General features: G+C 42.9%; 42 protein-coding genes, 3 tRNA genes and 1 riboswitch (2 of these 46 cut by a window edge). Of the genes, 6 read left to right on the forward strand and 39 right to left on the reverse strand.

Going from position 1 to position 57,671, the window contains the following annotated elements; translation table 11 throughout:
• The 4 genes from K8S19_08840 to K8S19_08855 all read right to left on the reverse strand — a co-directional run.
• A protein-coding gene (locus tag K8S19_08840; GenBank protein ID MCD4813782.1) for a Na/Pi cotransporter family protein crosses the window boundary here: on the reverse strand, positions 1-1,109 show its 5' portion. 544 nt of this gene lie to the left of the window's left edge; the window shows 1,109 of its 1,653 coding nt (coding positions 1-1,109); its start codon is at positions 1,107-1,109; the stop codon falls past the left edge of the window.
• A gap of 336 nt (positions 1,110-1,445) precedes the next feature.
• The gene (locus tag K8S19_08845; GenBank protein ID MCD4813783.1) at positions 1,446-4,505 is read right to left on the reverse strand and encodes a hypothetical protein; all 3,060 of its coding nucleotides are present in this window, start codon (positions 4,503-4,505) and stop codon (positions 1,446-1,448) included.
• Between the two features lie 109 nt (positions 4,506-4,614).
• Positions 4,615-5,523: a M23 family metallopeptidase gene (locus K8S19_08850; protein MCD4813784.1), complete on the reverse strand. Its 909-nt coding sequence runs from the start codon at positions 5,521-5,523 to the stop codon at positions 4,615-4,617.
• A gap of 241 nt (positions 5,524-5,764) precedes the next feature.
• A complete protein-coding gene (locus tag K8S19_08855; GenBank protein ID MCD4813785.1) occupies positions 5,765-6,142 on the reverse strand; it encodes a PilZ domain-containing protein in 378 nt (125 codons plus the stop codon).
• A 300-nt stretch (positions 6,143-6,442) separates the two neighbouring features.
• On the opposite strand from K8S19_08855, the gene K8S19_08860 reads away from it, so the two are divergent.
• The 3 genes from K8S19_08860 (at position 6,443) to K8S19_08870 (ending at position 11,154) form a co-directional block, all read left to right on the forward strand.
• On the forward strand, positions 6,443-8,527 hold the full coding sequence (locus tag K8S19_08860; GenBank protein MCD4813786.1) for an elongation factor G: 2,085 nt from the start codon (positions 6,443-6,445) through the stop codon (positions 8,525-8,527).
• Between the two features lie 171 nt (positions 8,528-8,698).
• Positions 8,699-9,499, forward strand: coding sequence for a class I SAM-dependent methyltransferase (locus K8S19_08865; GenBank protein ID MCD4813787.1), 801 nt, complete (start codon positions 8,699-8,701; stop codon positions 9,497-9,499).
• A gap of 365 nt (positions 9,500-9,864) precedes the next feature.
• The gene (locus K8S19_08870) at positions 9,865-11,154 is read left to right on the forward strand and encodes a glycosyltransferase (GenBank protein MCD4813788.1); all 1,290 of its coding nucleotides are present in this window, start codon (positions 9,865-9,867) and stop codon (positions 11,152-11,154) included.
• A gap of 65 nt (positions 11,155-11,219) precedes the next feature.
• Here the strand turns inward: K8S19_08870 and K8S19_08875 are convergent, their stop codons facing one another.
• The 15 genes from K8S19_08875 to K8S19_08945 all read right to left on the reverse strand — a co-directional run bounded on the left by K8S19_08875 (position 11,220) and on the right by K8S19_08945 (position 31,364).
• The gene (locus K8S19_08875) at positions 11,220-12,416 is read right to left on the reverse strand and encodes a glycosyltransferase (protein MCD4813789.1); all 1,197 of its coding nucleotides are present in this window, start codon (positions 12,414-12,416) and stop codon (positions 11,220-11,222) included.
• A gap of 276 nt (positions 12,417-12,692) precedes the next feature.
• Complete coding sequence (locus K8S19_08880) at positions 12,693-15,152, reverse strand: hypothetical protein (GenBank protein MCD4813790.1); 2,460 nt, start codon at positions 15,150-15,152, stop codon at positions 12,693-12,695.
• 99 nt (positions 15,153-15,251) lie between these two features.
• Positions 15,252-22,046, reverse strand: coding sequence for a hypothetical protein (locus tag K8S19_08885; GenBank protein ID MCD4813791.1), 6,795 nt, complete (start codon positions 22,044-22,046; stop codon positions 15,252-15,254).
• 18 nt (positions 22,047-22,064) lie between these two features.
• A complete protein-coding gene (locus K8S19_08890) occupies positions 22,065-22,913 on the reverse strand; it encodes a hypothetical protein (protein ID MCD4813792.1) in 849 nt (282 codons plus the stop codon).
• Between the two features lie 266 nt (positions 22,914-23,179).
• Entirely contained in the window at positions 23,180-24,148 is a 969-nt protein-coding gene (locus tag K8S19_08895) for a DUF4032 domain-containing protein (GenBank protein ID MCD4813793.1), read from the reverse strand.
• 113 nt (positions 24,149-24,261) lie between these two features.
• The gene (locus K8S19_08900; GenBank protein ID MCD4813794.1) at positions 24,262-25,659 is read right to left on the reverse strand and encodes an aminopeptidase; all 1,398 of its coding nucleotides are present in this window, start codon (positions 25,657-25,659) and stop codon (positions 24,262-24,264) included.
• Positions 25,660-25,701: 42 nt separating this feature from the next.
• A complete protein-coding gene (locus tag K8S19_08905) occupies positions 25,702-25,821 on the reverse strand; it encodes a rhodanese-like domain-containing protein (protein ID MCD4813795.1) in 120 nt (39 codons plus the stop codon).
• Between the two features lie 261 nt (positions 25,822-26,082).
• Positions 26,083-26,469, reverse strand: coding sequence for a transcriptional repressor (locus K8S19_08910; protein ID MCD4813796.1), 387 nt, complete (start codon positions 26,467-26,469; stop codon positions 26,083-26,085).
• 17 nt (positions 26,470-26,486) lie between these two features.
• Positions 26,487-27,293: an MBL fold metallo-hydrolase gene (locus tag K8S19_08915; GenBank protein ID MCD4813797.1), complete on the reverse strand. Its 807-nt coding sequence runs from the start codon at positions 27,291-27,293 to the stop codon at positions 26,487-26,489.
• Between the two features lie 95 nt (positions 27,294-27,388).
• Positions 27,389-27,922, reverse strand: coding sequence for an NUDIX hydrolase (locus tag K8S19_08920; protein MCD4813798.1), 534 nt, complete (start codon positions 27,920-27,922; stop codon positions 27,389-27,391).
• On the reverse strand, positions 27,922-28,140 hold the full coding sequence (locus tag K8S19_08925; GenBank protein ID MCD4813799.1) for a NifU family protein: 219 nt from the start codon (positions 28,138-28,140) through the stop codon (positions 27,922-27,924). Before K8S19_08925 ends, K8S19_08920 begins: the two co-directional genes overlap by 1 nt.
• Positions 28,141-28,176: 36 nt before the next feature.
• Positions 28,177-28,581 (reverse strand): hypothetical protein, encoded by a 405-nt coding sequence (locus K8S19_08930; protein MCD4813800.1) that lies wholly within the window; start codon positions 28,579-28,581, stop codon positions 28,177-28,179.
• A complete protein-coding gene (metW, locus tag K8S19_08935; GenBank protein MCD4813801.1) occupies positions 28,578-29,216 on the reverse strand; it encodes a methionine biosynthesis protein MetW in 639 nt (212 codons plus the stop codon). Before metW ends, K8S19_08930 begins: the two co-directional genes overlap by 4 nt.
• Positions 29,216-30,328: a homoserine O-acetyltransferase gene (locus K8S19_08940; GenBank protein ID MCD4813802.1), complete on the reverse strand. Its 1,113-nt coding sequence runs from the start codon at positions 30,326-30,328 to the stop codon at positions 29,216-29,218. Before K8S19_08940 ends, metW begins: the two co-directional genes overlap by 1 nt.
• 187 nt (positions 30,329-30,515) lie before the next feature.
• A riboswitch (SAM riboswitch) is annotated at positions 30,516-30,622 on the reverse strand.
• Positions 30,623-30,731: 109 nt separating this feature from the next.
• Positions 30,732-31,364 carry a hypothetical protein gene (locus K8S19_08945; protein ID MCD4813803.1) on the reverse strand — a complete coding sequence of 211 codons (633 nt, stop codon included), beginning with the start codon at positions 31,362-31,364 and terminating at the stop codon, positions 30,732-30,734.
• Positions 31,365-31,608: 244 nt separating this feature from the next.
• Between K8S19_08945 and K8S19_08950 the strand changes: the two genes are divergently transcribed.
• Positions 31,609-32,445, forward strand: coding sequence for a rhomboid family intramembrane serine protease (locus K8S19_08950; protein ID MCD4813804.1), 837 nt, complete (start codon positions 31,609-31,611; stop codon positions 32,443-32,445).
• Between the two features lie 107 nt (positions 32,446-32,552).
• On the opposite strand, the gene K8S19_08955 is transcribed toward K8S19_08950, so the two are convergent.
• The 6 genes from K8S19_08955 to K8S19_08980 all read right to left on the reverse strand — a co-directional run bounded on the left by K8S19_08955 (position 32,553) and on the right by K8S19_08980 (position 39,128).
• Positions 32,553-33,857: a hypothetical protein gene (locus K8S19_08955; GenBank protein ID MCD4813805.1), complete on the reverse strand. Its 1,305-nt coding sequence runs from the start codon at positions 33,855-33,857 to the stop codon at positions 32,553-32,555.
• Between the two features lie 34 nt (positions 33,858-33,891).
• A complete protein-coding gene (locus K8S19_08960; GenBank protein MCD4813806.1) occupies positions 33,892-35,307 on the reverse strand; it encodes a sigma-54 dependent transcriptional regulator in 1,416 nt (471 codons plus the stop codon).
• A 141-nt stretch (positions 35,308-35,448) separates the two neighbouring features.
• A tRNA-Cys gene (locus K8S19_08965) sits at positions 35,449-35,522 on the reverse strand.
• Between the two features lie 348 nt (positions 35,523-35,870).
• A tRNA-Gly gene (locus K8S19_08970) sits at positions 35,871-35,945 on the reverse strand.
• Positions 35,946-36,158: 213 nt separating this feature from the next.
• Complete coding sequence (locus K8S19_08975) at positions 36,159-36,980, reverse strand: AAA family ATPase (GenBank protein ID MCD4813807.1); 822 nt, start codon at positions 36,978-36,980, stop codon at positions 36,159-36,161.
• 18 nt (positions 36,981-36,998) lie between these two features.
• The gene (locus K8S19_08980; GenBank protein ID MCD4813808.1) at positions 36,999-39,128 is read right to left on the reverse strand and encodes a tetratricopeptide repeat protein; all 2,130 of its coding nucleotides are present in this window, start codon (positions 39,126-39,128) and stop codon (positions 36,999-37,001) included.
• Positions 39,129-39,486: 358 nt separating this feature from the next.
• Here K8S19_08980 and K8S19_08985 point away from each other — a divergent pair.
• Positions 39,487-39,573: transfer RNA gene (locus tag K8S19_08985), tRNA-Leu, on the forward strand.
• 128 nt (positions 39,574-39,701) lie between these two features.
• On the opposite strand, the gene K8S19_08990 is transcribed toward K8S19_08985, so the two are convergent.
• Together K8S19_08990 and tyrS are read right to left on the reverse strand one after the other, a co-directional pair.
• Positions 39,702-40,571 carry a diguanylate cyclase gene (locus K8S19_08990; GenBank protein ID MCD4813809.1) on the reverse strand — a complete coding sequence of 290 codons (870 nt, stop codon included), beginning with the start codon at positions 40,569-40,571 and terminating at the stop codon, positions 39,702-39,704.
• A gap of 172 nt (positions 40,572-40,743) precedes the next feature.
• The gene (gene tyrS / locus K8S19_08995) at positions 40,744-41,925 is read right to left on the reverse strand and encodes a tyrosine--tRNA ligase (GenBank protein ID MCD4813810.1); all 1,182 of its coding nucleotides are present in this window, start codon (positions 41,923-41,925) and stop codon (positions 40,744-40,746) included.
• Positions 41,926-42,110: 185 nt separating this feature from the next.
• Here tyrS and K8S19_09000 point away from each other — a divergent pair, with 185 nt between their 5' ends.
• Positions 42,111-44,363: a PBP1A family penicillin-binding protein gene (locus K8S19_09000; protein MCD4813811.1), complete on the forward strand. Its 2,253-nt coding sequence runs from the start codon at positions 42,111-42,113 to the stop codon at positions 44,361-44,363.
• A gap of 202 nt (positions 44,364-44,565) precedes the next feature.
• Here K8S19_09000 and ppdK read toward each other — a convergent pair whose 3' ends face one another.
• The 12 genes from ppdK to aspS form a co-directional block, all read right to left on the reverse strand.
• Positions 44,566-47,388, reverse strand: coding sequence for a pyruvate, phosphate dikinase (gene ppdK / locus K8S19_09005; GenBank protein MCD4813812.1), 2,823 nt, complete (start codon positions 47,386-47,388; stop codon positions 44,566-44,568).
• 126 nt (positions 47,389-47,514) lie between these two features.
• On the reverse strand, positions 47,515-49,608 hold the full coding sequence (gene glyS / locus K8S19_09010) for a glycine--tRNA ligase subunit beta (GenBank protein ID MCD4813813.1): 2,094 nt from the start codon (positions 49,606-49,608) through the stop codon (positions 47,515-47,517).
• A 36-nt stretch (positions 49,609-49,644) separates the two neighbouring features.
• Positions 49,645-50,514 carry a glycine--tRNA ligase subunit alpha gene (glyQ, locus tag K8S19_09015; GenBank protein MCD4813814.1) on the reverse strand — a complete coding sequence of 290 codons (870 nt, stop codon included), beginning with the start codon at positions 50,512-50,514 and terminating at the stop codon, positions 49,645-49,647.
• A gap of 421 nt (positions 50,515-50,935) precedes the next feature.
• Complete coding sequence (recO, locus tag K8S19_09020; GenBank protein ID MCD4813815.1) at positions 50,936-51,685, reverse strand: DNA repair protein RecO; 750 nt, start codon at positions 51,683-51,685, stop codon at positions 50,936-50,938.
• Between the two features lie 9 nt (positions 51,686-51,694).
• Complete coding sequence (locus K8S19_09025) at positions 51,695-52,039, reverse strand: hypothetical protein (protein ID MCD4813816.1); 345 nt, start codon at positions 52,037-52,039, stop codon at positions 51,695-51,697.
• Positions 52,040-52,143: 104 nt separating this feature from the next.
• Complete coding sequence (locus K8S19_09030) at positions 52,144-52,668, reverse strand: YIP1 family protein (GenBank protein ID MCD4813817.1); 525 nt, start codon at positions 52,666-52,668, stop codon at positions 52,144-52,146.
• Positions 52,669-53,008: 340 nt separating this feature from the next.
• Positions 53,009-54,295 carry a hemolysin family protein gene (locus K8S19_09035; protein ID MCD4813818.1) on the reverse strand — a complete coding sequence of 429 codons (1,287 nt, stop codon included), beginning with the start codon at positions 54,293-54,295 and terminating at the stop codon, positions 53,009-53,011.
• An 18-nt stretch (positions 54,296-54,313) separates the two neighbouring features.
• Positions 54,314-54,766, reverse strand: a complete 453-nt coding sequence (gene ybeY / locus K8S19_09040; protein ID MCD4813819.1) for an rRNA maturation RNase YbeY — start codon at positions 54,764-54,766, stop codon at positions 54,314-54,316.
• Positions 54,763-54,942: a hypothetical protein gene (locus K8S19_09045; GenBank protein ID MCD4813820.1), complete on the reverse strand. Its 180-nt coding sequence runs from the start codon at positions 54,940-54,942 to the stop codon at positions 54,763-54,765. Before K8S19_09045 ends, ybeY begins: the two co-directional genes overlap by 4 nt.
• A gap of 83 nt (positions 54,943-55,025) precedes the next feature.
• Entirely contained in the window at positions 55,026-55,448 is a 423-nt protein-coding gene (locus tag K8S19_09050) for a LysM peptidoglycan-binding domain-containing protein (protein ID MCD4813821.1), read from the reverse strand.
• A gap of 74 nt (positions 55,449-55,522) precedes the next feature.
• Complete coding sequence (locus K8S19_09055; protein MCD4813822.1) at positions 55,523-56,131, reverse strand: hypothetical protein; 609 nt, start codon at positions 56,129-56,131, stop codon at positions 55,523-55,525.
• 119 nt (positions 56,132-56,250) lie between these two features.
• Positions 56,251-57,671, reverse strand: partial view of an aspartate--tRNA ligase gene (gene aspS, locus K8S19_09060; GenBank protein MCD4813823.1) — the 3' portion only. 364 nt of this gene lie beyond the right edge of the window; the window shows 1,421 of its 1,785 coding nt (coding positions 365-1,785); its start codon lies off the right edge, out of view — the gene reads right to left on this strand; its stop codon occupies positions 56,251-56,253.

Genomic DNA, 57,671 nt, shown 5'->3' on the forward strand with positions numbered 1-57,671 from the left:
CCTTCAAGCACTGTATCAATGGTATGATTGGCAAGATTGGCCATACGGATAATCTCTTTTTTTGACTGATGAAGCGCCAGTGAAGGTTCATCGAGCAGGTTCGGTTCCAAATACTGCGGGATATGTGCATCCTCGCCCACCTTGGAAGGCATGAAACGGACCAGACTTCTTTCCAAAAAAGTCAGTAAGGGCAAAAATACAAAGCAGGTATTAAAAACATTAAACACCGTGTGAGAAAGCGCAATGTGTACCATCACATTTCCCTGCGACAGTTCTCCGGGAACCATCCATTGAATGAGTTTGGCATACCATCCGTTATGAACAAAAATCAACACATAAATAACACCGAAAACATTCACGATGGAATGCGCCATGGCGGTTCGGCGCGCGGTAAGGTTGGTCTGCAAACTGGCAAGTTGCGCTGTAATCGTGGTCCCGATGTTATCTCCCAAAATCAAGGGAATGGCTGCATTAAAATCCAGCAAACCCTGCCAAGCCAGGGCTTGAACAACCGCAATGGTTGCGGAGGATGATTGTACTAGGACAGTAAATACGGTCCCGGCCAAAACACCAAGAATGGGATATCTGGAAAAAAGCAGAAAAAATTCATTAATCTGTGGATGCGAGGCAAGCGGCTTGGCAGCATCTTTCATAATCAGCAAACCAAAAAACAAAACACCAAAACCAAAAACAACTTCACCGACCTGGCGCCACCGGATATTCTTGCTGTATGTAAGAAGAAAAAAACCAATGCCGATGGATGGCAGTGCATAATATTTAATGCTGAAGATGGACATGGAGGCAACAATCCAGGCGGTCAGCGTAGTTCCGATATTGGCACCCAATATAACTGAAAGGGCCTGGGTCAAGGAAAGCATGCCGGCATTCACCAACCCAACGGTCATCACAGTTGTGGCTGAGCTGCTCTGGATCAATGCCGTGATACCGGTTCCCAGTAAGAGTCCCATAAAACGATTTTTTGTCAAAAATGCAAGAATGCCTTTAATGCGATCACTTGAGGCATTCCGCAAAGCATCGGAAAGAGATTTCATTCCAAATAAAAAAAGACCCAATCCACCAATAAAACTAAAAATAATATTGAGTGCCATTTAATTGTCAATCCTCCAAAGTTTTCATTAATCGCCCAAAATCATACAGGAAAATTTTGAAAGGTCAAAGGAAAAGAGAGATAAAAATCCAAATGAACCCTATCTTCAACCACGACGGTCCAAATTAATCACGCATCCTATTGCCCGGTCGCATGGAGAGCTTATTTTTAAAGGAAAACTGATACTGTAACCATACGCTAGAGCCGGATTTGACGATAAGATCCCCTGCTGTTCTAAGTAAAACTTAAGCTGCGTTTTTTCCTTTGGAAATAAGCTCTCCATGCGATCCAACGAGCTGCTGTATTTCTTACTTTGAACAAGACTGGATTAAAACACTTATTTCGAACCGACTCCCTGGGATGCTGTCTTGACCGCCAATTCAGAAATATCCTTCACTTGCAACAGAACAGCACTTTCCCATGTCCAACCGCCGCCAGGCATGGCCAGCGTCAATTTGCTCTGTGAATCTGCATAAACCCACGCCGGCAGGGCACCCAGGCGAAATGCATAACGATGGGTCTTTTGATCACCCTGGAGGGTAAATGCGATGGTTTGCTGCGGATCGCCGCCCCATGACAAAACTGCCTGCTTTTTATCCAACTGCGTATCCACCGTCATTGCCATGACCAAAACATTAGCCGGTTTGGATTGCCCCTGCGCACGGACAAGCTCCAACCGCACGGTTTGATTCACACCGGCAACACGGATCGTTTCTCCCCGCGCTGTCACGGTAACGTCTTTTGCATCCACTGCTTTGATGCCTGCGGTGGCGAGGTAGCGGCCAACTGTACCACCCTGGTTCGGATCATATTTCCCCAGGGCACCCCACTGCAGGGGCAATGCATGCAGTTCAACCGGTTTTTTTAAGGCGGCAATGGCCTTGACATCCGGGTCCAATCCTTCAATCGGCGGCGAGAGCATCACCCAATTGGCAATCACCGCAGTAGGTGAGAATGTCTGTAAAAGATACTCTGAAATCGCATACTGTCTTACCACTGAAGGAATATTATCCAGCGCCATGGGGGTCCTATGGCTGCCCTGAAAAAGCACACTCTTGAGGTCCGCATTGGACAAATGACGTATGACATCCAATTGCTGTTCAAATGTTGCTGCGGTCGAGGTGCTAAGTGTTTTCACCACCGGTTTTCTGGGTACTAAAAAATACAGCAGGGGTTGATTGGAAAAATCATAAAAAGACTCAGTGGTTCCCACCTGCCCTTCCAAGTATTCAATCACCTGATCAAGTGCGGCTGCCTCTTGACCCGGCAGGAAGAGATTTTCCAGGCGCTCACTCTTGCCGCTCTTTAGACCATCAATGGCAATCTTATTTTTTTCACCAAACGCACCGGCCAATTCAGGCAGGGTGGTATATCCGCTCTGAGGAAAAAACGCCGCCGGCAAAAGTGCCGCAAATACGATCCCGCGCAGTAACTGTTGTTTGGCTGTCAAGCGATAGATAAAAAATGCCATTAACATGGCGGCCATCGGCAGCACGTCCGCTAAATACGAAAAATCACTCCGGCTTAAAAAACGCATCCAAAGCATTCCAGTGAAAACAACCAACACCAACACATTCCAGGGAAAAATACCGGTTTGCCTTATCGTCTTGACTGCCTGAATAATCATCAGGGCGCCGACGACCACCACGCCCGGCGGCAATGCAAATAACAGCATTTGCATGATGGGTGGATTTTCCATCCAGGAGGAGATCGGCAAACCGTATACCGCCGTATACTGGGTAATCACCCAAGAAAAATTCGAAAAATAAGCACCCAAGCTGCCGCTCATTCCCAAATAAAGCCACCAAGGCAGCAAACACAATACCGTGGCACCCAGATATATCCCAAATTGAATCACCCGATTTTTCAATGAGCTTTGACCAAACAGAGTATAGGCTGTCATTAAAAATAAATTACCGACCAAGGCTATTATTCCGGCGGTGTGGGATGCGATCAAAGACAGTACTGTGACAAGTCCTGAAAACACAAGAATAATCCAACGACCGCGCTGTATAAAATAGAGCGTAAAAATGAATCCAATAATGGGAAAGAAAAAACGCGTCATTGGTATGGTGCCCAAATGCCCGGTTAACAACACAATGGATAACAGCAGTGCCCAGATCCAAGGCAGACAAAAAATCGCCAATAAATAAATCGCCACCAAACCCAGCGGCGCCAACAAAACCATGAGCATCCGTAAAGATGCCACCGAAACGCCAAACCACTGGATGGCAGCCAACCCGCTTACTGCATCCGATAAAAAACCATGCCGTAAAAAAATTTCTTTAAATGGCAGTTTGCCCGAGAGCATTGCCTGGGCAACACCCAGACTCTCGCCTTCGTTAAATAAGTCGAGACTTCCCGTCAATGCCTGCTGATGAAAGGCCGCCCCCAGTGGATTATACGCAACCGCATACAACAAAAGCGGCACACCTAAAATCAACATCAGGGCGCGAAACAATTCCTCCCAGGCCGGACTTGTTTCCACTGTCTGCCGACGCAATCCCAGCAGACTCACTATCAGAATAGCGACAAAACCGGTGCCAACGAGAACCGGTAATACAACCGGCAGCCAAGCAGCCAATTGCCGGGTAACAACATTGCCTGCTTTTAAATAGTCAATCCATCCCAGCGTCTGCAAAGGCAGCAGGGCCAGGGGCAACAGGGACAATCCCAATGCCATATAAATTTGATCAAATGTTTTCTTGGAAAAAAACAATCCAACCAACGCCGCAAAAAGCAGCGAGACAATCCAAAACCCGATTCCCACCGACAGTGCAAACCACAGACCTCCACCCACCGTCACGGCCATTCCCGGCAATGACTGAATAAACCAGCCCACACCCGTACCCAGTGTGATCACACTGCCATGTGTAAAAAAATCTACCGGAGTATAGTCACTCTCCGTAGGATGCGCAAAAAATATCTTCCGTTTGTCTTTTTTCTCTAAAAGCGAGAGCAAGACGATCCCAAACGCCAATCCAAAAAAACTAATGAAGGGTGCAAACAAAAGCGCCTTTCCCTGACACAGATAAGTGATTTGAGGTAAAAAAACCGCAAAAGGAATTGCCCCTCTTTTCAACACTGTTTGTACATTCAAAGGACTTACCATTTTTTGTACATGGCCCAGCAGCGTCCAAATCAGCTGTCCGAAAACCGCACCCAACAATCCGCCGAGTAAAATCAAGGCTGTATCAAAACGTTCATGCACTGCCATCAATCCCAGGGTGATCGGCCCGGCAATATCGCTTGCCGGTGTTGTTATATTGCCAAACAGCTGTATCAATGCAAAAATTAATCCGGCACCGCCGACACTACTTGCCAATAAAACCAGGCCGCGATGAATAATCAATTCTTCCTTTTGGACTGCCGCTCTCACCTTGGAAAAATCCGCCATAAATCAATCTCCCCTCTTTAATAAACCGTGTTTGTGCTCAACCGTTCAGTACATCAGACTGCTTTATCCCTGCTGAGGGAATGACTGAGGAAAAACGTATGAATAATTTTTATTCAAAAATACTAATATCCGTATAGCGTTGAACATTAATCGGTGACCCGGAAACAAATAGCTGGTAATAAAGCCGTTTACCCACTGACGCACCCCCGCTGTTGCCCACCAAACCGAGCCGGTCGCCGCGCAGTACCGTTTGGCTTGCTTTTACCTCGACATTCCGCAAATGACAGTAGAGTGTCGCAAATGAAAGTCCGTGATCGATCAACACCACGTTGCCTAACATAGAAAAATATTCTGCGATAATCACTTTACCGTCGGCAGCAGCATTGACATCAACGATGGATGCACTGACGCTTTTAATTTCAATCCCTTCCAAAGCCACCTCGGCTTTTTCCCCATACTTCCGGATTGTGCCAAAGGTCGAAACCACCTCGCCGCCCAAAGGCAATGTAAAATCCTGCTTACGCTTCGGACGGTAGGTTGTGCGGCGTAAATTCTCCTGGATCTTAATGCGTTCCCGCATATACGCCTCACTGTTAAATTTCCGCCCTTTGACTTTGTCCACCCGCCGTTCAATAAAATCAGGCAGAATTTGAACAGCCAATTCCTCTTTGATAATTTTTTTTCCTGTCACCGTCTTAAAGTAACAAAAAATGGGATAGTCACCCGGATCAGTTTTGGGAACAGCCAGTGATGTGGCATACATCCTAGCCCCCAAATCACGACGTGGAAAAATACGGTATTTTTTATCAAAAAAGACAACATAGCCGCCTTTAATTTCCTCAGGAAGAATAAATCCCAGTGGAAGCACATCGCCGGGAGACGCCTCATCTTTTGGCATAATATACTCAATTTTCTGGGCCAACCGCTCCTGCAAAGAAGCACATCCGCCGGCCAATAACATCAGCAAACCCGTACCTGCCAGCCACCGCAGCTGTCTCACCGATTTCATAATTTGCATTCATGCCTCCTTGATGCTTACTATCCGCAGACATCATTTAAGTATCCATTTTAAAGGCTTTTCTTACCGCGTCAACACTATTCTTTTCTAGTATCGTTAAAATAGTGCTCTTTTTTAAAATTTATTATTCTATTTCTTGACAAAGAAAAAAACACGTTGATCACACCTGCGGGGGGGGGCGCCGGCCTGGAACAAACATTGCTCCTGGGGACGCCGGCGCAACCGCGAATCGCAAATACGCTTATTCAATACGCATACTCTGCTGTTCATAATATGCAGTCATTATTTTCTTAATTTTACCGTGAATCGTATACTCTGTAAATTTTTCAATACCGGAAAATTCCATTCCATACTCAAACATGAGCGGGCCCGATTCTTTAATCCAACGGACCAAACCATGAAGCTCCAGGGGATTTTTACTTTCCAAATCAGGCAGGTAAACAATCAGTTTGGCTTTCTCTTTGAGCTTTAGCGGTGATCGAAGACAGACCCCATTTTGCGAAAGATTGATAATATCCGCAAAAACCGCCATATGAATATCTCCTTTTTCCGGCAACACCTCAGTCCTGACACGAAAAACCGGTTGGATACGTTCCTCACGGCGCCTTTCTGATGACATTATAATCACCTCCTGACATGCTTTAGAGTATCCTGCCCAGGCCGCTTTACAAATGCCGGCAGTGGTTCCCCAACCGAACAAACTCATGCTCTGTATGCATAATCGTATTATATATCATTTTTATTTTAAGCATATCAGGAAATTAATAAAAATATAAATAAAATTCCCGCTGCTTTTTTAATTTCCCGGCTGGGGATGATTTTATAAAATTCCGCAGATGGTACCGGTAAAAAACCTTGACATGCTTTTTACCCGCTCTTTATAATCTACATCTATTATCCAACTCTCAGGAGGGTATCTATGATCAAGGATTACAAGATGGAAAATATTCAAACGATCCTGCTGGCCGGCCATGGCCAAGTCGGGAAAACAACGTTCAATGAATCTTTGCTTGTCGCAGGTGGATCACTATCCGAACCCGGTTTGATTGACAAAGGCACAACTGTTTCCGATTTCGATGAAGAAGAGATTGCCCGCAAAATGTCGCTCAAGGCATCTTTAAGTTTCGTTGAATACCAAGATCATAAAATCAATTTCATCGACACCCCGGGGTCTCCTGATTTCATCGGCGAGGTGCGCGCTGGGTTACATGTGGCTGATTCGGTCTGCATTTTAGTGGATGGCGAATCCGGTGTTCAGGTTGAGGCGGAGAAGCACGCCCGGATCGCAGAAGAATTTCATATCCCCCGGGTTGCAATCATCAATAAAATGAATAAGGAAAATGCCGATTTCGAGGCAGCGCTGGAATCCATCACAACCAAATTCGGAAAAACCGCTGTTCCTTTATGGCTGCCGATGGGTCAGGGTGCGGATTTCAAAGGTGTGATTGATCTGATGAGAATGAAGGCGCTTACTTTCGAAGGAACCAGCCCCAAAATCGGACCTATCCCGGAGGATATGCAGGCAGCGGCCAATGCCGCCCATGAAAAACTCATTGAAGCGGCGGCAGAAGGCGATGACACGCTCACAGAAAAATTCCTTGAAGGACAAACCCTGACCGATGCGGAAATTGCTACAGGTTTGGATGAAGTTTTGGTTGCCGGCAGTTTTGTTCCTGTTATTTGTGGATGCGGCAATTCGGTTGCCTGCGCAGCCGCCGCCTTGGATTTTTTCCTCCTGGTCCTCCCCACGGCCTCTCAGTATCCTGCCAAAGAAGGATTTGATCCGGCGGATGAAAGTAAAAAATTAATCCGCGAATCAAAAACAGACGCCCCTTTTTCCGCTTATGTTTTTAAAACCACGATTGATCAATATGCCGGAAAACTTTCTTTCTTTCGCGTAATTTCAGGAACCATTTCACCTGATCAGGATGTTCAAAATGTAAATGCCAACCACAAAGACCGGTTTAGCCACCTGCTTGCGCTGCAAGGAAAAAAAACCATCGAAATTCCCAAAGTGGTTGCCGGCGATATCGCGGCCATTGCCAAGCTGGATACCGCGCACACAGGAAATACTTTTTCCGACCCCGGCCAACAAATTCAGTACCCGAACCTGCGGATGCCCCAAGCGGTTTATTCCGTCGCTGTCTCGACCACAAAAAAGGGTGATGAACAAAAAATGGGGACTGTCCTGGGCAAACTTTGCGAAGAAGATACCACCCTGACCTTCCGGTATGAACCGGAAATCCGTCAGTCACTGCTTTCCGCCATGGGCGATCTGCAGATTGATATCACACTGGCCAAACTGAAAAAAAAATACAATGTCGAGGTCACGCGCGATGTCCCGCGTATTTTGTATAAAGAGACCATCCTAAAAACCAGCAAAGGACATCATAAACACAAAAAACAATCCGGCGGCCATGGCCAATACGGCGACGTTTATCTTGAAATTATGCCGCGCCAGCGAGGCGACGGCTATGCGTTCGAAGATAAAACGGTTGGCGGCTGTATTCCCAAAGGATACATTCCCGGTGTCGAAAAAGGGATTAAAGAAGCTTTGCAGCATGGTGTGCTTGCCAAATATCCGGTGATTGACACCGGCATCAAGGTGGTGGATGGATCTTATCATGATGTCGACTCTTCGGAAATGTCCTTTAAAATTGCGGGTCGTAAGGCGTTTTTCGATGCCATGCAAAACGCCTCTCCCGTTTTGCTGGAACCGGTTATGCATGTTAAAATTTATGCCAATGACACGTACATGGGTGCCATCACCAGTGACTTGAATTCCCGACGCGGCCGGATCCTTGCTATGGGCACTGAACAAATCGAAGCCCATATCCCGCAGGCGGAGCTTAGAACCTATTCAATGGATCTTAAAGCCATGACCTCCGGTACCGCCGGTTTCGAAATGGTCTTTTCACATTTTCAACCGATTTCCGGCAGAATTTCCGACAATGTCATCAAGGAAGCTGCTATAATTCATGGCGATATCAAAGAAGATGAATAATTTAAACTAATAAAAAGAGGATGCTCTTGTATCCTCTTTTTATTAAAATTTTTTAATTAAATTTTCAATAAAAAAACATAAGTTTTTATCTAATTTTTATACAGTGCATCTATCTTCAACCACTCAGTAAAGCATACTGGATTCACTGACACTTAAATACAAAGGAAAAACATGTCTATTTTTAAAAACAAATCAAATAAAATCAGTCATAATAAAAAAGCAAAACATGATCTCCATTTAGAAGAAGTTCTTTATAATTCCAACAACCCAACACGCCGTCAATTACATCTTTCCCGGTTCAACTGGATTTGTAATGCAATCAACAAATACACGGATAATAAAAACACTACCATTTTAGAAATCGGTGTTGGCTCCGGTACTTATTTATCTAAATTATCAACCGTTGCAGATAAAGTTATGGTTTCCGATATTGATAAATCATATTTAAATCATGCGCAAAACAAATTTGTAAATACCAATATCAGTTTTACAATTGATGACATTACAAAAAGCCGATTTGATGGCAATACTTTTGACTTTATACTTTGCAGTGAAGTGATCGAGCACATCAAAGAATCGCAAAGAGCATTTTTCGAGATTCACCGGATATTAAAACCAGGGGGGATTTTAATTATGACTACACCCCAAAAATATTGCCCCTTGGAACTGTTGGTAAAAATTATTTCTGTACTCCCTGGAATGAAAAAACTTGCGGAATTCGTTTACAAAGAACCTGTACCTGAAGAAATGGGACATATTAATTTAATGACAAATAAAACCATTTTAAAACAAACCCATTTTGTGAATCTTGCATTGATAGAAAAATACAAATGCGGTATGTACCTTCCGATGATTGCCGAGCTGGGTGGCGAGCCAGGAATGAAATTACTACGTTATCTAGAACATCATCTTCGGGATAGCCTTTGGGATTGGATGCTTTGGACCCAGTGTTACGTTTTTTTAAAATCTTAATTTCCCAAGTACCCTTTGATGTTTATTTTCCAACAACGTCAATCATTTAAGTTTATTTAAAGTAGCGTATATTTACCTATATCGCAGACTAATAATTTTCAAAATAAATGGTAATAAAATCATTTCAAAGATCATCTAATAATTAGACATACTTTGGCAGTATACGGAATTCCGTCAAATGTATGCCGGAATTCTTATGGACTATCTTTTCCGCATATTGTATAACCAGTATTGTGTGGCAATAGATTTTTTTCGACATACTATTTTTAATAAAAAACCGAGCAATTGTTTTCTGCTTTTTTACTTCCACAATAAAACATGCTACCATTGAGATAGCATGATAAAAAAAGGGCGGATCAGCCGACATGATCTCCAACAAATTGTTGAACATCTACAACCATTCAAAAACCGTCATGGTCGTCTCTAATTTCCCACCTCGCAGCCAAACACATGGCGACAAAGTAGGTGGCGTCGCTAGTTTCACGCGCAATAAAATTAAGCCATGGTCACGTATTCGAAGAGATCGAATGATCGTATTGGCAGACATTATCGACACACCAGAAGTATTCGAAGATGAAAATATTTTAATCATTCGCTGTTGGAATAGAAACCGACCACAATTATATTATCAAATATTCTCAACCATTTTAAAATTCACTCAAGTAAACACCATTCTTTGGGAATTCGAATTTTCCCTTTACGGAGACACTGGAATCATGAGTGTCTTTCCCGCTCTACTGGGTTTGGTAAGTGCTTGTCATAAAAAAAATATCATTGTCATGCACCAAGTACTATTGGATCTCGGGACACTATCTGGTCACATTGGCTTACCTAAAAACACGTTAAAAACAAAACTTATGTCAAATCTGTTGAAAACATACTACCGTCTGATGATGTTGACGTCTCACAAAATCGTGGTATTAGAAAATTCTCTTAAAAAAAGACTTCTCCAATTAAATTCTCAACACCAAAAAGTGATTACCATACCACATGGTGTCGATTGTAATATTACATCTTTACCCAAACATATCGCTCGTCAAAAAATCAATGTTTGTACAAAAGAGTATGTCATTCTTCTTTTTGGTTATCTGACCTGGTATAAAGGTGCAGATCTTATTCTTAAATCATTCGAAAAATTGCACGAGGAATGTCCAGGTACAAATATGCGTCTCATCCTGGCTGGCGGACAAAGTTTGACACAAAAACACAAAAGTCATTATCGCAAATATTACCGTCAACTTGAAACGCATGCACGCAAAATAAAAAATGTCCAAATTACAGGCCATGTAAAAGAAAAAGATTTCGCAACATATTTCGGCGCAGCCGACATTGTTGTTTTACCTTATCGAGCATTCATGTCTTCTTCTGGAATTTTATCCTTGGCATTATCTTACAAGAAGCCTATCGCGTTATCAACATGTCTGAAAAAGTGGATTGGACCAGAACATCAAGTTTTAGAAAAAGACCTTACTTTTTTTGATCCCCAAGTAAACACACTATGTGCTTGTCTCCAGAATCTTCTCCATCAGCCGACACGTCTGAAAAAAAATATAAAAGTTGTTGAAAAATTACGTAAAGCGAGAAGTTACGAACAACTCGCCCACTCTTATGAAGACCTCATCCGCTCAATACAAAATCAGACAATTATTAATTAGTCCCTTATATTTTGAATTCTATCGTTATTATTTTTTCTGCCGTTCTACCCACGACTCATTTTTTGTTAATTAAGCCTTGCACTGGCCATCGAGGATTCTTTCTTTATAATTTTTTCTTGAATGAGTTCTATGTATTGAGCAATAACATCGTCCATCGAATAGGTACGTGCAGCATAATAATTTTTTTCACCGAAGTGGCGTAATTTTCCAGGACTATTCTCGAATAATTGAAGAATTGATTTTGCAATACTATTTGTATTTTGAATATCAAAAAAATCCATACAATATCCCTCTTGCTCTTTCTTTCTAAAAAACGGCAGATCCGATACCAACAAAGGCATCTGGTACATACAAGATTGAATCAATGCGCCAGATTCACCACCAATGGTATGATATGGCATAATTGCAGCTTCATTTTCCGAATGAATCTGATGCACTTTTTCTTCGGGAACATATCCTATAAATCGAATATTAGGATTTCCCGAATATCGCCGCCTCAGTTCTTCAAGATAATCGGGATTGTGCGCATTGGATGCGCCCACAACATTCAATCTCACATCCTGGTCAATTTCATAGACATGACGCATTGCTGCCAGCGTTGTTTCCAATTTCTTATGCGTTCCAAATATTCCAAATGCAAGAAGATTTTTCCTTTTCCTAGATATCATTTTTTTGGATTGATCCATCACGCATCCAGACCCACCCAAAGATCCATGAGGCATGATTTTCACATGCTGCGCTTTATATTTTTGTTTAAGAATTATTTCATACTCAGGTAATAACACACACATATTACCTGCGCGAGTAAGCATCCAGGTTGCCAATGTCGCGCCCCATTTTATGAATCTATTATTAAACGAGTTCATTTTTTTCAAATCCACCAATTCTATCATGTTGTGAAGTGTGATTAAGCATGGAATGTTTAATAATTTTTTTGTGATTAGCGGCACCATCATTCCCATAAAATTAGCAGTCGTCATACCAAAACTTCCCAAAGTGATATTAAACCAACAACAATCCACTGAAAGTTCCCTAAGATGATTGACGATCTGCCAAGACAACAAAGGAGAATCGAACCTCCATACCCTATGAATCGTAAGCTTCCCTTCATGGTGGATCTCCGGATATCCATCCACCATGTCAGCAATCACATGAATCCGTTGAACTTTCCGATTATTTTTTAGTGCCCTAACCAAATGATAGCAATACTCGCTCACTGGTCGCTTCCCTGGAACATAATTGGATATTAACGCAATATTCATTTCGAGTCACACCCTCACATCACAATATTTTGCATTTTCCAATCCCTTACAAAATTTCATGTAACACCGTTCGCTTGATATAGCACTTATTTTCTTTATATATCTGATCGTGAATTACAGAATCATTTTCTTGAAAAGATCAACTGTTCTGAATAGATTGATAGCTGAAATACACTATTATTAGATGCGTGTGAGCACTTTTTTATTACTTTTATTTTCAATTCCGCAGTTCATTTGACGACAACTTATTTCATTATTTCAGAGTAGATTTCTCAATCACAAATTAATCCGCAGAGACTTCCCATCATCGGTAGAAATAAGAATTTGATCTATGTTTAATACTGCCCCTGGAGAAATGCCGATTTCAACGATAACAACATTTTCGTACCATTCCGGATCTTTTGATTGTATATCATTGATTTGTTTCGCAAGCGGTTCTTGTACCCATTCCCGGTATTCCGAATTCTGAAGAAGTCGTTTATAGGACAATTCATCCAAACGACGGATGATTTTCCGATAATATGGCTGAGCTAGTATTGCACTTTCTGATTTTGAAATCACTGCGGCAAACTTCCTATCTTTCATTTTTAAATCAAATACCGTCTTATTCACTTCATATATTTTTCGCCCAAATCGAGGATGATTTAGCAGACGATAGTACAATTTTCTATTGAGCCTTCTAATCTGTTGTCCAAATTCAGGATGAGAAAGTAACTTTTCCTCAAGTTGATGCTGCACCTGACGAAACATCTGATGTTCTAATTGTATATCATAAGCCATTTGCTCAATTTTTCTTAAAATAAATCCATATTTTTCATCTTTCATTTTTTCCGCTTCACTTATTCGAACCCACTTTTCTAATTGACCACGCAGGTTTTTGTTAGACAGCATATTCCAATGTAACTGATGATTCAATTGCCTATAGAACATGCCATAAAGATGATGATCTTCTTTTTTATTTGTTTCTTCATCCTCTAGTTTCATCAAAAGCTCCCAATAGGGAACGCAAGTTTGATCTAGCTCAAAACTTTTCCACTGAACCTCCAAATATCTTTGTTGATATCCTTCTTCCATTCTCTGCTTCATTGTCAAATTTTGGTTAACTTCAGCAATAATTTCATGATCGTATTCTTGTTCCTTGAGCAAGTGCTCTAAAAATTCATGCATATGCTGAACCGCAAATACAGGGGGATGCCCTCCCCATTGTCGCCTCAACATATAAAAAGAAAATTCATCAAAGCCTCTTTCTCTATTTTTTATCCATCTCCCCCAGTGTTGTTTTAAACTTTTTTTTATATGTCCACTAAATTGATCTCTGAAACCTGACATATCGAGCACTCGAAAAATAACATCCTGCTTTTCAGAATACTTTTCTATAAGCAATCTGTTTCGTATCTTTGTCATTTTTTTTTCGTCAGCTTCCATAACCCGCCTTACCTCTGGAGAAGCTTTTCTTTTGATTTCATTTCGCCATTTTATTTCTTGCTTTTTCTTATCGCGAAGAAACACCCTTATCTCCACTTCTCGCTCATGCTCCCGAATCATCTTCTGAAGTCTCCGATATTTACCCACCTCAATTTTTTCTAAAAATCCACGGAATCGTTTGTCCTGCCTAGCTTTTTTTCCTTCTTTTTCGCTAAAAAACCGCCCTTGGAAAAACACAGACTTATTTAAATCTTGATTCTTTAACCGATCATGTTGTCTTCTTTGACGATCCAATTTTCGCCAATGCTTCATTCTTTCTTCCAAGCCCGGCCAACCTTGCTGTGCTTCCGCCAACATTTCCAGCCGAATCAATTCGCTCTCCTTCCATACTTCCATATACTTTTCCTGATCACGGTCATAAAGTTCCAATAAAAGATCGATCCTCTTGGCTGGTATAATTTCTTTAAAAAAACGGCAAAATTTTTCGTTCCCACACATTTTTTCTCTTTGTTGCCAGCCATACATTGTTGCCTCTGATAACATAAACTCTTTTAGTCTTGGGTCGCTCTGTTTAATCGCCCTCCATAATATCCATTCTTTTTCTGAAACAACATTCTCTAAATACTGTTTCACCGATTTATTGGTCTCTTTTAATTCTCGAATCATTTGCCATTTCAATTCCTCAACAGCATCAAATGCTCCCGAAGCTTTTTGATCATTTTTGAGAAGTTGAACCAATTTTTTTTGGGTCTCCCATTCTATATCAGCAGTCAACTGTTTCATCCGGTAATGTTCTTTGGGTGGCAGCTGTTGTATAAGTTTTTCTTCAAGTTGTTTTCCGAGAATTTGATACTTTATTAATTGGTCATCCATCTGGACAGGACCCGTAGGTTTGTTGGAACGATAATACTTTTGGATTATTTTTTCTTTGTCTAAATAATAATACTTACCCGGCTGAGTAAATTCCATACCTTTGGCACTAAACGTTTCCCGGTTTCCGCGCACTATACGTGTTAGCGAAAAATAACCATGATACCCCTTGATATTTTCTTTGACACCATGAACGTCTCGAATTGATATTTCATAACGATTATAAGGGCCATTCAAGGCTAAAGGAATATATGCACCACCATATTCCTCTGAATGAAGATTTCTGATTTGTAAAATACCGTTTTTTTGAGAAACAGCAACATCCTTCAATATCCATGGTTGAAAAGAAGCAATATCAACTTGTGACGCATGATGATCTTCCGCCATTGCTGCATTTATCATCATTAACGAGATTATTAAAAATAAAATCCTATTCATCATTTCTAATTAAATCCTTTTTTATTCCATAGAATCTTCTGATCAAATTGCTTCCCAACTTCTCTATAATCGCCAGCGGACAAGTACTATTCATTTTCATCATCACGGTCTAAATTTCTTCAACAGTTCATTGATTTCTTCGCAATGCGGAATTCCTTTAAGAAAATCTCGAACACCTTCAAATCCAGCTTGTTTGGCATAACGCTCTAAAATTATCTGATCTTCCAACGAAAGCATTTGATAATTCTCCTGATGAATCCGAGGCAAACCCAGCTTAGGCAAATGATGAACAGGGTAAGCATAACATCCCAAATGTTTTATTATAGAATGATATAATTCACCATAGGTTTTCAACCCTTTAAATGATCCTTGGCGAATAAAAATCCCAGCTCTGGCAAGAACTCTTTTGAAATCACGATGTGTCAAATAATATTCCCATTGATTAGCGCCATAAAACCGAGACAAATCGTGATTAATTTGCTTACGCCAATATTCTAAATCAACTACTTCACGGAGAATCATTGCTGCTTTCTTATCTGAAATTTTCTCTGCTTTGGGTGCCGGCATTTTCAAAACAAGATCACCATACGAGGCAATAAAATAGGCTAACTGATCAGCACGTATAGAACCAGTATTTATAAAATCCTGAAATGAATCATACTGCATATTTTTCGCCATAGTATTAAACTCTGCAATGGTATATGGTTTAGGAAGAAAATAGTTTAAATAATCAATCAAACGATTAGAGTCATCAAAGTAGTATTCTTTCTCACCAGTTTGTTCAATATAACTTCTCTGTTTGCCCTGCAGCCGATCACGAATATTTTGACCTATTGCGACAAGTTTAAATACCCAAGGATTATAATGACCCAATGCTCCACGATAAAATGGACTGTCCCCAATATAGCGTGTCAGTTGATATGGATAAATACATTCAGATTGATACATTGACAAATCCCAGATGTAATTCCAAGATCTCGCTTCAAAATGAAGAAAAACCCAAAAAACAAATGACATGGCAATAAAAACAATAGGAATGCGATGCTTCATACGTAGCCGAATTTGCATAGATTTATATTTTATAATAATATAAAATAACATCATGACTCCCAAAATAATTACGACAACTCCCCATAGAGGACCAAAGCCTTTCCATGCCTTCACAATATTTTGAATTTTCCCGGGTAAATCTTCTTTCCCGGTTAAATTACTAAAAAAACTTTCTTTAATCATATTTCTTCGTCGTGAAGCATCCGGATGTATTGTCAATCCCAGCATTGATCGCGAATCGGGATTCAGTTCATCTAACGCTATCGTTTTTGAAGGTTTATGCCAAATTGTTAAAGGTCCCGCCCAAAAATGAATTCCAGGATAATTCCCAACCAGATCCCATCCTGTGGCTGCCAACACATCCGCGTAGCCATTATTGCCACATATAATATAATTCAAACCCCAATGATCATTTTCCAATAAGTACCGCATAAGCGGTTTCATAGAATTAATCGACCCACGATCAAGTCCTACAATCGCCACATCATGTTCTGGATGTTTTCCATGTCGATGATTAAACATGATGGTATCAGCTTGCATTCGTAATGTTTTTTTTGTATTCAATGTTATTAATTCAAATGAAGTTCCAATAACCAAGTATCGATGTACCATATCATTAATACTTGATTCATCATGTAATGAATGGATTTTTTCTAGATCCGGATATTCAGTTTTTTTAAGTGGTAGTATTTTTCTTACATTTTTTACTCGGTAAGGAGCATAGGGCTGTAATTTTCCCTCTGCACCTTTTTTTATCCGAATAATACGGCGTAATGGATCCTGAGTATTCATTCCAAAAAATGGTGGCTGTCCATTACGCCCCCCACTTTGCATCACAAATTCCAAGTCTTCTTCTGAAAACAGCAATTTTAATGTCCTTAGAATGACTCGTGAATTCTGAATTGATAATTCCGGCGAAGTCGTCTCGATCCCAATTTTAAAAACCAAGTGATAAAGTCCTGTTGCCTTATCTAGCTTGAAGTGTTTTTCGATAAATTTCCAGTCTAACTGATATACATGACTTCCCGGTGTTAATTTTGGTTTTAATTTAATATAAACTGCTTTGTTTTTTTGTCTTCGATTATTTTTCCCCTCAGATTCAATGATAATCCACCCATTCACGAGCGGAGTTCTCTCCTCAACATCTACCCAAATATATTTGGGAATTTTTCGTAGTATCACCGTTCTATAAATATACCCATAATTCCGGGGATAATCTGACGGCTGCTCTGCAGACGTTCTTAACACTCCCTTTTTTTTATCTTGTATGTTGCTAAACTGATTTGGTTGATCCTTGCTTTCCGTTCCACGAACCGCAAGTTTCATTTGACCCTGATTTCCTTGATAAAAATCCAGCGTAGCACCGCAAGATATTTCGGACAACGCATCTGGAAGAACGAAATGATTTTGAAACGGCGTAATATAAATTTCCGCCTTAGGATCAATCACACCTTCACGAAAAATCAAATTGATACCTTTTTCATATGACAATATATTTCCGAACTTCTCCGGCAGCACGCTTTTTTTTCGTAACTGTATGCCTTCAATAATCGCCCAAAGTTCTTTTTTATTTTGACTTTTGTTATTTGCTTTTGATTGTTTTTTTAGATCTTCTCGTTTCCCGGATTTTTCACTACTCCCAATACTCTCTGCCAAACCCAACACCAATCGAATACAACCATTCGCTTCAGACATTTTTTTTTCAGGCAAATTAATGTAATAGATGCCAGGAGACGCCATTACCGTTTGCACCCATGGTAATACCTCCTCACTCGTTTTTTCATGCTTGACTTTTGAGGCACCACCACGAGGTAACGCCGCACCAAAATCACGCTGCAGAGTACGGTTCCTCTCTGTTCGAGCCATTTGAAATATTTTTTGTCGATATGCATCATGATAGACTTTCAAATACATGTGTTGCGTTGGTACCAGCTTATTAATTTGAATTGTAAGAATATGATGTCCAGGTGGCAGAATCATCGTCCTTTCAATTTCACCACGACTATCCTCCTGACCCCCACCATGTATTAACAATTGGTTATTTTTAATTATTTCTGCGTTAAGTCCCCCGCCTTTTATCCAATCCCAAACACAACAATCTTCTGAAAAATAATAATTACCAATTTGTGGCAGCGTAATGGCACCATCTTGTTTCCGCCATTGATTGTGCTGCTTCTGTTGTGATGATAAGATTTTTGTCGGTTCTTCTTCTGTATATACTTTTTGCTTTTTCCATTGATCCAATAAATTCCTGAGCATACTGATCATCGCACCTGATTCATGTCCTGGGCCATACTGGTGCCATAACACTCTCATGAGTTTTTCAAGTCTTTCAATTGACCATCCTGTTTCTTGTCGCCACTGATTCAGGACAAATTCCGGAAGCATTTCTCGAACAGAAACACCAATATTATATGTATGATTCCCGCACAATTGCCGATCCCGCCAAAATTGGAGAGATGCTCCCGGCCCAAACGAAGGTTCTGTTTTTAACAGCAATGCACGAACATCTTCCGGTTTCATTTCATGCACCATCAAAGTCCTACTTTTTTTTATTTCCATTTCATTTGCAGATATCAAACCCTGACTATAGTTTTCAAGCATTTTACTAAACTGTGCTATTGTTAATTGAGGTGACATAAATGAAATGAACATCTCCTCAATGGTCGGTTCCCTTGGAAGTTGTTTCCCTTTCACTGCTTGAAAAATATCTATACACTTTTCATGAAACAATGTACGTCTGCTATATCCTCCCGAAGCAATCCTCTGCACCAAACCATCAGCATACCGTTCCATGCCTTCTGCTTCTTCAACTACAGGGCTTCCACCACCCGGCCGTGGCCGAGTTGTAACAAATCTGGCGTTTCTCACTTTTGCCATATTTTTCATGATCAGCACAATCTCTTTTTTTGTCTTCAGCCCAAATTTTTCAAAATATCCGTTTGCGAGCATTCGCGTGGATACCTCCAAATAATTATCCTCACAAATAACACCATTCTCAATAAAGTACTCCTCATTCAATAAAATCCGAAATGTCTCTTCCAAAGTTTCCAGACCATATCGATGACCTCTTCCCATAAGATAAAAACATAGGATAACGAGTGCCTGTTTTTCCCGAGTCTGAACACGATCAAACTCTTGGGCATTGACTTTCAATAATCGGTTAAGCTCCTCATATTTTAGTTCATATTCCTTTGCCCATGTTTCACGCAGCCAATTGATCTCTTGGGACAAAATATCCTCACGAAATTCTTGCCAAAATAATGTTGTGCGCAATTTATTTTGAATTTCATTTAATTCATGCATCGGTAGGATTGCATTTTCTTGGTTGATTTGCAGATATAAAGGATAGCGTGTCACAATAAGTTGAAACGCTTCAAACGGTTTAGCATATTTACTCGTAAAATATTGTATCCATGGTTTATATTTTTCTGAAACATTCGCATCGTGCTTTACAATACGCATAAAATCGTTGAATGATATTTTTCGAAAGCCATGTTTCTCTAACTCAGCATTTACTTCCAGATGAATCCCCTGAATATCAGGTGGTGGTTGAAACTTTCCCGTTTTCAACAAACTTTTCAATTCCTGATACAATCGATTTCCGGGCCGATATCCGTAGAGTGACCACTTATATTTTAATATGATTGCTTCAATCTCTCTTGCTGAATAGGTTTGTAATATTTTTCTTTTCAAGACCGACATGAGCTCATATTTTTCTAACAATCGATCTGTCTCTTCTGGTATATCCTTTTGATCCCCATAGGCTTGGTACGCCTGTTTATCCTGAAAAGACAACTCGCTCGCTTCAGCAAACTTCTGAAGTGCTTCTTGTATGGAACGGTTTTCTTCTGGAAAAATATGATGTCGCGTAATCATGTGCTGAAAACCTTTTAAAGAAAGATCAATTTCTTTGCTTGCAAGAAATATATTGAGCGAATTTCCGGATACCTTCGAGGTGGATTGCAATTGAATTTTATCACTATTTGAATAAAATCCAATGACGGGCTCAAAAATTGGTTGACCGGAAAGACCAGTTTCAGATTCACACCCTTCGGTGGCCTGAGCTAAAAAATCGATATATTGAATATAAAAAGCATTAAAAAGTAATTGCTCCCTATTTTCTTGAAAACAATCTCGCTCAGGAACGATAAAATTCATCAATCCTTCTTCATCCCAGCCATCACATTTCATCCCTTCTTTTAATCGATCAACGTAATACTCCAGTTGCGCTATATCATATTTCGCTAATATCGCCTGCACTTCATTAATATTCAAATGTAGGTTACTTATATAATTAAAGGCTTCAGTAATAAAAACTAAATACCAGTTGTAACGTGCCACTGCTTTAATATCTTCTGCTTTTTGATCAATTCCAAAACGCAACAATTGAACAACACGTATTAAAAAATCAAAGCTAATATTCAAATCTTCACAAAATGCTTTCACAGCATAATAATCTCGAATATTCAAATGCGATTCATCCTGCCACAGCACTTTATGCTCAGATTCCAATCGGACATTTTCAATGGTTGCATAAGCATCACCTTGATGACTTTTGACGAATATTTTTAGTACACCACCATCAATTTCATCAATATTGATTGAATTTCGTAAAAACGCATCATGTAAATCAACTTGTTGATATCCAAATGTGAAACGAGGATCAATTTTAATGCTTTGTCTTCCTTTAGGTGTCAAAACATCGATTTGGATGCTGGTATACCCCTTTTTTCCGGCGTATCTTCCAGAGCTGACAAACCTTAAAAATCGCATCGCTCGAATTGTTTTGGGTGACAGCTGCCATGCGATTAAACCCGGTCCGGTTAATGATGTTGTCGACAAATAGAAATTATTTTCACCACGTTTGTCCCTTTGGCGTGCTTTTTCGTACGCATGATAAAATAACTTTGATGGTTTTTTCTTTACAACCAACACACCTTTTTTAATAACAGCTAATTTATATGTTAGCGGTTGCCTTGCAACGGCATACTCGATTTTTTTTATACTTTGTATTTGATTTGGCGTATGCTTTTGTTCCGAAATCGCCAACGGTGCATGATAAGACAATGGACGCGTAACATTTTTCGAAAAAGTGGTTGTGCTTAGATTCACCGCACTTCGTGGATTCCCTCTTTCATCCTTGGTTTGCTCTTCACTCGCATAATTCACACCTTGACGACGCGAGACCGAAGATGTCTTAAATATAAGGTAATTCAATGATTGTTGAAGACTCGGAATTTTTACATCACCAAGTTCAAGGGGGGGCGTGAACAATGTAATAACACCGGACAAGGCGAAAAATGGCAGTCGTGTCAATCCAGCTAAGCTAAATAGTGGTGCAATGAAAAGAAAACCAATCAGCAATACTATTTTAACTATGCTAAAAACGAATGATTCCCCTTTTACTTGGCGCGCAATATTTTCATGAAAATATACGCATGCAGATGTCTTTTTCGGGGCTTCCAAAGCAACAACTTTACTTGTTTTTTTTCTCACCCAAGCAAACAACATCATTGGTTGATATATAAAAATACTCAATAGCAATAAAGGCCCGAGATAAACAAAGAATAATACTGGAGCAACCGTTTCGGCCAATAGTACAGCAGACAAAATAATACCGAGCCACAACCATAAAAAATACCATCCAGAATATCTAAAACAATATTCACGCAATTTCGCACTGAGTATTAAACCTGCAACGACCATACTCACTAAAATCCAGATAAACATTGAAAGTCGAGAATTATGAAACCAATAAATACTCACAACTACTAATTGAACACTTAAAACGCCCAGTAAACCGGCAGTCAAACAACGTAAAGCAAGCATTGATAAGTTCTTCATCCTTTTTCATTCACCTACTTATGGATTGACTAATCTATATAAAGGAATTTTCATCGATACAGACCATTCATTTCTTATCGAATCACTTTCATGATATTGATTCAAACCTACACCGAATTCAATTCCTGTATGATCCAAATGCAAACGTATACCTTGTGTTGTCACCATCTGTAATGCACTGTCTTGTCGGCCATTTTCATGAAAATCCATCCACCCGCTTCCTTCTGCATACAGACCACCAAAAATTCGAAAATCGACTTGCATGATTCGATAGGATATATAGATCTCGCCACCGACTCGAAATGCCGCTTGATGCTGTGGATGTTTATACCGAATAACCTGCGGCATATAACGGACAAAATTATGTATCTGTATGATCCCGCCGATATTTGATGTATCATTGTTTGCCCATAAATATCCAAAACCAATTTGCCCATTAAATGCGGCATAAGTATACGGTTGTTCCTGTAAAAAATTTATATGGAGAGATACATCTGTTTTCTGTGTATAAATATTGTTAGACTGAAAAAGAATCCGCTCTTGATAATTCCGAAAAGGAATATAAGTACCTTCTAAAAATAAATTTTTATCCAAAAAACCTATTAGACTGAATACGTTTTCCGAATAGATTGTTTGCAAATAAAGGCTTTTTGATAGCGAGTCAAATGTCATCGTTGATTGCTGAACATATTGCCAACCTGCCTTTGCAAAACTTGTAGATGGTGTGTTTGAATTTTCAGAAAAAACAGATGCCGTGGTAGAAAATAAAAATCCAATACCTAAGCAAATAACCATTATTATATTTTTACTTAAACTCGTCGACATTTCCTCTTCTTTGATTGTTAAGGGGCCGATGAAAAAAACCATTGTCATCTTCCTCTATTAATTAATCCTGTCTGAATTCAAGTTAATATTAAACCGCATGATCATTTCCATTCATGCAAATAACACATTAACATTTCCGCATCGCCCAACTCATGGTATTCCATTGTAAAGCATACATAATATAGACGTCTCAATCAGTAAAAATATTTGTTTTTTAGGCATTTTTACCATCACAAGGGATTCCAGATAGACAAACTCAATTTGAAAGAGCCCCCAATATGAGGCAGTCTTATGACTTACTTAAATAATTAATGTTGTAACTGTTCGGTACGAGAGTGTCGTGCAAAACGCACACAATTACGTCCAGCCCGTTTGGCCCGATAAAGCGCTTTATCCGCCGCATCCACCAATTCCTCCGGCACCTTTCCATCATTCGGAAATGTCGCGACACCCACTGACATGGTAATAATTTGCAAAATCCCAGATTCATTTTTTCCAAATTGCTGCTTCTCAAATTTTTTATGCAGCCGATGGGCAAAAACCAACGCCTCTTTATGATTTGTCTCCGGAAGAATAAGGGCAAATTCATCACCGCCATAACGTGCCACCGTATCCGCTTCGCGGCTATGTCCTTTAAAAAATCCGGCAATTTCACGCAATAAAATGTCACCCTTCATATGTCCTAAACTATCGTTATATATTTTAAAATGGTCCAAATCAATAAACAACAGACTAAAGGTCCGGTTATACCGTTGGCAGCGTGCCAATTCATCACGCAGATTTTCCTGAAAATAACGGTGGTTGTACAACCCGGTGAGTCCATCTTCATTGACAAACAACAATAAACAATCCAAATCTTTTTCCGGGAGCATTTTCAAATCTTTTCCCTGCCCTGAATAATTATTCAGATAATCCAATACCGCTACTTTGATCCCGACATTCCGCCCTAGCTTTTCAGACATATAATACTTATGTAAAATAATTTCCTGCCAAAGCTGCTTCGCCTCTTGGGGTGAAAACTGCTTATGCGTCAGCGCCTGCAGCAGATCAATATAAAGTTCGTCCCCTTTGCTTGTGCGGAGGTTCTCCATGGGTTCCCAGAGATCACGCGGAATTTTGTCCACATCGCCGGCAAAATAATCCAGTACCGCCTTATCCTTGGACATCCAGCGCACAAACTGCTTGGCTTCCTGAATCGTGGAAGTGGAGCGCATGCAAAATTTATTATCCCTGCTGGATTGTTGCAGCTCAACTGCCACCGCTTTTTTATTTCTCATCCTGGTTGAATTTCCCCCGCCTGATTATTCATGACTATTCAATTTCCCCTCTCATGTCACGCAGTTAAAGCCGGGCTTGCCTGGCGAATGCCGGAAAATTCACGATTAACATATTAAACTTGGAAAAAGTGTTGATAGCATCGATAGGCAAAGTACACATCCACTTTGCTGGCCAATTCCTGCGTCGAATGCATTGAAAGCAAGGGAGGACCAACATCAATGGTGTCCATTCCGTAACGTGAAAGATACATTGCTATTGTACCCCCGCCGCCGAGGTCCAGTCGACCAAATTCTCCGGTCTGCCACTTTATTTTCTGTTTTTCCAGCAGCCGGGTCAACCAGCTCATATAGTCTCCGGACGCCTCATTGGTGGAATATTTCCCGCCCCCGCCGCCATATTTTTCAATCGAAACACCGCCGCCCAACCGGGAGCTGTTTCTTACATCGCTAATTTCCTTAAAATTAGGATTCAATGCCTCGGTGACATCCGCGCTAAGCGCAGTGGCGGATTCAAGAATTGCGGCAGTGCTTTTTTTCAGACGAAGCTTTTGCCGTATCTCTTCTGTAAAAATATCCAGCAAGCGACTTTGCGCAGAGGTATCCCCGAAAGAACCAATCTCTTCTTTATCCACAAACAGAGCCACGGCAACACCCTGCGGGTCCGCAGATTGACAAGCTGCTTCCAGGGTCGCAAAAACACAGGCGCGGTCATCCTGGCCATACGCTGCCAGACATGATTGGTCAAACCCAACATCAACCGGTGCCGCCGCCGGAACAAAACTTATATCCGCCGTCAAAAAATCTTTCTCCACGATTCCGTATTTTTTGTGAAGCCAATCAAGTACTGCCAGTTTGACTTTCTCGTTTTCCTTGGTCTTGGGCAGCGGCCGGTTGCCGACCACAATTCGAAGTTGCTCGCCGAGTACTGCTTCCCGGGCGCTTTTCGCCATTTGTTCCTTTCCCAAATGCGGGGGCATGTCCGGTATCATAAATCTTGGTTCCCCCTCTTTTTCCCCTACCACAAATGTGCGCACACCCTGTCGGGTATGAATCACTGCATGCATACTCAAAGGAACATTCACCCATTGGTATTTTTTAATCCCGCCGTAATAGTGCGTTTGCAACATGGCGAGATTACCGTCTTCAAACAGTGGATTGGGCTTTAAATCCAGACGCGGACTATCCACATGAGAACCGACAATACGCCAGGGTTGCTGCGGGTTTCCAATCCGGGCGGCAATCAAAGCCCTACCTTTGATATTTTTATAGACCCGATCACCTTTGCTTAAGGTCTGAAGACGGTGCAATGGTTTGAACTTTTCCCGTTGCAGCCGTTTTTCAATAATTTCAATACATTCCCGCTCGGTCTTCGCGCTGCCTAAAAAACGTTTGTAAGCTTGGGCATACGCATCAATCGCTTTGGTTTCCGCCGGGGTGCAATTTTCCCATGCAGAAACAGGTCGAAAAAGAAGATCCTTATAGTGCGTACGGCTATTTGTTTTTACTTTCATGGCACCTGCCTCATTGATCGATTTGATTATGCTTGAACTGACTTAGTGTTTCAAAAGTGTTCTTACGGCGATCATACCACCCTTAAAATTACGCAGGTTGTTAAATCCATGGCATCGTAAAAAAGACACCGCATGTCCGGAGCGATTGCCGCTCCGGCAGATAACGACAACTTTTTTATCAACTGACGGACATCCCGTAAAAAATCCGCCGCTGCAAAAACCACAATAAGATAAAAATCCACGGGCTTACCCGGCACCCGGCATTCGCCGGGCAAGTTACGCCGGGCAAGTACGCCGGACAGGCTGTCCATCGTGTTCGCGCCGGAACGATAAACTTTCATCGAATCCTCCCGGCGGTTATTCCAAGCATTAACTATTTTTCAAATACGGACGATATGAACCACACATGGTTAACCGACAGGTTTACTGGAACGTGCAGGACTTGCAAATACCGATAAACTCAATACTGGTTTTTTCAATCCGATGACCATCCGTTTGGAGTTTTTTTTGAACCAGACAGCAATTTTCCTCTAAATCAAAATCATAAATTCGTTCGCACTGCCTGCAATAAAAATGCGCGTGCGGTTCTATAAATGCATCATAATGGGTTTCCCGCTGCCCAACGTTAATACTAATAATTTTCCCTTGGGTTTCCAGAATCTCCAAATTACGATAAACGGTCCCCAGTGAAAGATTGGGAATCGCGGGACGCAAATCAGCATAAATATCAGCTGCCACGGGATGATCTTGACGATTTGATAAATTATTCAGAACCGCCTTACGTTGGTGACTCTCGCGGAAGATAGGCATAATGCTTTTACTATTCCTTATAGTTTGATTTCCCATCCCTCACGCGCCAAATGGGTTTTTGCAAACTGCTTGCGCGCAGGTGCAAGTATTTTTTTCTCTAAAAAACCGTCCGTATGGAGTTGATCATGATGATAGAGATGGAGCCGCTTCACCTTGGCGGCCTTGGCCAGTGCAACCCCCTGCTCCCAGGTACTGTGCCCCCAGCCTTGCCGCCCCTTGACATATTCCTCAGGTGTATACTGGGCATCGTAGATTAAAAGATCCGCCCCTTGGGATAATTTTAGGAGCTTTTGGTCCATGCCCTTCTCAAAATGCTCTGTATCGGTTGCAAAAACAACAGATTTATTCTTCCAGGTAAATTTATAAATATATCCTCCGGCCGGATGATTATTCGGACAATTATCAATCGTCACGCCGCGTACCTGGATTGATTTATTTTTTAGTACGGTATGGAATGTATGGTCACTCGGCATCTGCTTGAATGCCACCGGAAAAGTGATGAACTCCTGCTGGCGCAGCAAAACATTTTTCATCTGGTATGATCCATAGTGGTTCATTTTATTCCCTGGAATAAAATTGGGCACAAAAAAAGGAAACCCCATAATATGATCCCAATGAAAATGGGTCCAGAAAAAAAAATACTCTCCTTTTTTCTGCTTCCCAAAAAGTTCATTCCCCAAAACCCGTAAGCCTGATCCACCATCCACAATAAACTGTGTATTGTTGGCGCGAATAGAGAGACACGTTGTGTTGCCGCCATAGTGAAGCGTGTTCTTGCCCGGGGTCGGCAAAGAACCTCTTGGCCCGTAATATTTAATGCGCATGTTTAACCTCCCATGCGAACTGGAGTCGCCATCTCGTAAAGGTTGTCATTTTAACAATTGTGTCCAAAAGGTACAATCCCGTTTTTCATTTTCAATCATTTTTCTCGCGCCAACATCAAGCCCAATACCGTCTTGCCATCCTCAATTTCCCCTTTTCGAACCAGCGTCAGCGCGGTCCTCCATGCCATGACTTTTGCCACTAAAAATTCATCACTATCCAACGCCGGATCTGAAACTTTTTTTAGATCACGGGCAATAAAAAGATGGATTTTTTCTTGGCTGAATCCCGGTGAACTGTACACGGAAACCAGGGAATGCATTTTTCCCGCCTGATACCCGGTCTCCTCCAGCAACTCACGTCGGGCTGCTTTGAGCGGTGTCTCGCCCCGGTCAATCAGCCCGGCCGGGAGTTCCCAAAGATATTTTTTTACCGCATAGCGATACTGCCGGATAATCACTATTTTTCCCTTGGGTAAAACAGGAACGATCGCAACTGCCGGTCGGTGTCCTACGACCTCCCGGATATGTTCGCCGCCCCCCGGCACACGTACCGTATCCACAAAAACATCTAAAATACGACCACGATAGAGTACCCGGCCTTTTATTTTTTTTTCCCGTGCCGGCTTGATCAAACAGCCTCCACGCTTTCAATTTCGGGAATGGCTTCCTTAATTTTTTTTTCAATAACCTGCTTCAGTGTCACGGTCGCCATGGGACAGTTGCCGCAAGCACCCTGTAAACGCACTTTAACAATCGCCCCTTCTACAGCGACCAATTCTACGCTCCCGCCGTCGGCTTGCAGTACAGGACGTACCGCATCCAATACCTTCTCAATTTTCTCTTTCATAAAACCTCCTGTTTTGTTTAAAAACCCGGCAACGCACTAACGCTTGCTCGGCACCTCAATAAAAAAACGTGCTGGAATTTTTTCTTGTGACTTTGCAGCAAAGGTCACCAACACCTCGTATTTTCCCGGTTTGGGAATCACGATCCAACCGCGCCAATCCCGGCCGGGTCCGGATTTAAGTATAATGCTTTTACCCTTATCCTGACCCCTTTCCCGCAGTTCAAGTTCCGCTGCTGCGATCTCTAAAATCCGGTAATCCCTGTCCTGAATTCGAATGGCCGCTTGTATCTCGCCCACCTGTGCCTGCCGCGGGGTAGTATAAAATGTAGCCAAATGATCCTGCGTCCAGACAGTCTGTTTTTGCAACCCGCAACCGGCTAAAAGGGATACGAGGCTCATCAGCACCAGCAATCTTTTTCCTTGAGCGACCCAAAAATTCATGACGGGTCCTGACTTGTAATCACAAACAACCCTTCATCTGCAAAAAAATTGGGTAGAAAAGAAACTGTGTTGGCTTTGTCACGCCGATTATTTTTCAATAGACTGATTTTCTTTAAAATAGTGATCTTCCGTGCCTTACAAAAGTGTATAAAATCTTGAATCGTCAAAAGATGAATATTGGGCGTATTGTACCAGTCAAAAGGTAATTTATTGGTTCTGGGCATACAACCGCGCAGCATAAGATTTTTTCGAATTCGCCAATAGCCAAAATTCGGAAACGATATAATTGCTTTTTTTCCAACCCGCAGCATTTCCTCAATAACAAAATCCGGCCGATGAATTGCCTGGAGGGTTTGATTGAGCACCACATAATCATAGGTGGCATTCCCATAATCCGCCAAACCGGCATCGATATCTCCTTGAAAAACGGATAACCCTTTATGAATACAGGCAATCACCGCATCCTGTTTAATTTCCACGCCCCTGGCATGAACCTGACGTTCTTTAATCAATCGTACCAGCAGGGAACCATTGCCGCAACCCAGATCCAAAACCCGGCTTCCCTTCTCTATTAAAGAGACCACAACATCATAATCAGAGAGTAAAATATTTTCATAAATTCTATTCTGCACCATCAGGCACCACCGGATTGATATAGATTATCCAGAAAACTATCCACCACCCGATTAAGTGTTTCCGAAGAGATTAAAAATGCATCATGCCCGTAATCCGAGTCCATCTCCAGATAAGAAACATCGCTGTTGTTCTGTCGAAGTGCCTTCACCAGCTCTTTCGACTGCCTGGAAGGAAAAAGCCAATCCGAAGTAAAAGACAGGACCAGGGTCTTGGCCTGAATACGGGCACACGCTTTCTCCAGACTTCCTTTGCCCCAGTCCGCAGCCGCATTGTAATAATCCATCGCCTTGGTGATGTATAAATAGGTGTTCGCGTCAAAACGCTGTACAAACCGGAGGCCCTGATAATGTAAATAACTTTCCACCTCAAATTCTTTGCTGAATTCATACCCATATTCTTCCCGGTTTTGAAGACGCCTTCCAAATTTTTTATCCATCGATTTTTCGGAAAGATAGGTTATATGACCGATCATTCTGGCAATTGCCAGTCCGGTTTCCGGACGGCTTTCCTTATCATAATAGTCCCCCTTTTGCCAATGGGGATCAGAAATAATTGCCTGCCGACCGACCTCATTAAACGCTATTGATTGCGGCGAAAGCTGTGACGTGGAAGCAAAAATCATCGCAGAGCGCACACTGTCCGGGAAACGCAGCATCCATTCCAATACTGCCATCCCTCCCATCGAGCCTCCGGCCATGGAAAAAAGCTGCTGAACACCAAATTCTTCGACCACCATTTTTTGTGCCCTGACCATATCTCCAATGGTCAACATGGGAAACGCCATGCCGTAGGGTTTCCCTGTCTCCGGATTGACGGAAGAAGGGCCGGTCGATCCCTGGCATCCGCCAAGTACATTGGTGCAAAGGATAAAATAGCGGTTGGTATCAAATGCCTTTCCCGGCCCAATCATAAAATCCCACCATCCGGTTTTTTTATCTTCAGGTTGATGCCGGCCGGCAGCGTGGGCATCGCCGGTTAACGCATGAAGGATTAAAACAGCGTTATCCTTTTGCGCATTCAAGTGTCCATAGGTCTCATACGCAATCTCGATCTCCTTGAGCGAACGACCGCATTCCAGGTTAAATCCTTCCGCTGGAAGCTTCAACCGCATTTTCCGGAGCTCAATAATCCCTGCAGAACCTGATTCAGCAATGATTGGATTGGTCTTCTCAGCCAAAAAATAACTCCTTTTGTGTAAAAATTGCCCTGGCGCGGAGCCGCCCGATGATGGCCCGCATTTAAAAAAACCTCTCCGAAAATCCGAAGAGGCAACTTTGGTTTTCCAAATCCCACGCCTCTCCTTATCTTTCCGACCCTTCCAGCGGACCGAGAAATTGGCACCATTTATTTTTCAGCGCGGACTCGAAAAACCGGTTGCCGTGGCGTACGCCACTCTGGATAAGGAAGATTACTGGGGCTCCCAGTGAATCTCGAATGCACCCAGCATATCAAAACAGCGAATCATTTGGCAATCATTATTTTCAGGCAGCTTGTATTGGCGGGGATTTATCGTCTTAATTAAACCATCGGCTGTTTGAATACTGTAAACTCGATTTCATATCCAATTGTTCAATCGCCTCTACCAGGGTTCCGGGGGATGGTACTACCGGTCCCGGTTCAAACGTCATTGCCGGCTCCGATCCGTCACCGATTTCCGATGCCTGATCATGAAGCAGCGCAAATTCCTGCGCAGCGGGCAATACACGAACCCATTTCCCACCCAACCCGTCTTCCAATAATTGTTGACGCGTTTCTTCTGAATCAACAATAACCAGATGGGCCGCCTCAATCGCCAAGCGTCTTAGCCCCCGTTTTCGCGGAACAAAATACCGCCCTCTGGTGATGGAAATGATAACATCATGACGAACAATTTTTTTTGCCAGCAGCAACGCACCGGCAATGGAATCCAACAAACACGCCTCCACCACCAGCGTGCTCCGCAATGTCAAACACAATAAAACACCATAATAAAGCGTGGCAAAAACACTACTGCGCTGGACCCATTTATTTTTTTTACAATGGCGCCATACTGTTACCGGCCAATTGCGATCATCCAAATAATTGAAAACAGCAGAATAGAATTTCCTTTCCGGATTATCGCGGTGATGATTCCCCGCAAGAATTGCCAAATAGCGATTGGAAATCATTTTTCCACCTCTTTCTAAAACAGGTGTATTAAAACGTGCGTCTAGTATCGTCATCAAGCGAAAATCATTAAGCCGGACCGGACAACCGTCAAACCGCTCAAAAACCCACCTTCAACGCGGTCACTTTTTTTCTTTGCCGGGAAAACATTTTCAGACTTGCATCTGCTTCATAAAATGACGTATGATAATCCAACTTATTCAGCACCAGTCCGGCTGTACGCCGTTATTTCAGGAGTATCCTTTCATGCCAACTTATCACTATACGAGTTCATCACCCGGTTACAGTGTGGGCCAACCTTGGACACCCGCTGTCAAAAAACTTATTATCGCCAATGTTGTCGTCTTTCTTCTTCAACTTCTATTTGGGAAAAATTCCTGGATGGATCTTATGGCTCTCCAGATTCCCCAGGCCGTCACCGAGATGCGCCTCTGGCAGCCTTTTACCTATATGTTTCTCCACGGCGGTTTTTGGCATCTGGCATTTAACATGTTTGCCTTATGGATGTTCGGTTGTGATGTGGAACAAAAACTCGGAACCCGCTTATTCTATATTTATTATATCGTCAGCGGACTTGGGGCGGGAATTTGTGTTGCCGTGGTCGGTAAACTTGCCGGGGAACAAAGCATCACGGTGGGTGCTTCCGGGGCGATCTTTGGAATTCTTATGGCGTACGGCATCCTTTTTGCGGAAAAAATCATCACCCTGCTGGTCTTTTTCATCTTACCTGTACGCATGAAAGCCAAAACCATGGTGTTGCTCTTTGGTGCTTTTGAATTTCTTGCCGGGGTTGGCAATGCTCTGGGGAATGTCTCGCATCTGGCACATTTAAGCGGATTATTGGTTGGTTATCTTTTTTTCCGCTACCGCTTACCGCAGTATGCTCCGCAATTCTCCCTTTTCCAGCAGCTTAAACTGTGGAAAGCGGGAAAAAATGTCCGGAAAATGGACTCCGAATTGGAAATCGATCAAATTCTAGATAAAATTTCACGCGAGGGTATCGGTTCTCTCTCGCGCCGGGAACGGGAAATTTTACATCAAGCCTCACAGCGCAAACGTGGTAATGGACCCGGTGCAAATTAAATAGTCCCTCACCAAAATCCAACGTGACATCTTAATTGCGGAACATGCCGGGGCCTTCGGCTTTGCAGGGTAAAATAGCCACATCAACACAGTATCCCTGCCTACTTTTATCCGTTAACGCGTCGCTTAAAAGGAATGATCTCTGCCTGCCCGGAGCGTTTCCCTGCCTTTTTCCTTTTTTTCACTACTTTGCGTTTCTGTGCCGCCAGTGACACAACATTATTTTTTTTACTAACCGCAGTTTTCTTTTTCACCACAGTTTTTTTCTGTACTACTTTTTTTGCCACAGTTTTCTTGACTACTTTTTTCTTGACCGCTTTTTTAACGTTTTTCTTTAGTACCGTTTTTTTTACCACTTTTTTAGTCGGTTTCTTTTCACGGCGCTTTTTTACAATTTTTTTAACTGCTTTCTTTTTAGTCCGTGCTGCAGCTGCCTGACGCACTTTCACCACCGCAGAGGCCTTCTTTTCTTCAAGCTTCGCAGCAATACCCGGCAAATCATCCTGCTTGGGCTTCGCCATAACGAAAGGTTTGGCTGTAACAACCGGTTTGGCTGTAACAACCGGTTTGGCTGTGACAACCGGTTTGGCTGTGACAACCGGTTTGGCTGTGACAACCGGTTTGGCTGCCACCGTCTCCGACGGATGACGCTGTGGTTTCCCAACAACCTGGGGCTGTGCTGTATGCTGCGAAACGGCCTTCGCTTTCATTTGAACTTGGCGAGACATTTGCTTCCGATTTCTGATAATGATAAAAGCAATCACAACCACGAGGATTAAAATAATACCGGCAATCACCGCCAACAGGGAATATGATTTTCCCAAAGACCTGTCTTTTTTTTCCGGCACCGATACAATCGGAGCCGCCATCTTCCCTACGCTGGATTCATCTTCCGGAAACACAGCTTGCATATCAACAGGTCCGGACTTACGAGCTGATTCCAAAACAACTTCATCTTCACCAACACCAGTGCTTTGGCTTCCCATAGACATCAAAACATTTTTTTCTGCCGGAGCCTCTGTATCCGGAAGTCCGGAGGAATACTCTGATATCCCTGCCCGTTTTGGCACATTGTCTGTAGAAATTTTCTCCAACGCATCTGATACAGTGTGTGTTGCTGATGATGTTTTTTCCCGTTGCGCTGTCGGGAGTTTCTTTGTCCTAAGTTTTTCCTTGGCGCTGCTTTTTGAATACTTGGAAACCGCCTTCTGAGATTTTCTGATAACATTTGTTGGTTGTGCAGTTGCTGCAACTTGTTTAACCACCGGTTGCGTTACCGGGACAACGGTAGGACTCTGCAGGGTTATAACCTCTGCTTTTTCAACAACCTCTTTTTTCTGGGATGTTGTACACGCAATGATACCCAGTAGTCCACCTACCACAATCAAAAGTGCAATTTGCCGCAGTTTCATTTTTTTTCCCCTTTAAAATAATTTGAAACCGGCCTTAGCCAATACAATATTCCCTCATCTTGTTATATAGGGTTTTATAATCAATTTCCAGCTTTTTCGCAGTTGTTGAGCGATTCCAGTGACAGGCTTCCAACGTCTCTAAAATAACACGGCGTTCAATCTTGGTAACCGCCTGTTTGACAATATCCTTCAAGGTTGTTTCTTCAATATCCACAACATCTTCTTCCGGCTCTGATGCGGATTGCGGTTGCGTTAAACCGGGGGTCTGCAAAAGTCCGCGCTCCTGCATTTCAGGCAGATGGTGAAAATGAACCATATCATCGGCCAGTACCACTGCCCGTTTAATGATATTTTTCATTTCCCGTACATTGCCGGGCCAGTCATGTTGCATAAAATAATTCATGACCTCAGGAGATACATCTTTAACGTTTTTTTCAAACTTCCGGTTGAAGGAATCAATAAAACTTTTGATTAAAAGTGGAATATCTTCTTGACGCTCTCGCAACGGCGGAAGCCGTAAAACAAATTCATTCAGTCGATAGTAAAGGTCTTCCCGAAAACGCCCTTCATGAATGGCACGTTCCAAATTAACATTGGTCGCAGTAAAAACCGTCGCCTGAAACGAAAGCTCTTCTTTACCACCCAACCGGCAAAAACGCCGTTCCTGTAATACACGCAATAATTTCACTTGAACAGAAATATCTAAATTTCCGATTTCATCTAAAAACAGAGTCCCTTTACCCGCATGCTCAAAACGCCCGATCTTCCTTGCCGTGGCACCGGTGAAGGCCCCCCGCTCATACCCAAACAGTTCACTTTCTACAAGGGTTTCAGGCAATGTGGCACAATCAACTGAAACAAACGGTTCTTTTGCGCGTCGACTATGGGCATGCAATGCACGCGCGGTTAGCTCCTTACCTGTGCCGGATTCACCACGTATCATGACCGTTATATCATGCCGGGCAATTTGTTCAATGGTTTTTAAGAATTCCTTCATCTTACCTGACTCGCCCAACAGCTGATCCGTGCTTTTTTGTATTTTTATCTGGGAGCGAAGGTTTTTTACCTCAAGCTGCAACTGCATGGACTTCATTGCATTGGCCACCGTTATCAACAGTTCATCCAAGTTGAGCGGTTTAGAAAGAAAATCATAGGCACCCAGCTTCATACATTTAACCGCCACATCAACGTCACCGAGCGCAGACAACATAATGGCATAAATTTCAGGATGAAGGCTTCTGATCTCTTTCAAGACCTGAATGCCGTCTATGGGCTGCATACGAATATCCAAAAGATATAAATCATATTTTTTTTGCTGACTCAACTCAATGGCCCTGGGTCCGTCATTGGCCACCTCGGTAATATATCCGGCTGAACTCAGCGCGCGGGAAACAACCATACAATGTTCAGGTTCATCATCAACAATGAGAATATTTCGACTCGTGTTCAAGCTGCCCCCCTGCATTTCATTGCCGTGGCATTATTCTATGCACAATTACCCACCCATGCAAGCCTTTTATCCCGAATGCCGGCAAACACTTTTATTCAAAAAAAACGCCCGGAAGCAATTCTCCCAGGCGTTTTAACTTCTTGGAGGCGGCACTCGGAATCGAACCGAGGATGAGGGTTTTGCAGACCCTGGCCTTACCACTTGGCGATGCCGCCATAAAAATTCGCAAACTTATATTTCACGATAAAAATCCGCAGGCTACAAAGCGTCCCGAGGATCGATATTTATTCCCGTCGGGGAATCACTCGGCACCCTGCATTCAACATTCGCCGGACACAAGCCGGACAGGCTGCCCCGACCTGATGGATGGTATCTTTGGGATGCTTCACAGCCCATTGTGTTCGCGCTGGCACGATAACAAATCCACAGGCTTACCCGGCATTCGCCGGGCAGGCTGCCCCGACCTGATGGATGGTATCTTTGGGACGCTTCGCAGCCCATTGTGTTCGCGCTGGCACGATAACAAATCTGCCGGCCAAACAATCGGCCGGCAGTTTATAAATTGGAGCGGGAAATGGGGTTCGAACCCACGACATCTACCTTGGCAAGGTAGCGCTCTACCACTGAGCTACTCCCGCATAAAAATCCATAGGCTGCGCCTGCATCCCTTGAATCAAGATTTTTTCCGAGTGGGACTTACGCCTATACGATTGAGTGTTTTTGTTCTGAACTGCCGGCTTTTAATAATCCTCACGCATTTCATGGACGACTTGATGCCCAGCCTTTTCGCGTTATTCAAAATAAAAATTTCAGAGCGATATTTTAATGATTCAGGCTTGATCTGTCAAGATTTATTCCATTTTTAATCCAAGATCATTTCCCACGCCATCAATAATCTCTTCATCCACAATTTCTTTTTTAATTAAAAAACTTTCCAGCAGACCATTGTCACAAACCGTATTAATCAACCGCGGAATCCCCTTGGAATAGAGGAATATTTTCTTATACGCTCCTGCTGTAAAAAGTTCTTTTGGACTTCCCCCGATGACGATGCGATGCTTGATATATTCAGTAACATCCGCCTCCAACAGACTTTGCAGTGTAAATTTCAATGCAATCCGCTGCTGCAAAGGCGGGTCCAATGCAATGTTTTGTTCCAACTCCGGCAACCCAATCAGATTGATGGAAAGCAGCTTGTGTCCGGGTGCTTCGAGGTTAAGCAACCCGCGAAACTCCTCGAAAATTTCACGGGTGAGCAGCATATTCGCCTCATCAATAATCACCACAGCTTTTCTACCCTCATCATAAATCTCCATCAATCTTTCATAAAGCTGTGGTAATATAACCGCCTTTTTATCGCCTGGCTCTTTGACCCCGAGTTGAGCTGCAATTTTTTTCAGCAACCATTCCGCCGTTATCTCCGAGTGTACAATCACCAACAAGGCCGCCTCGTATTGCTCATCGTTTTCAAGACTTTCCAGTAATTTTCTGGCCAAAAGTGTTTTACCGCATCCAATCTCGCCTACCATGACAGCCAACCCTTTCATGGTGTTGATGGCATGCATAAGCCTGATCAGTGCTTCGGAATGCTGCCGACTCTCATAAAAAAAACGTGATTCGGGTGCATTGGAAAAAGGCTGTTCTTTCAAATTAAAAAAGGCTTCATAACTCAAAAAAGGTTCCTCCTGCAGTTATACATAAGATACGCGGCCCCGCCTGCCTTTGGACGGCGGTTCCTGACGGTCATCGTCTTTTGTGGATTTTGGTTTTTCTGTTCCCATTTCAGGTGTCTTACTTTTTTTTACATCCTCACCCTTTTTTTCCACCTTTTTTTCCGGTTCTTCTTTTTTGGGGTCCGGTTTGCTTTCCCCGGCAGGCGGCACACTTGGTTTCTCTGGTTTTGTTCTGGCTTGGGTCTGTTTGCTGAGTTTTTCCTGTTCCGCCATCTTTCCTTCAAGCGATTGTTTTTTAACCTGTGCTTCCATATTGCCCGGTTCTATCTCAAGTATTTTTTGATAAATTTTGAGTGCTTCGTTGAGCAATCCCTGTTTCGTGTAAATTTCCGCCACTGTAACCGTCATGAATTCATCCTGGCTATCCCCGGCGACTTCATCCCCTTGTGTATTGCTTATGGATTGCAATAATTCCGGCTCTTTTGACAGCACTGTGGTTTGCTGTGGTTCCTGAGCCGTACTGCGCTGCGCCCTCACCTGCGCCTCACGCAACGCCCGTTCCCGAGCCTCTCTTTGAACCCGTTGTTCTTCTTTTTCTTCATCGTTATTCACAACCGGTTCAGACACTTTTTTTCTGGCAATGGCTGTTTCCGGATTAATCCCGGCAAACATGGCATAAACTCTGGTTAAGGCATTTTTTACGTTTATATTTTTTGGATCAGATTTTAAAATTTTCTGATAAATTTCAATCGCCTCATCCAGCGAACCTTGTTGAACATAGGTGTCGGCTATATTAAGCATCACTTGCGTCTCTGTCTTCTCGGGTGAAGGCTTGGGCTTGGGTGCGGGCGCTTGCGATGCCGCCGGTGGCGGTGGTTCCACGGGTTTGGCTGCAGACGATGCCGGCTGCGGCATTTTACCGCCGGTCAATTCCGCCGCTTTGGCGCGCATATTTTCCGCATCCGCGATTTTACCTTGGGCTTCCAAAAGATCGGCCAATGCATTACAAGCTCCGGCGGCTTGTTCCTCAAGACCGGCATTGTAGGACGCATCCGCCAGTTTTAAATACAGCTCTTGGTTGTTGCTGTCCTGTTTAACCGCCTGGCTTGCACAAATGGCGGTTCTCTCCCATTCTTCCTTGGTGGCAAACATATCCATCGCTTTAATAAAATTATCCCGGGCACCGGCAATATCATTCTTCTCAATGGCAATGTTGGCGATACGTTCATGGGCCGTGGCATTTTTGGCATCTTTTTTAATCAATCGTTCATACAATTTACCGGCATCATCCCATTGTTTCATTTGTGTAAAAATACGTGCCAATTGGGTCAACCCGCCCATATGACTGACCTTAAATTTTAAGAGTGTCTCAAATTCCTGACGCGCATCCTCGGTTTTTTGATTATGCAAATGAACCAGTCCCAAATAATAATGTGCTTCAATACTTTTGTGCTGAATTGCTTTTTGAGCAAATTGTTTTCCTCTATCAAAATTGCCCTGGCGGATGAACTCCTCAGCGGCATATAAAAATTCCTTCTTGGCATCCGAATCAGAACCTTCCTTTACATAAATTTCTCCCATAGCAATCCGCGCAGGCAGGCATGCTGAATCCAACTGGATAATTTTCCTAAAAACCGCCCCGGCTTTTTTGTACATTCGGTTGTTATAAAGGGCATTCCCGATAATCAGATAGTACTCGGCAGCTTCTTGATTTCTCCCGTTTTTTGCCAGCAAATCACCTAATTTTTGATAATTTTCAAAATTTTTAGGATCACGGGTAATGGCATTTTTTAGTTGTTCAACAGCTTGATTAAGTTCCGGTGAATCTTGCTTGGCTTTTTCCGCTTGGGAAACCGGTGGCGTAATATCATCCACACTGTCCGGGTCCAGTTTGGTCATTTTATTTTTAATCATCTCAATTTTTTCCCCTGAATCGGGTTGAGAGAAAAGCAACAGAATGGCATCTTTATAATAGCGCAGAGCATCCGAAAGTTGACCCAACCACTCACTCACATCACCCAAAATAATAATGGTATTGATGTCCGCCGGGTCCATCGAAAGCATTTGCTTGTACTTTTTCAGTGCAGCCTCATAGTGCCCTTCTCGGAAATCTTGAAAGGCCTGCTTGGCCAATTTTTTTTTATCCATAAAAAATAATGCCCCCATAAAAAACAGGTAAAAAAGGTATTTACTATGCCACCGCGAATTCCCCGGTTTTTGAAACCGGGGACAGTCTATTTGAGAAACAAACTGCGGGATAGTAACAATGGTTTTCAATTCAGATCATATCTAAATCCCCATTCTTTCGAATAAGAAATTAAACATTTTATACTATCATTCAATTTCAGCCAATGTCAAGGCAAAAACGGTTTTCTGGATTGTTGACAAATAACCTGCCCTTGTTGTTCGAAAATTTTTCCATTATTTTTTTATTCAAGGTTATTCAGTAAATTCATTAAAAAAATTGACAAAAAAGAATATTTTGCTTAATATCTTCTACATTCGTGCCGGAGTGGTGAAATTGGTAGACGCAGTGGACTCAAAATCCACCGCTCTTCGGGGCATGTCGGTTCAAGTCCGACCTCCGGCACCATCCTGCACCCTTGGTGCGGGATGAAGTACCGCGCAACAAAGCGGGGCGTCTATTGCTCTATTTTTCATCCTTTCCAATAAAAAAAGGGGACGGTTGTTACCGTCCCCTTTTTTTATTAATAATTTTTTCTACGATGCCCGCTTATCCACTACAAAATCACTTTTCTTCAATTTTTGAGCATATTGCTTCAATTCATTTGCAATATCATCAATTTGCGCATAATGTGCCAAATTTCTCCGCTCATTGGTAACAACCGCAACAGATAAATTCATAATCGAATATTTTAAAACCTCACCCTTCCGGTTAATATTAATGATGTATCCCTGCTTACGGTCTTCTTTGTCATACTGCTGTGCAATGAGTCGATCAAAATTCTCAATTAATTTAGAACAAACCAACGGGTACTTTTCAGGTGTCGTAACAATAACAAAATTATCCCCGCCCAAATGACCAACGATATCATTGGGGTTACCATGATCGCGGGTTACATCGAAAATAATCAATGCCGTAAATTTAAGTAATTTATCCCCCCGCTGGTAGCCATAGCGTAAATTATACGCCCGAAAATTATCAAGATCTATATAGCAAATCGCTGTTTTCTGTCCCTCGGACAACCGACGATCAATTTCTTGCTGAATAAAAAAGTGATCAGGAAGATTGGTAAGCGGATGAACACGATTGGTGCCTTTGGAATCGGCATAACCATCCTCAATTTCAGAACCAACATTGAACTGATTGATATCTTTGACTTTACGCTTAAGCATCTCGTCTTGTAAAAATGCCGACGAGGTAAGCAGATCATTGATTCTAAGATTATTATGCTCAAGTGTCTCTTTGAGCGCAATAATCTTTTTCACCATTTGCTTGTTGTATTTTCTGTGTCCTGATGGAACACGAACAGGTGTAATGAGACCCAAACTCTCCCAATATCGAAGGGTTCGTTCAGAAAGACCACTAAGTTTTGCAGTAGCACCAATTCCAATTAATTTTTCTTTCATGATGAACACCTTTTCATAATTTCGTTTAATATAACAAATTAAATACCATTCTATTTTTCATATAACAATTATAATCAATTACTAACTTTTTTGTCAAGTTTCGATTAATTGTTTTTGTAGATTATTTTGAGTTATTTGATATTCTCATTAAAAAACAATGCTAAAATTATCACTAGTATAGCTTGATACGTACAAATTTTCTTTTCCCAACCTGAATCACAAGTCCATCCTCAACCACAATATCCCTATCTTGGTCGCTGATTTTTTGTTGATTAATCTGTACGGCACCTTGCTTCAACATGCGCTGCGCTTCGGACTTGCTGGAAACCAATCCGCTTTCATGTAAAAGTTTAACAACCCAAAGCTTTCCATTTTGTAATTTTTGTGTAGATATTTTTTTCTCTTGAATATCCTCTGGAAGCCCACTATTTTTAAAAACACGATCAAACGCTTCTGCGGCCAGATCAGCTGCCTGAGGACTATGATAAAACGTAATAATATGCTTGGCCAAATCCGCCTTTGCATTCCTCGGATGAAGACTTCCGGATTCTAAATCGTTTTCAATCACTGCCAATTTTTCATCACTTAAATCAGTCAGAAGTCTGTAATACTTCATCATCAGCGCATCAGGTATACTCATCATTTTCCCGAACATTTCCTTGGGGTCCTCGGCAATCCCAATATAATTGCCAAGACTTTTCGACATTTTCTGGACACCATCAAGTCCTTCCAACAGCGGCATGGCTATAATGGTTTCCGGCGTCTGATTGTAATCCTGCTGCAAGGAACGCGCAACCAAGCAATTAAATATCTGGTCTGTACCGCACAATTCCACATCGGATTTTAAAACAACCGAATCATAACCTTGAATCAATGGATATAAAAATTCATGTAATCCAATCGGTTTCCCTTCCCGAAAGCGTTTAGAAAAATCATCCCGTTCAATAATTCTGGCAACAGTATACCGGGCCGTAAGCCGTATCACGTCGGAAAAATTCATGGCATTACACCATGTACTATTAAAAACAATCTCGGTCTTTTCCTTGAGCAGGATTTTAAACACCTGCTCCTGATACGTTTGCGCATTCTCCTTGATTTGTTCCGAAGTAAGTGGCGGACGGGTCACCGATCTCCCGGTTGGGTCACCGATCATACCGGTAAAATCTCCGATCAAAAATTGGACAGTATGTCCCATTTCCTGTAATTGGCGTAATTTCCGCAATACCACTGTATGTCCCAAATGCAGGTCCGGGGCGGAAGGGTCGGCACCATACTTTATTCTTAGTGGTTTCCCGGTCTTGAGTTTGACAACCAATTCTTCCTCGCCAATAAATTCCGAAACACCTCTGCGCATCAACTGTAAGGTCTGTTTGATATCCAAAAGAGTACACACTCCTATCCTTAAAATGAAAAATACTCTAGCATTTCCAGGGGTTCTTTTTCAATGGAAAAGTCACGAATTTGGATGGGATTTATGTTACAATTGCCCTTCAATTTTTATGCTCATAAAATAACATCCTACGGAGGCGGCTCCTTCGCATGCAAGATGATTTTAGTAAACCCGATCCAGCAAGCACCCACCCGCCTGATCAGCGTCGTGCGGAAACCAGCAACGCAAAATACCGGTTTCCGGCCAAACCCGCCCTATCCTTCTGGACCTGGAAACGTATACTTATTCTTTGTTTTTTCGTAATTTTTTCCGCAGGTACAGGCATCGGTTTGGGGATTCTTTTTACCTATTTGGGAGAAATCCCCCTGGTCTCGGATTTAAAGGCCTACAAACCTTCGCTTTCCACAAAAATATTTGACGCCAAGGGAAGAAAAATCACTGAGCTTTTTTCAGAAAAAAGGACCTTGGTTGGCTTGGATGACATTCCTCTGCACCTGCAAAATGCCATTCTCGCCATTGAAGACAAAAATTTTTACCATCATTTTGGCGTCGATTTTTCGGATGTCGTACGCTCTTCCATTGTCAACCTCATGAGTGGAACCTATCGCCAGGGTTTTTCCACCATCACCATGCAGCTTCCCCGGAATATGTTCCTAACCAAAAAGAAAACGCTTGAACGAAAAATCAAAGAAATTATCCTGGCATTCCAAATCGAACAAACGTATACCAAGCGTGAAATTCTTGAAATGTACCTGAACCAAATTTATCTGGGCAGCGGTGCCTATGGTGTCGAGGCTGCCGCTCTAAAATATTTCGGCAAACATATTGCAGACCTCACGCTCCCGGAATGCGCACTCATTGCGGGACTGCCGAGAGCCCCCAACCGTTACAACCCTTACCGCAACCCGGACAAAGCGCTACAGCGCCGAAATTTAGTTCTCTCCCAGATGCATCGTCTGGACTATATCACCATGGATGAAATGATTGAAGCCAAACTTTCGCTCATTGAGCTTTCCTCAGTCCAGGATATTATTGCACCTTATTTCATTGAGCATGTCCGCCGTCAGTTGGAAGACCGCTATGGCAGTAATGCTATTTACAAATCAGGCCTCAAAGTTTATACCACCCTGGATATTGACCTACAAAAGATGGCCCAGACCGCAATGGCTGACGGCATCCTCGAAGCCGAAGCTTTTATCAAACCGCGTATGCAGGTGGTTGCCGGACAGGAACCGGAAACAATTCAATGTGCCCTGGTCTTAATTGAACCTTCCAGTGGTGAAATTAAGGCGTTCATCGGCGGCCGCGATTTCAAAAAAAGTAAATTCAATCGCGCCATTCAAGCGCAACGCCAGCCTGGATCGGCATTTAAACCGTTTATCTATGCCACCGCTTTTGAACACGGATTTACCCAAGCTGATATCATCTTAGACACACCGGTTGTTTTCAAGGATGATAATGGCAATGTCTGGAAACCGGAAAATTTTTCGAATAAATTCCGGGGACCTACCACACTGCGAACCGCCTTGACCAAATCGCGTAATGTCATCGCCGTCAAACTGTTGGATAAAGTCGGTATCCGCAATGTGATCGCCCTGGCAACGACCCTTGGCATCAAAAGCCCTTTGAAACCCTATCTTACACTGGCACTGGGCGCCTCGGAGATCAACCTGCTTGAATTGGTCTCTGCTTACGGTTGTTTTCCCAATCGTGGAATCCACGTTGATCCATTTAGCATTCGTAAAGTTGAAAATGACAACGGTGAAATTCTTGAAGAAACCACTCCCTATCAACAGGAGGTTTTAAATCCGGTTACAGCCGCCTTAATGACAAACCTCTTGGAAAATGTTGTCAATCGCGGTACCGGCTACACGGTGCGGCGTCTGGGCTTCAAATATCCTGCCGGAGGTAAAACCGGAACCACCAATGATTACACGGATGCCTGGTTTCTCGGCTTTACCAGTGAGTATGTTGGTGGTGTCTGGATTGGCCTTGATTCCCACAATAGCATGGGCCGGGGAACCACGGGCGGCAAAGTCGCCAGTCCGATCTGGACCCGTCTTTTTTTAAGTATTTATGAAAACCGAGCTCCAAAAAATTTCGTATATCCTGAGAGTGTTGAATTAACCCGATTTTGCAACCAATCCGGTCTACTTCCCAATCCCGGATGTAAACAACACCTATCCCAAGGCGCCTTTGCCATTGGAACCGCGCCGACTGAGCATTGTGATATTCATATCAACGGTGGCGCGCAGGAACTGCTTTTACCGCCTGACCTGGCTGATGTTCCGGCTGCGCCGACCGGCAATGCACAACCCGATGCGGGATCCGGCGCCCCATCCCATCCCGGTATTCAACCCACCCCGCAAATCATTGATCCGGACCGTCCCTTGATGTTTTAATCCGCTTCACACCTGTAAGCAATTCAAAGGCATACACTTTCCTTTGATGCATTGTACTGTCATCACCCTTAAAAATTTTATTATTTGGTTCCCTTTTCCAGCGATCGTATTCGGTTCCATTTTGTTACAAATATCAGGAGTTACGTTAGCAAAAAAAAGCCCTGCACCATATCGGTGCAGGGCTTTTCCAATAAACCGCACTTTATTTGCCTTTTTTCGCAACCTTTTTCTTAACAACTTTTTTCACTTTCTTCACAGCCTTAGTTGCTTTCTTCACCGCTTTAGCTACTTTTTTCCCGGCAGTTTTTGCTTTTTTAGCAGACTTTTTCTTACTGCCTTTTGCTGCCGCCTTATCTCCCAATGTAGCATGTGCTGCTGCTAAACGCGCAATGGGCACACGATAGGGTGAACAGGATACATAGTCCAATCCAACTTTATGACAAAACTTGACTGAAGTCGGATCGCCGCCATGCTCACCACAGATGCCTAATTTGATTCCCGGCCGGACCATACGACCCTTATCCACCGCCATTTCAACCAATTGACCAACACCATTAACATCAATTGTTTGAAATGGATCTTTTTCCATAATTTTATTATCAACATATTGTGTAATAATCGAGCCAGTATCATCGCGAGAAAACCCAAATGTTGTCTGCGTCAAATCATTGGTGCCAAATGAGAAGAATTCCGCTTCTTTGGCAATTTCATCCGCTGTCACTGCCGCACGCGGTAATTCGATCATCGTACCAATCATATATTTAAACTTAATACCTTTTTCTTTTTTGACTTCAGCAATAATACGTTCCGCAACTGCTTTTTGATTATTGTATTCCAATACATTCCCAACCAATGGAATCATAATTTCAGGAACAACTTTGTTTCCTTCTTCATTACACTTCGATGCCGCTTCGGCAATCGCGCGAACCTGCATTTCAGTAATTTCCGGATAGGCTATGCCAAGACGGCAACCGCGATGACCCAACATTGGATTAAGTTCATGCAATTGATTAACGCGTTCCAGCAGTTTTTTCTTTGCAGCCATATCTTCCGCATTTGCATTTGTTGCTTCCAGCCTTGCGATTTCAACCATCAATTCTTCGCGTTTTGGTAAAAATTCATGCAGCGGAGGATCCAACAGACGAATGGTTACAGGATAACCTTTCATGCTGTCAAAAAGACCTTTAAAATCACTGCGTTGCATCGGCAATAATTTCTCGAGTGCTGTGCGGCGGCCTTCTTCATCAGGCGCAAGAATCATCGCTTGCATGTGTGCCAAACGATCTTCCGCAAAAAACATATGTTCTGTTCTGCAAAGACCAATGCCTTCCGCACCAAAGGTACGCGCTTTATCGGCATCACGCGGGATATCCGCATTGGCACGGACCTTCAATTTACGCGTTTGATCCACCCATGTCATAAATTCATCGTACTCAGCAGAAAAATCCGGATCTTTTGTGGGCACTTTACCTTCAATAACGCGGCCTGTACCACCATCCAGCGTGATCCAATCACCTTCCTTAAATACTTTTCCACCAACTTCAAATGACTTATTGCCTTCACCGATTCTAACATCTTCACAACCGGCCACACAGCATTTACCCATACCGCGCGCAACAACCGCAGCATGAGACGTCATGCCGCCACGCGCTGTAAGAATACCTTTTGCAACTTCCATTCCATGAATATCATCCGGGCAGGTTTCTTCACGCACTAAGATAACATCTTCATCCATTTCTTCCGCCCACTTCACTGCATCTTCTGCAGTGAAAACAACGCGGCCGGCACCCGCACCCGGAGACGCCGGAAGGCCTTTGGCTACCACAAGAAAATCAGCTTTAGGATCAATAATCGGATGCAATAACTGATCCAATTGCGAGGGTTCAACACGTTTGATTGCTTCATCTTTTGTAATAAGCTTTTCTTTCATCATTTCAACCGCAATACGAATTGCTGCTGCTGCAGTACGTTTCCCGGAACGTGTTTGCAACATAAATAATTTACCTTTTTCAATGGTAAATTCAAAATCCTGAATATCTTTATAGTGTTTTTCCAATTTCATGGTAATGGCATGCAACTGTTTAAATACTTTGGGCATTTCCTCTTCCAGCTTTGCAATCGGCAGCGGCGTCCGTACGCCGGCAACAACATCTTCGCCCTGGGCATTGGTCAAATATTCTCCATAAAAAACATTCTCCCCGGTAGAGGGATTCCGGGTAAATCCAACACCGGTTCCCGAATCATTCCCCATATTACCGAATACCATGGCCTGAATGTTGACCGCGGTTCCCAAATCATCGGGAATGCCGTTCATTTTGCGATAATAAATAGCCCGATCATTGTTCCATGATCTAAACACCGCATCCCGCGACATCGTCATCTGCTTCATGGGATCTTGAGGAAAATCCTGCCCGGCTTTTTCACGGGTTATTTTCTTATAGATCATAATCAAATCTTTTAAATCATCGGAAGTAAGTTCCGTATCCAGCTTGGTGCCCACCTCCCGTTTCTTGGCAGACAGTGCTTTTTCATAATCTTCTTTTTCAATATCCAAAACAACATTTCCAAACATCTGGATAAACCGGCGATAACTGTCATAAGCAAACCGGTCATTGCCTGTTGCCGAAACCAATCCCTGAACCGTCACATCATTGAGTCCCAAATTTAAAATAGTATCCATCATACCGGGCATGGAAAACTTAGACCCGGAACGCACCGACACCAGAAGCGGATTTTTCGGATCCCCGAATTTTTTATTCATGGCTTTTTCCAATTTAACCAGATACACCTTGATCTGATCATCCAAACCAGCAGGAACCTTACGGTTGTTGTCATAGTACAGATTGCAGGTCTCGGTCGTGATGGTAAATCCGGCTGGTACGGGTACACCTGTATCAGTCATTTCCGCCAATCCGGCACCCTTGCCTCCGAGTAAATCACGCATTGTGCCATTGCCCTCGGCTTTTCCATTTCCGAAGAAATAGACGAACTTTTTCTTTGCGGCTTTTTTCGACTTTGTTGACATCCTGTCTGATACCCCTTTTCTTATAAAATTATAGTGCTTATATTAAAAAAAAACAGCGCAAATTCGCGCGATTTTAACATACTTGTTCAAACATCCGCAAGTATTTTTCCCTAATTACTCTGATTATTATTCAGTGACAACCAGCTTGGAAAAATCAGCCAGTCTCCAGATGGTGCGTGCCAGATTCGTCAATAAATTCAGGCGATTTCTTCTGACCTCCGAATTTTTATCCATCACCATTACTTTGTCAAAAAAGCTGTCTACCTGGGGCTTCATTTCTGAAAGTTTTCGAAAAGCCGCGACAAAATCGCCGGATCGGGAATACACTGCAATTTCCTGACCCATGTTTTTGTAAACGGTATACAGCACCTTTTCATCCTCATCCGTCAATAATACCGCTTGAACTTCAAGCTCCGGCTCATCCGGCGCTATACGACGCTCCGTATCCTTGGGTAAAATATTAACCACCCGGGAAAAAGTAATTATATTTTCAGTAAATCCTGCTTCTTTGCGAAGCAAATGAATCGCTTCTGCCCGTTTCACCAGTTCAGTCAGATCATCCCACCAGACCCCCAAAACAGCTTGAATTAAATCCGGGAGTATGCCTCGATTCCCAAGCACGGTCTCCATACGACCTTGAACAAACCGGCTGATTTCCTGCGCAAGCTCTTCTGCCCGCTCTGCCAATGATGGATATTGTTTAATACTATAGTACAACGCTTCCAAAATGGAATACCGGTAGCCGGCATCGAGTGAAATTGCAATGATTCCCTGCGCCGCGCGACGCAAGGCATAGGGGTCCTTGGCGCCGGTGGGAGAAAACCCCGCCCCCCAGCATCCCACAACATGATCAAACCGGTCAGCCAACGCTAAAATTTTCCCTGCCGACGTTTGCGGCAATCTGTCTCCCGCCCAACGCGGCAAATACTGTTCTCCCAAGGAAGCTGCCACATCCTGTGGAATCCCTTGTTCCAGGGCATAAAACATTCCCATAACACCCTGGAGAGAATTAAATTCTTTTTCCTGAACCATATTGGTAATTAAATCAGCCTTGGACAACTGGGCCGCCTGCCCGGCGGATTCTTTTACCCCGGGCTCCAGTTTTTCAGCCAGAAAACCGCACACCGTTTTCAGGCGTTCTGTTTTATCCAAAAGCGTCCCGAGCCCCTTCACCCAGCGAACCCGCTCCAATTTAGGCACCAATGCCTCAAGCTTTATTTTCATGTCTTCTTGATAAAAAAACTCAGCATCCTTCAAACGGGCCAGCAGCACCTTTTCACACCCGGGACGAATGGTATCCACTTTTGCAATCGGATTATCATGCACCGCAAGAAAGCTCGGCAGCAACTTCCCCTGGTTATTTTCTACCGCAAAATAACGCTGATGCTCGCGCATCGCGGTTGTAATAATCTCCCGCGGCATTTGCATAAACCGTTCTGAAATAGTACCGGCCAAGACACCTGAATGTTCGCACATCATGGTGACCATTTCCAGCAATTCATTGTCTTCCACCAAGCGGCCACCGCAATCTTTCGCAGCTTTGTCCAACGCGGTCTTTAACTGTTTTTTTCGCTCCGCCACCGACAGGGTCACAATACCTTGCGCAAGTGTTTTAAAATAAGTTTTAACATCCTCCACTTGTGCCCACTGAACAGAATGCAATGGATGCAGCATCGTCCTATTCCCGGATGCCACATCTGCAAACGAAACCGGAATAACCGTCCGGCCTTGCAATGCAAGAATCCAACGAATCGGGCGTGCAAACCGCGCCCCGCTCGCTTCCCAGCGCATCGACTTTGGAAAAGGAATTTCTTTAATTACCTTAAAAAACAACGAGGCCAATATTTCAGTTCCCGGTTGTCCCGGCTCCTTCACGCAGGCAAAAAGCCGGTCATCCTTCCAGGCAATATCATCCGGCCCAAGACCAACCTTTCGGAGAAACCCTTGACCTGCCGGACTCAAACTGCCGTCCTCTTTGAAAGCAACTGCTTTTTTCGGCCCTAAAACTTCTTTCTGAATCGTTTCCTGCGCAGTATCCAGATCCCGGATCATGAGAACCAGCCGGCGGGAGGTTGCTTCACAAACAACCTCCGAATAGTCCAACCGGGCCGTGGTAAGTTTATCTTTGATATTTTTAACCATATGCAGCAGGGCCGGTTGAATATAATCCACCGGCAATTCTTCACAGCCGATTTCAAGCAATGCGTCTTTTTTTTCCATAGTCCTATTGATACCCTTTCATCATCAACCCCAGGATTACTGTTTCATCAGAGGAAATTTCAATTCCTCACGATGATTGACATAACCTTGCGCCACTAACTTCGCCAGCGTACGCAAGCGGCCAATATATCCCACCCGCTCCGTAACAGAAATAGATCCGCGGGCATCCAGCAGATTAAATAAATGTGAAGATTTCACCAGTTGATCGTAAGCGGGCGTGACCAATTGCAGATGAATTAACCGCGCGGTTTCTTTCTCGCAGGTATTGAAGGCTTCAAATAAAGCATCCGGATTTGACGCTTCAAAATTATACCGTGACCACTGGACTTCATTGTCCAAAAACAGTTCTCCGTAGCGAATGCCATGTCCCCATTCAATATCAAACATGGAATTAACATTTTGCAAAAACATTGCAATACGTTCCAAACCATAGGTTATCTCAACCGTAACCGGATTGAGTTCAATGGATCCCATTTGCTGAAAATAAGTGAATTGGGTGATTTCCATACCATCAAGCCATACCTGCCAACCCAATCCCCCTGCTCCCAACGTAGGAGACTCCCAATCATCCTCTGTAAAACGGACATCATGATCTTCAATTTTCAACCCCAGGTTCATAAGACTTTGCCGGTATAAATCCTGAATATTTTTTGGCGAGGGTTTGATAACAACCTGAAATTGATAATAGTGCTGCCCCCGATTGGGATTTTCTCCATAGCGACCGTCTTTGGGTCTCCGGCAAGGTTCGACATTGGCAGATGCCCACGGTTCAGGCCCCAAAACCCTTAAAAACGTTGCCGGATTAAACGTCGCAGCACCTTTTTCAAGATCATAAGGCTGTACCACCAAACAACCCTGCTCTGCCCAAAATTGCTGTAAATGGTGAATAATTTCCTGAAACGTCATGCCTACTCCTCATAAAAAGCACTACCGGCTCATTTCGCCACTGCCTGACCAAAATAAAGATGATACTTATTTTTTAGTTTTTTGTATAGTCTTTTCCTGTTTTTCATCACTGCTGGGTGAATTGTAACCACAAGTGCAACAGTTTATAAGTTAGAAGTTAACCTAATAACCGGTACTGAATGATATTCAGAATTCAAGGATGTTTTAGGTCGTCATTCCGGCAATCCTTTAGCCGGAATCCAGGACTTATGCTAATAAACAAAGTGTTTTCTGGACCCCGGATCACCCGGCATACGCCGGGCAAGAGTCCGGGGTGACGATCTTTTGTGCTATTAATGCTATGATAAAGTCTTTAGAGAGAAAAAAAACATTCTTTTTTCTAAACATTACTAATGTTGCAATATGAGTTACAATCTGCCTATTAGATATTTATTCTGGAAACAGCTTGACGAAATTTATCACTGTTCAGTCCCCGGCCCACTTGATATCGCAAAGCCGCATTTAAAAATAACGTAATTTCTTTTTCCATTTTTCTTTCCAGCTTGATAGTCTTAACAGTATCTGATTTCGAACAACGCAACTTTTCCAATAAGGCCCGTGCGCCGCGTGAAAGAAATAATAAACTTGTACTCCCGCAGGCAGCACAAACAATCCCGCCTTTTTCCGGAACATATGCCACACGGTCCTTGACCTGATCACATGTCATACATTTTCCCAACAAAGGTCCATACCCCATATAGTCAAGCAACGTCATCTCAAACCAAATACCGGTCACAATCGGCGCATATCCGGATTCCAAAAGTTGCATTGCCTCGCTCAGTAGCAAAAAAATTTCCGGAAGCGGCTGATGATCGGGTGTTAATCTGTCAACCAACTCATAAAAACGTGCCGCCTGACCAAGTAAGGATAAATTGGATTTAATGGCGGGATAGGACGTCACCAGCTGCCCTTGGGTGATCAAAAATAAATCCTGATGTGTTTTACCGTAACACTGCAATTCAGCCTGATTTAAAAGGCCGACACTCCCTGCCAAACGGCTGCGTAACTTTCGAACACCTTTGGCAATTCCCTTTATTTTTCCTTTCTCCTTGGAAAAAAGCACAAGAATACGGTCAGCTTCTGAAAAATTATAATTTCTTATTATAAAAGAGGTTGCTCGAAAGGAAGGCACGCCATGACCCTAATAATAACCGCCCACCAGACCGCCTGATGGACCCGTACTCGTCAATCCTTGCATGATTCCAGCCACACCCCAACAAAAAAATAAACCAAGGAGTCCGACACCGGCGTAAATCATGCAAACCCGGCCAAAATGCCCGGCCTCTTGCTCAGACTGAGAAAAAAAGATAATCCCTAAAAGAAATCCGCAGGGAGGAAAAAGGGACAGAAGGTAAGCAAAAACCCGAAGACCGCCCTGAGGAACCTGAAAAGCCGCTCCCTTGCTTAGTTGCTTTTCCGGATTGCGTTGTTCTGAACCGCTTCCTTTTCTGCTTGCGGTAAATCCGGATATTCCATTTTTTTTCATAGATTTTTTTTTCGCGATTCAGGCATATGTGATCACTCCGAATATAAAAGAACCACGCCTCTGGTCATACAGAAGCGTGGTTCTTAGTGATTCCTATAAAACGCTTAACCAGCCGGAACGTATCCTGTAATTCCAATCCCGATAATGGCTAATAGTACAACAATAACAAAAACAATGGCAATCGCAATAGCAACAGCAATAATTGCTTTGGCGGTGGTTAATTTGTGAATTTCCTTCATTCCTAAAACAGTAATAATTAAACCATAGATGGAACCCAAAACAGAGATAATCGGAATCCAACCAATAATATTCACGATATTGGCATACGCAGCAAGACGGAATGTTCCTTCATACGTTCCGGTTCCACCAACAATTTTTGCACAAATCAAGAGAAGCAATGCTGCCAGATAAAGACTGATTGCAACGGCAATGGGTGCAAACACAATTGCTAAAAATCCAACACCCAATGTAATAATGGTAAGACCGACACCCATAATAATCGCGGTAATGATCGCAAAAATGAGAGGATCTTTATATCCTCCGGTTACCGGCATTTCTTTAAAGAAATCCGCCGGTTTGAGGAGTACTTTTTTACCTGTATCGTAATAATTTTTTAGAAAGCCTGCCATTGTTTACCCCCTATTTTCTATTAAGATTGAAATTGTATTTAACTATTAATCAAGCTATCACTGATAGTGGTCAAAGTCAATAGCAAACTCCTTTTATTCTTAAAAAAGTTCACAAAAAAATTCGTCTTCATCCCGTCGATATGACCCCAACTTAAATAGAGGCAATTTAGCAACACTAAAATAGAATTAACCAAAAAGCAGTCGTCCCAATTCCACTGGTCCAAGCTGTATAAGCGTATGCAAAAATTCGAAAATTCGCCCAAACAGCAAAAAAGATGGCGGCTGACACAAACAAACGCTAAAAACAATCACATTTGATACATCAAGCAAAAAATGTTGGTTAGGCTTCGGAGCTTTGTTCAGAAGAACCCGGCATAATTTGAATCTGAATTTTCTCGACACGGGTATTGCTCGCGGCCATAATCGTAAACTGAATGTTTTTATGAAAAATTTGCTCTCCCTTTTTAGGCAGGTGCCCGAGCAGGTGCACCACATACCCACCGATGGTATTAATATCTTTCATATCCGGTAATCCAATATCAAGACCCTCATTGATTTCCTTACTATCGGTCTGAGCATCCACCAACCAAATATTCTCTTCGATTTTTTCAATATTTTTTTCTTCCACATCATATTCATCGCGGATCTCGCCGACAATTTCCTCAATAAGGTCTTCCAACGTCACCAACCCCGATGTCCCGCCGTATTCATCCACCACAACCGCCAAATGTAATTTTCCCCGCTGAAATTCATGCAGTAAATCATCCACCTTTTTAGTCTCCGGTACGAAGTACGGTTGACGCAAAATATCCTGAAGAACAATTAACTCCCGATTTTGTAATACGGAAATAATGTCCTTGGTGTAAACCACCCCCACAATATTATCAACATTCTCCTGAAAAACCGGCATACGGGAATAACCCGCTTGAACAATTTGGTTAATAATTTGGTCCATGCTGGCATCCGAATCAATACACTCCATCTCAGTTCTCGGAATCATCACCTCGCGAACCTGGGTTTCCCCCAGACTGATCACGCCATGGATCATCTGATGTTCCTGGTCTTCCAAAATACCTTCATCCGCCCCCATTTGAATAAGCGCGTGAATTTCAGCTTCCGTCACCATGGGAATGGAGCTTCCGGGTTTTAGACCAAACGGTTTTAAAAATACGCCGGCTGCCAGCAGCAGCAACCGGCTCAAGGGATAAAGAATCTTTGCCAGCAGCACCAGAGGGCGAATGATGAAAAGTGCGATTTTTTCCGATTTATGGATTGCCAGGACCTTCGGGGTCACTTCTCCGAAAATAATAATCACCAATGTGACGATGGTTGCCACTACGGCACCCATTTGTGCACGATTCAATAAAAACAGTTCGGAAATATGAATTGCTATAAATGCTGCAATCGTTGTGGCGGAAATATTCACGGCATTATTGAGAATTAAAATTGTCGTTAATAGGCGGTTGGGGTCCTTCTTCCATTGTTCCAATGCAATCCCGCGAGCACCGCCCAATTCAATGGCACGTGCCAACCGGCTCCGTCCCAAACCCATTAATGCGGTTTCACTGGCCGAAAAAAAACCCGACAGAAAAAATAAGATAATCAAAATAAAAATATTTATCAACATGAATGGCGCCACTATACCTCACTTCATACGACAAGCCTGAAACAGGGCCGTATGTATTCCTTCCATTTGCAACTTTTGTTTTTGACTTGCATGATCATAACCCAATAAATGTAAAATACCATGAATGACAATAAAATCCAACTCTTCCTCAACCGCCACATGCCGTTTGACTGCCTGGCGCTGAATCGCCGGAACCGAAATTGCCAAATCTCCCAGAATTTCAGGATGGGGCGGCATGGGATCCTGCTTTTTTTTCTGCTCCCGCATACCAAAAGACAAGACATCCGTCGGCCGATTGATTCCCCGGTGAAGCCGGTTTAATTCTTGAATAGTGTGGTCATCGGATAAAAGAATTGAAATTTCAGCCTTGGGCCGGTTCATCTTCCCAAGACATTTTTGCGCCATCTTTTTCAATGCCGTTTGGTTTACCCGGATTTTTTTTTGCTCATTGCGGATTTGAACCGGCATCATAAACCAGCCTGAAGGCTGAAAAAAATGAAATTACGATACCCATGCTTATCAAAGTAAAAAAAACCGGAAATAAATAAATAATTGTTGATATCCTGAATAAGGATGGTGGCATCCGCCTTGGAATTCAACAAAGTATGAATGAAAATTTTACGCAATCCTTCAAGTGGGTTACTCAAAAGAAATCAGTGTCTCCTTCGAATCCGGCAAAACATGAAAAAGGGACCCTCAAGAGGGTCCCTTTTTCCGAATAATGGATTGATTAATACTCAATCGGTAAACGACGACGCGGTGTGGTATGAGGCACATAGCGCGGCGTTTGTCTTGCATTTTCAATCGCCATTTCAACTTCTTCCTGGGTAAACTCCTGCGAGATTGCCAGGTCCTGGTCGATTTCAATGATATCCGGATCCTCGATCTGATCGCGGTTGGCCTTAAAAATCAAGGGCCACTGGAAGTTATCCCCGTAAATATCAGCATTTCCGGAAATATCCCAAAGGGTATCTCCCGGCATAACAGAGTACCGCTGCATCTCCGGTTCCGGTTCTGGTGTAGGTTCAGGTTCCGCAACAACTACAGGTGTTGGTTCGGGTTGAACTTCTTTTGCTCCGCACCCAATCATCCCAACCATGCCGCTTACCAAAACCGCTACCACTGAAAATTTAACCATCTCATCAAACTTCATACTTATTTCACCTCCTTCCAGATTAGGGTGGTTTTTCTTTTTGGGAACCACCGCCGGCATTGCAAAACCCAATTTTAAAAAGTTAACGCCACCAGCCGGCAACAGACTACTGGTTCCCTGGTTGCTTCCGGTATATATTTCACTAACCCGACTGCCTCATGCTGAAGACCTATTTTTCCGGACAGAAGCATATCGTCTCCTTGACCTGAAGAATCGGTACTTATGTCAATTGCTGCAAAACCCAGACCGACGACCGCACCAATGATGCCACCGAGCCCCAATCCAATCGTAAAATCTTCAGGATTGTTGTCACGCATATACGGAACAGTTGCCACCACCAGTCCCAACAAAGCACCTATACCGGTTCCGCCAACCGCATATTCAGCCACTGTAAATCCTGAAGCATTGGTCCGGTTGGTTATTTCATACACCCCAACCCCGGTGCCAAGCACTGCCCCGGTTAAAAAACCGTAAACAGCGCCATTAACCAAAAAATCAGGATTATAATTATTTCCCATACCATAGGCGAATACCCCGACCGAAAGACCTACCACAGCCCCGGCCCCGGCCCCGCCCAATATATTGTTTGCAATAATCGGACCGCTGCTTTGTGCCTTGCTTACCGTACTAAGCAGGAGCACAGAAAAAACGACAACGATCCATCGACTAATCTGCTTTTTCACTAAATTCCTCACAAGAAAAATTAAAAAGTATGGTTCTTTGTATAAAATACTTTTTTTGTAAATTATCATGTAAAGTTCGGGTTTGTCAACCCTTAGTTATTAAATCACTCTATATTTTTTTACAATGTCTCCTCAACAACTTCCAGACTGAGCTCTTTTAATTGATCATGATGCAGGATACCCGGCGCGCCCGTTAGCAAATCTTGCGCTTTTTGCGTCTTGGGAAATGCGATTACATCCCTAATTGTTTTCTCTCCCGTCAGAAGCATGACCAGGCGGTCCAAACCAATTGCCATGCCGCCATGGGGTGGTGCGCCATATTCAAATGCTTCCACTAAAAAGCCGAATTTTTCTTTAGCATCTTCATCCGTCATACCGATCAAGCTGAAAATTTTCGCCTGCAACTCGGATTGATGAATACGGATGCTGCCTGATGCGATTTCCACGCCATTGAGAACCAAATCAAAACTCAAAGAGCGTACTTTTCCCGGATCACTCTCCAAAAGCGAAATATCATCCGGGTGGGGAGCGGTAAAAGGATGGTGCTCTGAGTCCCAGCGCCGGTTAACGTCATCATGCTTAAACAATGGAAAATCAATAATCCATGCCAAATGCCACTGATCCTTGGGAATCTTGTTCGTTTTTTCACCCAAGTGAAGTCGTAACCGCGAAAGAACATCATGGGTAATGCCTGGTTTATCAGCAATGAAAACCAACAAATCCCCAGGCCGTCCTTCCAATGCCGCCTGTATCTCGGCTAAAAGTTCCGGAGAAAAATACTTTGTCAGATTGGATTCCAGTCCCTGGTCCGTCACTTTAAACCAGGCCATCCCTTTGGCACCGAATTTCTGGGAAAAACCAATCAATGAATCAATTTCCATGCGTGAAAAGGAAGCCCCTTGAGGAACACAGATACCCTTTACCAATCCCCCTGATCGAACCACCTCGGCAAAAACCTTAAAATCAGCTTTACCGGCCAGAGACGTAATATCTTTTAATTCCAGACCAAAGCGTTGGTCCGGTTTATCTGAACCAAATCGCAGCATGGCTTCGTGATAAGACAACCGCGGTAAAGGTTGTTTCACTTCCGGAAGTCCAACTACTTGAAAAATCGCGGCCATCATCCCTTCTGCCTTTTCCAGTATGTCATCAATATCCACAAAAGACATTTCCATATCAATCTGGGTAAATTCCGGTTGGCGGTCCGCTCTTAAATCTTCGTCACGAAAACACCGGGCAAGCTGATAATATTTATCACACCCTGCAACCATTAAAATTTGTTTTAACATTTGAGGTGACTGCGGCAGCGCAAAACAATTTCCCGCATAAATTCTCGAAGGAACCACATAATCCCGCGCACCTTCCGGAGTACTTTTTAATAAATAAGGCGTCTCCACCTCAAGAAAACCCTCTCCAGCCAGATAATGATGTACCGTCCTGACCACCTGATGACGAAACTTAAGATTCTGCTGCATCCGGAGACGTCTTAAATCCAGATACCGATATTTCAAACGCAAGTCCTCGGACACCTCCACCTCCT

It is taken from the genome of bacterium (genome assembly GCA_021108215.1).
Lineage (GTDB): Bacteria > Oederibacteriota > JAAXVQ01 > JAAXVQ01 > JAUVAV01 > JAIORK01.

What these genes read in the sequence shown, in the direction of transcription:
- K8S19_08845 (MCD4813783.1), bottom strand. Translation starts at nt 4,505, where the DNA reads ATGGCGGATTTTTCCAAGGTGAGAGCGGCAGTCCAAAAGGAAGAATTG.
- K8S19_08850 (MCD4813784.1), bottom strand. Translation starts at nt 5,523, where the DNA reads ATGCAAATTATGAAATCGGTGAGACAGCTGCGGTGGCTGGCAGGTACG.
- K8S19_08855 (MCD4813785.1), bottom strand. Translation starts at nt 6,142, where the DNA reads ATGTCATCAGAAAGGCGCCGTGAGGAACGTATCCAACCGGTTTTTCGT.
- K8S19_08860 (MCD4813786.1), top strand. Translation starts at nt 6,443, where the DNA reads ATGATCAAGGATTACAAGATGGAAAATATTCAAACGATCCTGCTGGCC.
- K8S19_08865 (MCD4813787.1), top strand. Translation starts at nt 8,699, where the DNA reads ATGTCTATTTTTAAAAACAAATCAAATAAAATCAGTCATAATAAAAAA.
- K8S19_08870 (MCD4813788.1), top strand. Translation starts at nt 9,865, where the DNA reads ATGATCTCCAACAAATTGTTGAACATCTACAACCATTCAAAAACCGTC.
- K8S19_08875 (MCD4813789.1), bottom strand. Translation starts at nt 12,416, where the DNA reads ATGAATATTGCGTTAATATCCAATTATGTTCCAGGGAAGCGACCAGTG.
- K8S19_08880 (MCD4813790.1), bottom strand. Translation starts at nt 15,152, where the DNA reads ATGATGAATAGGATTTTATTTTTAATAATCTCGTTAATGATGATAAAT.
- K8S19_08885 (MCD4813791.1), bottom strand. Translation starts at nt 22,046, where the DNA reads ATGAAGAACTTATCAATGCTTGCTTTACGTTGTTTGACTGCCGGTTTA.
- K8S19_08890 (MCD4813792.1), bottom strand. Translation starts at nt 22,913, where the DNA reads ATGGTTTTTTTCATCGGCCCCTTAACAATCAAAGAAGAGGAAATGTCG.
- K8S19_08895 (MCD4813793.1), bottom strand. Translation starts at nt 24,148, where the DNA reads ATGAGAAATAAAAAAGCGGTGGCAGTTGAGCTGCAACAATCCAGCAGG.
- K8S19_08900 (MCD4813794.1), bottom strand. Translation starts at nt 25,659, where the DNA reads ATGAAAGTAAAAACAAATAGCCGTACGCACTATAAGGATCTTCTTTTT.
- K8S19_08910 (MCD4813796.1), bottom strand. Translation starts at nt 26,469, where the DNA reads ATGCCTATCTTCCGCGAGAGTCACCAACGTAAGGCGGTTCTGAATAAT.
- K8S19_08915 (MCD4813797.1), bottom strand. Translation starts at nt 27,293, where the DNA reads ATGCGCATTAAATATTACGGGCCAAGAGGTTCTTTGCCGACCCCGGGC.
- K8S19_08925 (MCD4813799.1), bottom strand. Translation starts at nt 28,140, where the DNA reads ATGAAAGAGAAAATTGAGAAGGTATTGGATGCGGTACGTCCTGTACTG.
- K8S19_08930 (MCD4813800.1), bottom strand. Translation starts at nt 28,581, where the DNA reads ATGAATTTTTGGGTCGCTCAAGGAAAAAGATTGCTGGTGCTGATGAGC.
- metW (MCD4813801.1), bottom strand. Translation starts at nt 29,216, where the DNA reads ATGGTGCAGAATAGAATTTATGAAAATATTTTACTCTCTGATTATGAT.
- K8S19_08940 (MCD4813802.1), bottom strand. Translation starts at nt 30,328, where the DNA reads ATGCGGTTGAAGCTTCCAGCGGAAGGATTTAACCTGGAATGCGGTCGT.
- K8S19_08945 (MCD4813803.1), bottom strand. Translation starts at nt 31,364, where the DNA reads ATGATTTCCAATCGCTATTTGGCAATTCTTGCGGGGAATCATCACCGC.
- K8S19_08950 (MCD4813804.1), top strand. Translation starts at nt 31,609, where the DNA reads ATGCCAACTTATCACTATACGAGTTCATCACCCGGTTACAGTGTGGGC.
- K8S19_08955 (MCD4813805.1), bottom strand. Translation starts at nt 33,857, where the DNA reads ATGAAACTGCGGCAAATTGCACTTTTGATTGTGGTAGGTGGACTACTG.
- K8S19_08980 (MCD4813808.1), bottom strand. Translation starts at nt 39,128, where the DNA reads ATGGATAAAAAAAAATTGGCCAAGCAGGCCTTTCAAGATTTCCGAGAA.
- K8S19_08990 (MCD4813809.1), bottom strand. Translation starts at nt 40,571, where the DNA reads ATGAAAGAAAAATTAATTGGAATTGGTGCTACTGCAAAACTTAGTGGT.
- tyrS (MCD4813810.1), bottom strand. Translation starts at nt 41,925, where the DNA reads ATGCGCAGAGGTGTTTCGGAATTTATTGGCGAGGAAGAATTGGTTGTC.
- K8S19_09000 (MCD4813811.1), top strand. Translation starts at nt 42,111, where the DNA reads ATGCAAGATGATTTTAGTAAACCCGATCCAGCAAGCACCCACCCGCCT.
- ppdK (MCD4813812.1), bottom strand. Translation starts at nt 47,388, where the DNA reads ATGTCAACAAAGTCGAAAAAAGCCGCAAAGAAAAAGTTCGTCTATTTC.
- glyS (MCD4813813.1), bottom strand. Translation starts at nt 49,608, where the DNA reads ATGGAAAAAAAAGACGCATTGCTTGAAATCGGCTGTGAAGAATTGCCG.
- glyQ (MCD4813814.1), bottom strand. Translation starts at nt 50,514, where the DNA reads ATGACGTTTCAGGAAATTATTCACCATTTACAGCAATTTTGGGCAGAG.
- K8S19_09025 (MCD4813816.1), bottom strand. Translation starts at nt 52,039, where the DNA reads ATGAAAAAAAATGGAATATCCGGATTTACCGCAAGCAGAAAAGGAAGC.
- K8S19_09030 (MCD4813817.1), bottom strand. Translation starts at nt 52,668, where the DNA reads ATGGCAGGCTTTCTAAAAAATTATTACGATACAGGTAAAAAAGTACTC.
- K8S19_09035 (MCD4813818.1), bottom strand. Translation starts at nt 54,295, where the DNA reads ATGTTGATAAATATTTTTATTTTGATTATCTTATTTTTTCTGTCGGGT.
- ybeY (MCD4813819.1), bottom strand. Translation starts at nt 54,766, where the DNA reads ATGATGCCGGTTCAAATCCGCAATGAGCAAAAAAAAATCCGGGTAAAC.
- K8S19_09050 (MCD4813821.1), bottom strand. Translation starts at nt 55,448, where the DNA reads ATGAAGTTTGATGAGATGGTTAAATTTTCAGTGGTAGCGGTTTTGGTA.